The sequence below is a fragment of the Shewanella sp. 10N.286.52.E4 genome (assembly GCF_041468785.1).
Lineage (GTDB): Bacteria > Pseudomonadota > Gammaproteobacteria > Enterobacterales > Shewanellaceae > Shewanella > Shewanella electrodiphila.
Window position 1 is genome coordinate 1 of the sequence record NZ_JBFRJJ010000023.1, and the last position, 57671, is coordinate 57671.

Annotated in this window: 43 protein-coding genes and 1 tRNA gene (1 of these 44 running past the window's edge); 23 read left to right on the forward strand and 21 right to left on the reverse strand. The window is 39.9% G+C overall.

The window, feature by feature from the left end; all coding sequences use genetic code 11:
• Positions 1-292: 292 nt before the first annotated feature.
• From AB4153_RS13490 to punC, 3 genes are all read right to left on the reverse strand, one after another.
• The gene (locus tag AB4153_RS13490) at positions 293-1903 is read right to left on the reverse strand and encodes a BCCT family transporter (protein WP_371997791.1); all 1611 of its coding nucleotides are present in this window, start codon (positions 1901-1903) and stop codon (positions 293-295) included.
• Between the two features lie 658 nt (positions 1904-2561).
• A tRNA-Ser gene (locus tag AB4153_RS13495) sits at positions 2562-2652 on the reverse strand.
• An 81-nt stretch (positions 2653-2733) separates the two neighbouring features.
• Positions 2734-4011 (reverse strand): purine nucleoside transporter PunC, encoded by a 1278-nt coding sequence (gene punC, locus AB4153_RS13500; RefSeq protein WP_371997792.1) that lies wholly within the window; start codon positions 4009-4011, stop codon positions 2734-2736.
• Positions 4012-4137: 126 nt separating this feature from the next.
• On the opposite strand from punC, the gene punR reads away from it, so the two are divergent.
• From punR to AB4153_RS13530, 6 genes are all read left to right on the forward strand, one after another.
• Entirely contained in the window at positions 4138-5040 is a 903-nt protein-coding gene (punR, locus tag AB4153_RS13505; protein ID WP_102526182.1) for a DNA-binding transcriptional activator PunR, read from the forward strand.
• Between the two features lie 356 nt (positions 5041-5396).
• Positions 5397-6059: a Bax inhibitor-1 family protein gene (locus AB4153_RS13510; protein ID WP_102526183.1), complete on the forward strand. Its 663-nt coding sequence runs from the start codon at positions 5397-5399 to the stop codon at positions 6057-6059.
• Positions 6060-6156: 97 nt separating this feature from the next.
• Positions 6157-6546: a sulfurtransferase complex subunit TusD gene (gene tusD / locus AB4153_RS13515; RefSeq protein ID WP_102526184.1), complete on the forward strand. Its 390-nt coding sequence runs from the start codon at positions 6157-6159 to the stop codon at positions 6544-6546.
• 37 nt (positions 6547-6583) lie between these two features.
• Positions 6584-6940, forward strand: coding sequence for a sulfurtransferase complex subunit TusC (tusC, locus tag AB4153_RS13520; RefSeq protein ID WP_371997794.1), 357 nt, complete (start codon positions 6584-6586; stop codon positions 6938-6940).
• Between the two features lie 2 nt (positions 6941-6942).
• Complete coding sequence (gene tusB, locus AB4153_RS13525) at positions 6943-7233, forward strand: sulfurtransferase complex subunit TusB (protein ID WP_371997795.1); 291 nt, start codon at positions 6943-6945, stop codon at positions 7231-7233.
• Positions 7227-7565 (forward strand): TusE/DsrC/DsvC family sulfur relay protein, encoded by a 339-nt coding sequence (locus AB4153_RS13530; protein WP_102526187.1) that lies wholly within the window; start codon positions 7227-7229, stop codon positions 7563-7565. The genes tusB and AB4153_RS13530 overlap by 7 nt, the downstream gene beginning before the upstream one ends.
• A gap of 192 nt (positions 7566-7757) precedes the next feature.
• Here the strand turns inward: AB4153_RS13530 and AB4153_RS13535 are convergent, their stop codons facing one another.
• The 7 genes from AB4153_RS13535 to lrp form a co-directional block, all read right to left on the reverse strand.
• Entirely contained in the window at positions 7758-8444 is a 687-nt protein-coding gene (locus AB4153_RS13535) for a hypothetical protein (RefSeq protein ID WP_371997796.1), read from the reverse strand.
• Between the two features lie 141 nt (positions 8445-8585).
• Positions 8586-9872, reverse strand: a complete 1287-nt coding sequence (gene serS, locus AB4153_RS13540) for a serine--tRNA ligase (RefSeq protein WP_102526189.1) — start codon at positions 9870-9872, stop codon at positions 8586-8588.
• 18 nt (positions 9873-9890) lie between these two features.
• Positions 9891-10277: a fluoride efflux transporter CrcB gene (crcB, locus tag AB4153_RS13545; RefSeq protein ID WP_371997797.1), complete on the reverse strand. Its 387-nt coding sequence runs from the start codon at positions 10275-10277 to the stop codon at positions 9891-9893.
• Positions 10270-11601, reverse strand: a complete 1332-nt coding sequence (locus AB4153_RS13550; protein ID WP_371997798.1) for a replication-associated recombination protein A — start codon at positions 11599-11601, stop codon at positions 10270-10272. Before AB4153_RS13550 ends, crcB begins: the two co-directional genes overlap by 8 nt.
• Positions 11602-11609: 8 nt before the next feature.
• Positions 11610-12248 (reverse strand): outer membrane lipoprotein chaperone LolA, encoded by a 639-nt coding sequence (gene lolA / locus AB4153_RS13555; RefSeq protein WP_229369512.1) that lies wholly within the window; start codon positions 12246-12248, stop codon positions 11610-11612.
• A gap of 104 nt (positions 12249-12352) precedes the next feature.
• Positions 12353-15205 carry a DNA translocase FtsK 4TM domain-containing protein gene (locus AB4153_RS13560; protein WP_371997800.1) on the reverse strand — a complete coding sequence of 951 codons (2853 nt, stop codon included), beginning with the start codon at positions 15203-15205 and terminating at the stop codon, positions 12353-12355.
• Positions 15206-15458: 253 nt separating this feature from the next.
• Complete coding sequence (gene lrp / locus AB4153_RS13565; RefSeq protein WP_055026025.1) at positions 15459-15965, reverse strand: leucine-responsive transcriptional regulator Lrp; 507 nt, start codon at positions 15963-15965, stop codon at positions 15459-15461.
• A gap of 179 nt (positions 15966-16144) precedes the next feature.
• Here lrp and ald point away from each other — a divergent pair, with 179 nt between their 5' ends.
• Together ald and AB4153_RS13575 are read left to right on the forward strand one after the other, a co-directional pair.
• Positions 16145-17260: an alanine dehydrogenase gene (ald, locus tag AB4153_RS13570; protein WP_371997802.1), complete on the forward strand. Its 1116-nt coding sequence runs from the start codon at positions 16145-16147 to the stop codon at positions 17258-17260.
• 451 nt (positions 17261-17711) lie between these two features.
• The gene (locus AB4153_RS13575) at positions 17712-18131 is read left to right on the forward strand and encodes a secondary thiamine-phosphate synthase enzyme YjbQ (RefSeq protein WP_371997803.1); all 420 of its coding nucleotides are present in this window, start codon (positions 17712-17714) and stop codon (positions 18129-18131) included.
• An 8-nt stretch (positions 18132-18139) separates the two neighbouring features.
• Here the strand turns inward: AB4153_RS13575 and AB4153_RS13580 are convergent, their stop codons facing one another.
• From AB4153_RS13580 to AB4153_RS13595, 4 genes are all read right to left on the reverse strand, one after another.
• Entirely contained in the window at positions 18140-20392 is a 2253-nt protein-coding gene (locus AB4153_RS13580) for an EAL domain-containing protein (RefSeq protein WP_371997804.1), read from the reverse strand.
• A 348-nt stretch (positions 20393-20740) separates the two neighbouring features.
• Positions 20741-21958 (reverse strand): RsmB/NOP family class I SAM-dependent RNA methyltransferase, encoded by a 1218-nt coding sequence (locus AB4153_RS13585; protein WP_371997806.1) that lies wholly within the window; start codon positions 21956-21958, stop codon positions 20741-20743.
• Positions 21959-22141: 183 nt separating this feature from the next.
• Entirely contained in the window at positions 22142-23407 is a 1266-nt protein-coding gene (locus AB4153_RS13590) for a sugar MFS transporter (protein WP_371997807.1), read from the reverse strand.
• Positions 23408-23519: 112 nt separating this feature from the next.
• Positions 23520-25148: an alpha-glucosidase family protein gene (locus AB4153_RS13595; protein ID WP_371997809.1), complete on the reverse strand. Its 1629-nt coding sequence runs from the start codon at positions 25146-25148 to the stop codon at positions 23520-23522.
• 500 nt (positions 25149-25648) lie between these two features.
• Between AB4153_RS13595 and AB4153_RS13600 the strand changes: the two genes are divergently transcribed.
• The 4 genes from AB4153_RS13600 (at position 25649) to AB4153_RS13615 (ending at position 34076) form a co-directional block, all read left to right on the forward strand.
• A complete protein-coding gene (locus AB4153_RS13600) occupies positions 25649-28387 on the forward strand; it encodes a TonB-dependent receptor (RefSeq protein WP_303514431.1) in 2739 nt (912 codons plus the stop codon).
• A gap of 97 nt (positions 28388-28484) precedes the next feature.
• Positions 28485-29960: a tryptophan halogenase family protein gene (locus AB4153_RS13605; RefSeq protein WP_371997811.1), complete on the forward strand. Its 1476-nt coding sequence runs from the start codon at positions 28485-28487 to the stop codon at positions 29958-29960.
• 13 nt (positions 29961-29973) lie between these two features.
• Complete coding sequence (locus AB4153_RS13610; protein WP_371997813.1) at positions 29974-31926, forward strand: glycoside hydrolase family 13 protein; 1953 nt, start codon at positions 29974-29976, stop codon at positions 31924-31926.
• A gap of 62 nt (positions 31927-31988) precedes the next feature.
• The gene (locus AB4153_RS13615) at positions 31989-34076 is read left to right on the forward strand and encodes an alpha-amylase family protein (RefSeq protein ID WP_371997814.1); all 2088 of its coding nucleotides are present in this window, start codon (positions 31989-31991) and stop codon (positions 34074-34076) included.
• A 125-nt stretch (positions 34077-34201) separates the two neighbouring features.
• On the opposite strand, the gene AB4153_RS13620 is transcribed toward AB4153_RS13615, so the two are convergent.
• Entirely contained in the window at positions 34202-34882 is a 681-nt protein-coding gene (locus AB4153_RS13620; RefSeq protein ID WP_229369527.1) for a molecular chaperone, read from the reverse strand.
• A 182-nt stretch (positions 34883-35064) separates the two neighbouring features.
• On the opposite strand from AB4153_RS13620, the gene AB4153_RS13625 reads away from it, so the two are divergent.
• Positions 35065-35508 (forward strand): hypothetical protein, encoded by a 444-nt coding sequence (locus tag AB4153_RS13625; RefSeq protein ID WP_371997816.1) that lies wholly within the window; start codon positions 35065-35067, stop codon positions 35506-35508.
• A gap of 195 nt (positions 35509-35703) precedes the next feature.
• Here AB4153_RS13625 and AB4153_RS13630 read toward each other — a convergent pair whose 3' ends face one another.
• Together AB4153_RS13630 and AB4153_RS13635 are read right to left on the reverse strand one after the other, a co-directional pair.
• Positions 35704-36246: a 4Fe-4S dicluster domain-containing protein gene (locus AB4153_RS13630; RefSeq protein ID WP_371997818.1), complete on the reverse strand. Its 543-nt coding sequence runs from the start codon at positions 36244-36246 to the stop codon at positions 35704-35706.
• 24 nt (positions 36247-36270) lie between these two features.
• Positions 36271-38526 carry a molybdopterin-dependent oxidoreductase gene (locus tag AB4153_RS13635; RefSeq protein ID WP_229369534.1) on the reverse strand — a complete coding sequence of 752 codons (2256 nt, stop codon included), beginning with the start codon at positions 38524-38526 and terminating at the stop codon, positions 36271-36273.
• Between the two features lie 451 nt (positions 38527-38977).
• On the opposite strand from AB4153_RS13635, the gene AB4153_RS13640 reads away from it, so the two are divergent.
• The 5 genes from AB4153_RS13640 to AB4153_RS13660 all read left to right on the forward strand — a co-directional run bounded on the left by AB4153_RS13640 (position 38978) and on the right by AB4153_RS13660 (position 48561).
• Positions 38978-41071 (forward strand): glycoside hydrolase family 97 protein, encoded by a 2094-nt coding sequence (locus AB4153_RS13640; protein ID WP_371997820.1) that lies wholly within the window; start codon positions 38978-38980, stop codon positions 41069-41071.
• Positions 41072-41699: 628 nt separating this feature from the next.
• The gene (locus tag AB4153_RS13645) at positions 41700-43283 is read left to right on the forward strand and encodes an MFS transporter (protein WP_102526208.1); all 1584 of its coding nucleotides are present in this window, start codon (positions 41700-41702) and stop codon (positions 43281-43283) included.
• Positions 43284-43414: 131 nt separating this feature from the next.
• Positions 43415-45907, forward strand: a complete 2493-nt coding sequence (locus AB4153_RS13650; RefSeq protein ID WP_371997822.1) for a glucan 1,4-alpha-glucosidase — start codon at positions 43415-43417, stop codon at positions 45905-45907.
• Positions 45908-46141: 234 nt separating this feature from the next.
• Positions 46142-47233 carry an ABC transporter substrate-binding protein gene (locus tag AB4153_RS13655; RefSeq protein WP_371997823.1) on the forward strand — a complete coding sequence of 364 codons (1092 nt, stop codon included), beginning with the start codon at positions 46142-46144 and terminating at the stop codon, positions 47231-47233.
• Positions 47227-48561: a diguanylate cyclase domain-containing protein gene (locus AB4153_RS13660; protein WP_371997825.1), complete on the forward strand. Its 1335-nt coding sequence runs from the start codon at positions 47227-47229 to the stop codon at positions 48559-48561. The genes AB4153_RS13655 and AB4153_RS13660 overlap by 7 nt, the downstream gene beginning before the upstream one ends.
• A gap of 27 nt (positions 48562-48588) precedes the next feature.
• Here AB4153_RS13660 and AB4153_RS13665 read toward each other — a convergent pair whose 3' ends face one another.
• The 4 genes from AB4153_RS13665 to AB4153_RS13680 all read right to left on the reverse strand — a co-directional run bounded on the left by AB4153_RS13665 (position 48589) and on the right by AB4153_RS13680 (position 52567).
• Positions 48589-49521, reverse strand: a complete 933-nt coding sequence (locus AB4153_RS13665; RefSeq protein WP_371997826.1) for a DUF808 domain-containing protein — start codon at positions 49519-49521, stop codon at positions 48589-48591.
• A gap of 58 nt (positions 49522-49579) precedes the next feature.
• Positions 49580-50560, reverse strand: coding sequence for a transporter (locus AB4153_RS13670; RefSeq protein WP_371997827.1), 981 nt, complete (start codon positions 50558-50560; stop codon positions 49580-49582).
• A 189-nt stretch (positions 50561-50749) separates the two neighbouring features.
• Positions 50750-51790, reverse strand: coding sequence for a LacI family DNA-binding transcriptional regulator (locus AB4153_RS13675; protein WP_102526213.1), 1041 nt, complete (start codon positions 51788-51790; stop codon positions 50750-50752).
• Positions 51791-51874: 84 nt separating this feature from the next.
• Complete coding sequence (locus tag AB4153_RS13680; protein WP_102526214.1) at positions 51875-52567, reverse strand: DUF3334 family protein; 693 nt, start codon at positions 52565-52567, stop codon at positions 51875-51877.
• 293 nt (positions 52568-52860) lie between these two features.
• Between AB4153_RS13680 and AB4153_RS13685 the strand changes: the two genes are divergently transcribed.
• The 5 genes from AB4153_RS13685 to AB4153_RS13705 all read left to right on the forward strand — a co-directional run.
• Positions 52861-54498 (forward strand): methyl-accepting chemotaxis protein, encoded by a 1638-nt coding sequence (locus AB4153_RS13685; RefSeq protein ID WP_371997829.1) that lies wholly within the window; start codon positions 52861-52863, stop codon positions 54496-54498.
• A gap of 175 nt (positions 54499-54673) precedes the next feature.
• On the forward strand, positions 54674-54931 hold the full coding sequence (locus tag AB4153_RS13690) for an HPr family phosphocarrier protein (protein ID WP_102526216.1): 258 nt from the start codon (positions 54674-54676) through the stop codon (positions 54929-54931).
• 11 nt (positions 54932-54942) lie between these two features.
• Positions 54943-56637, forward strand: a complete 1695-nt coding sequence (ptsP, locus tag AB4153_RS13695) for a phosphoenolpyruvate--protein phosphotransferase (protein WP_229369563.1) — start codon at positions 54943-54945, stop codon at positions 56635-56637.
• A gap of 100 nt (positions 56638-56737) precedes the next feature.
• Entirely contained in the window at positions 56738-57247 is a 510-nt protein-coding gene (gene crr, locus AB4153_RS13700; protein ID WP_102526218.1) for a PTS glucose transporter subunit IIA, read from the forward strand.
• 196 nt (positions 57248-57443) lie between these two features.
• On the forward strand, positions 57444-57671 hold the 5' portion of the coding sequence (locus AB4153_RS13705) for an arsenate reductase (RefSeq protein ID WP_371997832.1). Its footprint extends 123 nt past the window's final position; 228 of the gene's 351 nt are visible here — the first part of the coding sequence; its start codon is at positions 57444-57446; its stop codon lies off the right edge, out of view.

Here is a 57671-nt window from a genome sequence, read left to right on the forward strand (position 1 = left end):
TCCGAACGCCGAGAATAATAATGTCCTCGGGGTTCACTGTAAAGTGATAAATTCAATTAAATGACTCGTTTGCTCAACATAACATCACCATGCTGTTTTTTTAACGGTTTACACCACATGGCGTACGTTAAAACCAGTAAATGTGTTTTATTAACACTAAGTCATTTAATTGGTTCTCATACTTAAACCTATCTACTCAAGTAAAAACAGCTCAAGCTAAATCTACTCAAACCCAATTGGCTTAAACCAAAAGGCTTAAACCAATAGACTTAAACCAAAAGGCTTGACAGTTTTAGACTGCTTCTTTGACATTATCGATCTGCTTGTTTCGATCAGTTTCAGTCAATAATCCTTTGATCAAACTGAAGCAAGCTAAAAGTAAGATAATAGTAAATGGCAACGCTGCAATAATTGTTATCGACTGTAGAGCTTGAATTGATTGAGTACCACCAATCCACAGCATTACCATAGCAATGGCACCAGAAATAAAGACCCAAACCACTTTCTGTCGATCAGGCACTTCTAACTTACCACCTGCAGTCATGCCATCAATCACAATTGAACCTGAATCTAATGTCGTCACAAAGAAAACAATAATTAGTGCGATTGCGATAAGCGATAATATATTTCCGAGTGGGTAAGCTTCTAACATGTAGAACAAACTCAAAGATACGTCAGCAATACCTTGATCTATACCTAACTGCCCCACTTTATCAATCACTTGTTGAATTGCGATACCGCCAAAAATAGACATCCACGCTGATGTCACCGCTGTTGGTATTATCAATACACATAAAAGGAACTGACGAATAGTGCGCCCCTTAGATATACGTGCCACGAACATACCAAAGAAAGGAGCATAAGCGACCCACCAGGCCCAGTAGAAAACGGTCCAACCATGTAACCATGTGGTATCTTCTCGACCAGAAGATTGACTCAAAGGAATGATATTTTTAACGTAACCTGTAAGTGCGGTAGCGACTGAATCTAGTACCGTTGTGAAATTCAGCACGACAATGAAGATAATAAAGACAAAGGCAATAACCATATTAAGGTTACTTAAAAATTTTATACCTCCATTCATCCCTCTAAGCACAGAGACTATGGCTAATCCCATGATCAACATAATAATGAATTGCTGAAGAAAGAGATTATTTTCAAGGCCAAACACATGGCTGATACCACTTGCAGCTTGAGTTCCGCCTAAACCGAGCGAAGTAGCTAAACCAAACAGAGTCACCAGCACAGTTAATACATCAATGACATCCCCTGTTTTGCCCCAAACCTTATCGCCTAGTAACGGATAGAACACCGAGCGCATCGATAAAGGCAGACCTTTGTTATAAACAAAATAAGCAAGACAAAGCGCAGTCATGCCATAAATGGCCCACGCATGAAAACCCCAGTGAAAAACAGTCGCCCCTAATGACACTTCACGTCCTTCAGGGGTAAATGGGTCAACATTTAACGGGGTGCCAAACCAGTTGGTATAAAATGCAGTTGGCTCAGCCACACCCCAAAAGATCAAGCCTATGCCCATACCAGCAGCAAATAACATGGCTATCCAGGATACCAAGGAATAATCAGCCTTGGCTTTATCACCACCTAAACGAATTTTCCCTAAAGGTGAAAACGCAATTGCGACTGCAAGCAGCAGCATTATGTTTGCGCCCCACATGAAAAGGAAATCGAAATTAGATAGTACTGCGCCTTTTACTGAATCGATGGCAGCTTTGGCATCCGCTGGGGAAAGTGCTAATAAGGTGATGATGAAGAGAAGAGAGAGCCCGACTGAAGCGGTAAAAACTGTGTTGTGAACATCCATGCCCAATTTAGTCACATTATCCTGTCCGATTTGATAATCTGTAGATTCAATGCTGTATTTGTTTGATTTAAAACTCATAAATTATGATGTTCGCATATCCGGTTTCACGAATACAAAAGACAACTCCATTTTGCTTAATAGTTGATTAGCTAACTGCACCAGTAAAACTCATGTGCTACCCACTATATAAGGTGAGTAAAGGCTATAAGCTGAATCCCAAGCTTGTGATACTAGCATAAAGGCCACACCTAAACGTTGATGTATGCCCACGAATGCCAAAGAACAGATAATTAGTCCAAATACAGAGAGTAAAAAGCACACTATAAATAGCGGGCTTTTCTTAAATATGGCGGAAATATATCGTATTTTTGAAAGAGGAACCCACGTTAATGCGCTACAAACCTTTTAATTCTCTTGCCGAACTCACTCAATTTCCACATAGCAAAAAGCCTGCTACTTTTAAGTAGCGGGCTTTTCTAAATATGGCGGAGATATAGCGTATTTTTGAAAGAGGAACCCTACGTTAGTGCGCTACAAACCTTTTCAGTGAAACTTAATATTCCACAAAGCAAAAATCCCGTTACTTTGCAGTAACGGGATTTTCTAAATTTGGCGGAGAGATAGCGTATTTTTGAAAGAGGAACCCTATATTGATGAACTACAAACCTATGTTGTTTTATATATTAAATTCTAGATCGCAAAAAGCCCGCTAAAAATTAGCGGGCTTTTCTAAATATGGCGGAGAGATAGGGATTTGAACCCTAGATGGGCTACAAACCCATGCCGGTTTTCAAGACCGGTGCATTCGACCACTCTGCCATCTCTCCGAACGTCGAAAATAATAATGTCCTCAACGTTTTCTGTAAAGCATAACTTTACATAAAACTTACCGTTTGCTTAAGATGGCATCACTCTGCTGAATTTTTATCAGCATAGGCGCTAATTCGAGCAGGATCTGGCTTTACAAAACATTGTTTAACTGAAGTCCAGTTATCATGCTTTGATAATAAGTAGCCCAAATACACGCCTACAGCACTTAATGTCACCCCTAAACCAATGGTCATTTCAGCATATTGGGCTAACAGAGCCACAATACTCGATGCACCAAATGCCATACCAATTTGAATAAAGTTCTGTAAACCAGCCGCCTTAGTCGCATTTTTACTGAATTGCTGCAGCGCATTGTTCACTACGATAGGATAAATTGCACCGTTACCAGCAGCTAAAATTGAAAAAGCGATCAGTAATGGGTAAATACTTTCAATTTTCATAACTAATGTCACGATAGCGATTGCAGCAACACACACAAAGAACAGCGCTAATACATACTTAAGTGCTGTCGGTGCGCCAAGCTTTTTCACCAACACCTTGCTCATGTAGCCACCTACAATGAACATAATGGTTTGAGGAATAAAGCTTAAGCCAATGGCCTGCGCTTCATAACCGTACTTGATCATTACACTTGGCCAAACCGTTAAATAACTGAAGAAAGCAGCGGAACAAGCGCCAAAAATGACCACATTACCTAGATAATGCGTATTTTTTAAAATCGACTTGTAGCTAATGCTCTCTTGTACTTCCGCTTGCTTGGTCTCAGCCGCGACTAACCACTTAGTTAATACAATTAATAACAATGCAATAATCACCAATGTGATAAAGACGGCACGCCAGCCAAAATTACTGACAATTGATGCACCTATCAGTGGTGCAACTGCTGGTGAAAGTGCAACAAGCGGCATAATGTTTGAAAATATTTTCTGTGCTTTTTCAGCATCATATTTTTCAACCACAATCGCTTGCCAAATCACGCCAGCACTACATGCACCCAACGCTTGAAAAAATCGCGCAATATTAAGCATCACAATTGATTCACTAGCAACGATCGCGCCGCTGGCCGCTGCAAACAATGCAAGACCGATGATTAATGCTTTTTGCTTACCTACTTTTTCAACTAGTGGACCATATAATAATTGTCCTAGCGCTAAGCCTGCCAAAAAGGTGGTTAATGAAAAGGCCACATTATTTAAGCTAGTAGAAAATGAATCTGCAATATTCTGAAATGCAGGCAAATACATATCTGTAGCAATAAAGCCCAGCATACTCAGTAAAGCGAGGTAACCTAACAAAATAAAGTACTGCAAATTTGCAGACTTTGAATTAGTGGTAATGGATGATGCATTGTTCATGTAAAAAGGTATTCCAAGTTGAGACTATTAAAAACTGCGTGCAGTCTAATGACTTGCAAAAACTTTGTGAAACGTTTACTTTTGATGACTGCATTCATAATTTTTCATAGCAAAGGATAGCCCTTCATGCTTTCAGAACAAGCATTGGAAATGATAGATATAGTCGCGCGTGTCGGTAGTTTCACCGCTGCGGCCAATCAATTACACAAAGTTCCATCAGCCGTCAGTTATGCCGTTAAACAAATAGAAGACGAACTTGGTGTCATTTTGTTTGAAAGGCATCATCGAAGTGTAAGCTTAACTGAACCGGGTAAACACTTCGTGCAACATGCAAGAGAACTACTAGCTGAAATGAACGACTTAAAGCGCAGTACTCAGCGTGTCGCAAATGGCTGGCAGCCTACTTTGTCCATTGCACTAGATAATATTGTCCGTGCAGATAGGATCAGCGTATTAATCGCCGACTTCTACCGCCACTTTAGCGATGTAGAACTTATCATCCGCATTGAAGTCTTCAATGGTGTTTGGGAAGCATTGGCAACTGGTCGAAGTGACATTGCCATTGGCGCAACTACCGCTATTCCTGTCGGTGGCGTTTTTCAATATAAAGACATGCGCGACATTGAATGGGCGTTCTTGGTCAGTAAAAATCATCCTCTGGCCGATATTGAAACACCGCTTTCAGATGATGAACTACGTCAGTACCCTTCTATTTGTCTTGAAGATACGTCGCGAGAAATCCCAAAACGCACGACATGGTTATTAGATAATCAGCGACGTTTGGTCGTGCCAGACTGGATCCGCGCAATTAACTGTTTCAGGGATGGTTCAGGTATTGGCTATATGCCGCTGAACCTTGCTAAACCGTTTATTCAATCAGGTTCGTTAATTTCTAAAACACTGGAGAACCCAAAGAATGCCAGCCCTTGCTGTTTAGCATGGAACCAAGAAAAGATGTCTCCGGCACTGGAATGGGTATTAGATTATCTAGGTGATACAGATAAACTGCATCGAGAGTGGTTAGCGTAAACGATGAAAATTGCTGATGTCTCATTTTTATCAATTAATTAAGCCAGTTATTCAATTGTAATGAGCTAAATGTCAGATTTAATGTTCAGTTAAGCTAATTTTTTAACAATGACATTATTATCATTGGATTTAGCGTGATCCAATTTGCCTTTTAATAAGCCTTTTTTAGGTAATCAGGTGAGTTAGCTCTCTGATTTACACAATATTTATTGTTCCTGATGCAATTCGTTTACGAAGATTACTTTAAGCTGTAGTAAAGCTCAGGTATCATCAACTTAAGTCATTAGTAATTTATCAGTATGTTCCAAAGCTTTCTTATATAGGAACATCATTTTTTTAACGTCTTGGAGACTGTTATGAATCAACAAACTTTGTCGGGCCAACAAGCTACGACGATGGAAACCAACAAACTCATTAAAAACACTTACATGTTATTGTCCATGACATTAGCATTCGCAGCTGTAATGGCTGGTGTTGCAATGGCGATGAACATCGGTCCTTTCATGTCTATCGGTCTATCACTAGGCAGTATCGTAGTCATGATGGTTACCTTGAAAAAAGCCGATAATGCTTCGGGTTTAGCTTGGGTTTTCGCATTTACAGGTATGCAAGGTGCATCACTAGGTTACATTCTTAACCATTATGTTGGTATGGCGAATGGCCCAGAGCTTATTATGCAAGCCTTTGGTTTAACCTCAGTCATCTTTATCTCATTATCAGCATACGCAATCACCACTAAGAAAGACTTTAACTTTATGGGTGGTTTCTTATTTGCTGGTTTACTTGTGGTTATTGGTCTTTCTTTAATCAACATGTTCTTTGTAAACAGCGGCGCGATGTTTATGGCACTGCAAGCAGCTGTAGCGATGATTATGGTTGGTTTAATCCTTTATGATACAAGCCGTATCGTAAATGGTGGCGAAACAAACTATATTCGCGCAACAATCTCATTATTCTTAAACTTCATTAACTTATTCATGGCCCTACTACACTTGTTAGGCATGGGTAACGATGATTAATCAGTGAGTATCGGTATTAATCACTTATTTATGACCTTGTGATTAATCAGCTAACTACGCTAAAATGGCTCCCTTACAGGAGCCATTTTTTATTGTTATGAATAAATTTATTATCCAAGTTAATGGCACAGTTTATGGCTCTACCGCCAGTTTCCGCGCCCTTCGTTTTACTGAAAGCGTTTTGTCTTTGGGTCATCAAGTCAGTCATGTTTTCTTTTATCAAGATGGTGTGATGAACAGTAGCGCTTTAATTTGTCCCGCCTCTGACGAGCATGATTTACATCGAGCTTGGACTAAACTCGCCACTGAACATAATCTACATCTTGTTAATTGTGTTTCTGCTGCCTTAAGGCGTGGGGTTTTGTCGGCACAGGATGCAAACGAAAACCGTAAAGATGCTTTCAACGCCAGTGACAAATTCACAATGGGCGGACTCGGTGAACTCGTTACCGGTATTGAACAATCAGATAGATTGATTTGTTTCTAATGATTAAATACAGCGGTAAGACAAAGGTACTCAGTTAATGAAAAAAGTATGTGTCATCTTTAGACATAGCCCAATAGGCAATACTTCTAGTCGCGAAGGACTCGATTTTTCCATGTTAAGTGCAAGCTTTGAGCAAGAAGTTAGTGTGGTATTTACTGATGAAGCGGTTTTACATTTATTGCCTGAACAGCAGCCTGAACTCGTCGGCAGTAAGGATTACTTAGCCACTTTTAAAGCGCTTAGTTTATATGATATTGACACTGTTTTGGTTTGCCAAGAATCAGCTAAACAATTTGGTTTAAAAGAAAGTGAATTTAATTTTGAAGCTGAAATGGCGAATGTTAAACAGATACAGCTATTAATTCAGCAGGCAAATGAAGTGGTGGTCTACTAACTATGATATTGCACCATATTCAAAGCTCAGCAACGGCTGATAACGCCCTTAACACTTGTTTACGTTACATTGATGCTCAAGACAGCATTTTACTCGCTGACGATGCGCTAAATTGTTTACTCAATACTCAATGGCAACAACGTTTAGCTGACTTCAAACTGTATGTGTTAATTGAAGACATTGAAGCCAGAGGCTTAAGCGAGCGTTTACCTCAATCAGCCAATATCTCAATCATTGATTATGACCAGTTTGTACTGGCTACATTGCAACACACTAAGGTGATCACTTGGTAGAATCATTTGAATTTAACGGTCAACACATTGAAGTTGACGCTAAAGGTTATTTAAAAAATTACACAGACTGGTCGCCAGAAATGGCGCCAACATTGGCAGCAACAGAAGAGATTGAACTCACCGAGCAACATTGGGAAGTGATTAATTTTGTTCGAAATTTTTACTTAGAGTTTAAAACCAGTCCTGCAATACGTGTATTGGTTAAGGCTATAGGTCAGTCATTAGGGGCTGATAAAGGTAACTCTAAATACTTGTATACCCTTTTTCCTGTCGGACCTGCTAAACAGGCAACTAAGATAGCTGGGTTACCAAAACCTGCTAAATGCATCTAATTTTACAGTAGAAAAGAAACACTGCTCTTATCTTACTTTACTCAATTTGGGTAACTTTAGTCACTTTACTCAATTAAGGTCACTTTAGTTGAATACGACCTAGAGACATTAGGTTTGAATAAATTGAGATAAGAGCAAGTTAAATTAATAACAATTAGCTTTAAAGTTAAACAATTACCTTTAAGTTATCTTTTACTCTGGCAGGTGATCTCGCCCAGGTTTAATTAAGTCACTTTCTCCCACCGTTTTATCATTTAAAGCCGATCCATAGTTTTCACGGCAATATGTACAAGGACTCATTTTATTGATTAACCGGCCTTTTTTAGTGTATTTACGAATATATGCATGGGATATGGTGACATTTTTACGGTTCAATAATGTATCGCCGCCAACTTTAGTCTTCAAATCATTGACCGCTGCATCTTCAGCACACATTACGTCATCAGCTCTGCCCCAACCAAAGATATGTTCACCCTTATTATTAATATGTCTCGCCGCTACCCATGGGCCACTATGGTGCCCTGTTGGTTCACCATTGGGGTGGTAAGAAGGTTTATTGGCTAACTCATAGGGGATTAATTCAAGGGGATCAGTTGGCGCTATTTCACAGTTTTTATCTAGTGCTGAACTTGGATTTTTGGTGACAAAGAAATGATGATTATGACTCAATTTAACATCACAATAATGGTACCTTGGGTCAATTTCAATCACTGTTACTATAGATGCAGCAGTGCCACTTCTAGCGATGATACTTGCACTAACCGCCAAGTCACCAGCTAAAACCCATTGGTTATCAGATAACTTAAAAAAATGCGTTTTGTCGACATACATCTTTGTCGACATCCCATCTATGACATATTCGATTTCTAACATCTTCATTTTTACTTTTTAAGTGGTGGACAACAGCAAATGATTTGTTGCCATAAAAAAACCAAACATGATGTTTGGTTTTTATTGTTTATCCCATTACCAAAGGGACTGTTAACCTTTGGCAATGTCGATGGCTATTAGCGTTATCTACTAAGCAATCTTTTCAAGTCCACGCATATACGGACGTAACGCTTCAGGAATAGTAATTGAGCCATCAGCATTTTGGTAGTTTTCAAGAATCGCTACCACTGTGCGCCCTACTGCCAAACCAGAACCATTCAGTGTATGTAAAAGCGTTGGCTTTTTATCATTAACACCGCGGTAGCGCGCTTGCATACGACGTGCTTGGAAATCTTTCATGTTTGAACAAGAAGAAATTTCACGGTAAGTGTTTTGCGCAGGTAACCATACTTCTAAATCATAAGTTTTGGCAGCGCCAAAGCCCATGTCGCCAGTACATAAGATCATGGTACGGTATGGAAGACCTAAACCTTGTAGTACTTTTTCAGCATGACCAGTTAATTCTTCAAGTGCTGCCATTGAATCTTCTGGCTTAACGATTTGAACAAGTTCTACTTTATCAAACTGATGTTGACGAATTAAACCACGAGTATCACGACCGTAAGAGCCAGCTTCACTTCGGAAACAAGATGTTAATGCTGTCATTTTAAGAGGCAAATTCGCTTCTTCAACAATCGTGTCACGAACCATATTGGTTAATGGCACTTCAGCAGTAGGGATAAGGCTTAAGCCTTGTCCTTCTTCAGTCGCTGGTTTGGTGTGGAATAAGTCTTCACCGAATTTTGGTAATTGACCCGTACCCAGTAAGCTTTCTTCGTTCACTAATAACGGCACATACATTTCTGTATAGCCGTGATTTTCAGTATGAAGATCTAACATATACTGACCAACTGCACGGGTTAAACGCGCAATTTGACCTTTCATTACGATAAAGCGTGAGCCGGTAATTTTAACTGCGCTTTTAAAATCTAAGCCATCTAAACCTTCACCAAGGTCTAAATGATCTTTGACTTCAAAATCAAATTTAGTTGGCTCGCCCCATGTGCGCACTTCAACATTGTCATTTTCATCAGCGCCAGCAGGTACTGCATCATCAGGCAAGTTAGGCATGCTCATCGCAATACCATTTAACTCAGCTAATAACTCAGCTAGTTCAGTTTTCTTCGCATCCAGTTGAGAACCTAAATCCCCTACTTTTGCCATGATTTCACTGACATCTTCGCCACGAGACTTAGCTTGACCGATGGATTTAGAGATTGCATTACGGGACGCTTGTAATTCTTCTGTTTCCACTTGTAGCGACTTACGTTTTTCTTCTAAGGCAGTAAGACGGCTAACATCAAGGATAAAGCCACGTTTAGCTAAAAGCTCAGCTGTGACTTCAAGTTCGTTACGCAAAAATTTTGGATCTAACATGTTTTATATTCTTAATAGTTAAATGCGAGAAATTACTAGCTGCTGGCCGACATATACCATGAAAATACATAGCGTGACATTCAACAACACGTTGAGAATTGCTTTTAAGAAGAGTCCTTCTTGCATAAGCAATAATGTTTCATTGGAAAACGTTGAAAAAGTCGTTAACGCGCCTAATAGCCCAACACCAACCATGGCTTTCATTTCTGGGCTTAGGTGACTTGTTTCAAGACCGATGGCATAAACGATGCCCATCAAGAATGATCCCAATATATTGACTAACAGTGTACCAAAAGGGAAACTGCTTCCAAATAGCTGAAGCATTAAAATTGAAATAACATAGCGAAAAACTGCACCAATTGAGCCGCCAAGTGCCACAAACATGATATTGGTCAAGCTAATCATAGCGTTTTACCTCACTTGTTCTGTCAAGTTCAGCTAAATGGGCCAACTTATCCTTAATTCTTTTTTCAAAACCACGTTCAGTTGGATAATAAAACTGGCTTTGCTGCAGTGACTCAGGAAAATAATTTTCACCGGGTGCAAATGCACCAGGTTCATCATGAGCATAGCGGTATTCCGCGCCAAGCCCCATGTTTTTCATCAGCTGAGTCGGTGCGTTTCGTAAATGATCTGGTACTGACTCATGGCCAGTTTCTCTAGCAAGTGTTCGAGCCGCTTTAAATGCGGTATAAACAGCATTACTTTTGGGCGCGCTGGCTAAATAAACAATCGCTTGCGCAATGGCTCGTTCACCTTCTGCAGGCCCCACTCGGTGGAAACAATCCCAAGCATTGAGGGCAATATTCATTGCAGTTGGATCGGCATTACCAATGTCTTCAGAAGCGATCGCAAGCAGTCGCCTTGCAACATACAAAGGATCGCCGCCGCCTTCTAAAATGCGGCAATACCAATACAGCGCAGCATCTGGCGATGAACCACGCACTGACTTGTGCACTGCTGAAATTAAATCGTAAAATTGATCGCCATTTTTATCGTACGCGGCCATCTGATGGCCAGCAACTTGAGTAAGCATCTCTTGGGTAAAGCTGCCATTGTCACTGACTAGGTCGCTCATTAACTCTAATAAGTTAAGTGCTTTGCGGGCATCTCCATCTGATGTGGCAGCTAATTGCTGCATAACATCATCTGGCATGCTGAAATGTCGCTTGCCAAAACCACGTTCAGTGTCAGTTAATGCTTGATTTATAATTTGAGCAATATCATCACCATCTAGGCGATTAATGAGATACACCCTTGCTCGTGACAATAATGCGTTATTGAGCTCAAACGATGGGTTTTCAGTCGTTGCACCAACAAAAATGACCGTGCCATCTTCAATAAACGGCAAAAATGCATCTTGTTGACTTTTGTTAAATCGATGTACTTCATCAACAAATAATAATGTACGTTGACCACGACTTTGCGCAACTGCTTTTGCTTGCTCAATCGCAGCGCGAATTTCTTTAACCCCTGAGGTCACCGCAGAAATCCGCTCAACGTGAGCATTGGCATAATGAGCAACGAGTTCTGCTAGAGTGGTTTTGCCTGTGCCAGGCGGCCCCCACAAGAGCATTGAATGAGCACGATTGGCTTCAAGGGCTTGTCTTAACGGTTGGCCTTCACCAAGCAAATGGCTTTGACCAACGTATTCACTGATTTCCCTCGGGCGCATTCTTGCAGCTAAAGGACGAAAGTCGGGGGAGAAATCAAAGCCTAAGTTAGACACGGTAAACCTTATTGCGCAGGGCTATTACGTTGATCGTCTATATCAACGTTTGCCGGTACGACAAATTCAAACAATGATTGCTCATCTTCTGTCACACTGGCTTGATTGGTTAACATGAACTGACTGTGATTACCTTGCTCATCCAATAGATTAAAGTCGGTTAGTTGAGTGTGATCAAAACAGACTTTTACCGTAACTACACTGCTTTCGAGTGATTTAGGTTTAATCATATAACAGGCTTTTCCTGACTCAGGCTCTACTTGACCAACATGGTATTGCGCCCAAGTTTCTTCATCTCGATGAACAAGTAAAGCAATCGGTGAAGCCTCGACAGCATCAGCAAAGTCCATCACGGTGACTTCTTCAGCAAATGGGTTAAATATCCATAAGTCTTGGCCATCAGCGACAATTAAAGATTCATCCGGCTGAGTTAAATGCCAGTAGAATTTATTTGGATAAGCAAGGGCAAAAACGCCCTGGCCTGACTGAATGACTTTATCATTAATGTCGGTAACGACTTGACTAAAGTCAGCTTTTAAAGATGCCAATGTTTTCAGTTTTTCACGTAGTTCTGCTGAATCATCAGCGTGAACCGGCGTAATAAACAGCGCCGTGATAATTGATAATAAACCAACACATTTTTTCATATTCTTTCCTACTACTTCTAAGAGCGTAATCGTTATTTCAATGTAGCATTTAGGCCTAACAAACTAAGATTAAACTTCGTTTAACGTTTGCTGGCATTGTCTGATTAACCACGTGGTGGTGGCGGTGCTAACACTTCACGGTTACCATTATGGCCTTGCGTGCTGACAATACCTTGTGTCTCCATCATTTCGATAATTCTGGCTGCGCGGTTGTAACCGATTTTGAATTTACGCTGCACACTGGAAATAGAGCCTCTGCGGGTTTCAGTAACAAAAGCGACAGCCTCATCATATAACTGATCAGTATCATCATCGGTTTCTGCGGTTTCACCAGGTAACAGCACTTGCTCACCATCACTAACGCCATTAAGAATTTCTTCGACATATTGCGGTTTACCACGGGCATGCCAATCGGCAACCACTTTATGTACTTCATGATCATCAATAAATGCACCATGCACACGAATAGGCACACTGGTACCTGGTGGCAAGTAAAGCATATCACCCATGCCTAGCAAGGTTTCAGCGCCTTGTTGATCTAAAATGGTACGTGAATCGATACGTGAAGAGACTTGGAATGCTATACGAGTAGGTACGTTCGCTTTAATCAAACCTGTAATCACATCGACCGAAGGACGCTGAGTCGCTAAGATTAAATGGATACCAGCTGCACGTGCTTTTTGGGCAATACGGGCAATCAATTCTTCTACTTTTTTGCCGACAATCATAATCATGTCAGCAAATTCATCGACCACTACAACTATCGAAGGTAATTTATCTAACTCAGGCGCTTGTTCATCCATGCTTTCAGATGATTTCCATAACGGGTCAACAATCGGTGTACCCGCTTCTTTTGCAAGTTTAATCTTGGTGTTGTAGCCCTTAAGATTACGCACACCTAATGCCGACATTAACTTATATCGGCGTTCCATCTCACCGACACACCAACGTAGTGCATTGGCCGCTTCTTTCATGTCGGTCACAACTTCACATAATAAATGCGGAATGCCTTCGTAAACTGATAGCTCAAGCATTTTCGGGTCAATCATGATGAAGCGTACGTCTTCTGGTCCAGACTTATACAAAATACTGGTGATCATCACATTCACACCAACTGACTTACCAGAGCCTGTCGTACCCGCAACCAGTAAATGCGGCATTTTGCCTAAATCAACGACCACTGGGTCGCCTGCAATATCTTCACCTAACACCATTGATAGATTTGACTGGCTTTCTTCAAAGGTTTTGCTGTCAAGTACATCGCGCATAAACACGGTTTCGCGGAACTTATTAGGTAACTCAAGACCCACATAAGCTTTACCTGGAATGACCTCTACGACACGGACACTTTCAGCCAGCAAAGAACGCGCTAAATCTTTAGACAAATTAGAAATTTTTGACGCTTTAACACCTGGAGCAAGCTCTAACTCAAACCGGGTAACAACAGGACCTGGGAATACGCCAACAACATTGGCTACGATGTTAAAGTCAGCTAACTTGGTTTCCACTAAGCGAGCAACAATATCTAACTCATCTTTTGTGATTGGGTTTTCTTTTCGATCAGGGACATCAAGTAAGGTAATACTCGGTAAAGGCGGCATGGCAACACGTGGCTGACTCATAACAACCTGTGGATCTTGTCCAGGTATTACAACGATACCTTCCGCTATATACGGTTTTTCTGAGGCTACTGCCGCTGTAGATTGCGCCGCATTTGTTTGCTGCTGCTCAGTTAATTGCTTTTCACTTTGTTGGTCATCACTTTGCTGATTTTTAACTGCCGCAGCCATCACGGTTGCACCAATAGATGTCGTGCGTTCAAACTCATCGCCAAACTCGATACTTTCGTCATTAGTTTGCTGCGGATCTAATTGATTAGTATTTGTTAAATCAACTGCTGGCGCATCACCTGATGCAACCCATGGTTGGCTTGATTCATCTGCGGTGTTGTTAATGCTAACCTGAGGCTCTACCCTAGTTTGAGTTTGAGTTTCACTATCAATTTCAGCATCTTGATCATCATCTTGTGATTCTTCACGGCGCGGAATGATTTTAGACTTCATTCGAGCGAAAACAGATTGTTTGGCTGGCTCTTCTTCGTACTCATCGTCTGCTATGTGATTGTCAGTGTTGTCAGACACAACATCAAACTGCGGTTCTAACTTACCGCCATAATGACGTTCCGGTGCTTTTTCATTATTTGAAGGCTGTTTAATTGAAGGCTGTTCATTTGAGGATTGCACTTCACCATCAATCACATCCTCTTCTTCACTATTTTTGTCACGGCCTTGCTTAAACTTATCAACCACAGACATAAAGCCACGCGTGTCTTCAGTTTCATTTGAACCATTGAAATAACTTGGAAGACTGATCAGTTTCTTCACGCACCATATGGTGCCATAGCCTGTCGCTTCAATCACAGTTAACCAACTGATCCCTGTGGTTAATGTAAAACCTGCACCAATAAAGCACAGTAACAGTAATGTGGTACCCAGGTTGTTAAAGTACGGCAACATGGCTTGGCCAATAACGTCACCAGCAACACCACCGGCAGAAAAAACGTACATATCATCGGCATTCATACTGGCAAGCGCTGCTAATGCCAACACCATCAACATAAAACCAATGATCCTTAATCCCACAGAAAAGTAATCTATTTCAAATAATTTGTGAGTGCGATTAAAAATAAACCAACCAGTGGCCGCAATGATGACCGGAATTAAATAGGCAATAAAACCAAAGAAATAAAACAGCACATCGGCAGTCCAAGCCCCTACTGCGCCTGTAAGATTATTGATTTCACCTTGGAAATGAGACTGACTCCAGCCAGGATCACTAGGATCAAAACTGCTGAGCGCAAGAAGAATGTAGGTTGCTGTCATGCAACATATAATCAATCCACCTTCGAGAAGGCGTTGAAGGCCACTAAGTGTTTGAAGACTTTTTCCCTGAGACAAACGAAAACACCCGAATAAGAATTTAAGAAGAATGATAACAATAACAGAATATCATTGATGTTGCAGTGATTATGCAATGGCAATAAGCCAAGCTCAACCTAATGTTTTCAGATAGATGGATGCTTAACCAAAATTTAATTATCCATGAATCATTTGGTTACTTTTACACCGATAAGTGACATTTTTTAAGTGTGAACAAATTTTGGACAAAAAAATAAAGGGCAATGCCCTTTATTTTTATTGGTCAGAAAGTTTAGTAGCTATCCGCTAATAAATTTAATGCGACTTTATTAGTTTGTTTGACTTCTTCCATGACCACATAAGTACGAGTATCAGAAACTGATGGCAACTTAAGTAGTGTCTCACCTAATAAACGACGATATGCTGACATATCAGATACTCGAGTCTTCAATAAATAATCAAAGTCTCCAGATACTAAATGACATTCTTGAATATCATCGAGTAATTGAACCGCTTTGTTGAAGCGTTCAAAAATATCAGGCGTATCGCGTGTTAACGTGATTTCCACAAATACAAGTAAAGATGCACCAAGATAATGTGGGTTAACTAATGCAGTGTAGCCATTAATGTAACCTTGTTTCTCAAGACGCTTAACTCGCTCTAAACAAGGAGTAGGACTAAGCCCTACTCGTTTCGATAACTCCACGTTTGATATGCGACCATCAACTTGAAGTTCATTGAGGATATTACGGTCAATCCGATCTAAATCTTTTACAGAATTTTTTTTATTATTTGCCATATTATTAACCTTGCTTTAGCACAAAAACAACATATTCATCTTTTAATGTGTAAAGTTTAGCAGCATAAACTGCGTCTTGGGCACTATACTAGACTTCCCTGAAATAAGCACGTTCAGGCGAACGATTATAATAACAATTGAACTGTCAACAACGACAACTGATTAAATAGAGGCACAAAATGATTATTGGTATCCCTACTGAAATCAAAAACCACGAATACCGCGTAGGTATGGTTCCTTCAAGCGTTAGAGAACTAACGATTAAAGGTCATGATGTATTCGTACAATCCGATGCTGGTATTGGCATTGGTTTTACCAATCAAGATTTTATTGACGCTGGTGCTTCTATTCTAGAAACTGCCGCAGAAGTGTTTGCTCAGTCAGACATGATTGTAAAAGTTAAAGAACCTCAAGCCATTGAGCGCGCTATGTTGCGTGAAGATCAGATCCTATTTACATACCTGCATTTAGCCCCTGATATGCCACAAACTGAAGACTTAATTAAAAGTAAATCAGTATGTATCGCTTATGAAACAGTGACTGATGATCGTGGTGGCTTACCACTACTTGCACCAATGTCAGAAGTGGCAGGTCGTATGTCAATTCAAGCTGGTGCTCGCGCCCTTGAAAAGTCACTAGGTGGTCGTGGTATGTTGCTTGGCGGTGTGCCAGGTGTTGAACCTGCCAAAGTGGTTATTATTGGCGGCGGCATGGTAGGTACAAATGCTGCACAAATGGCTGTGGGCATGGGCGCAGACGTAGTTGTACTTGACCGTAGCATTGATGCATTACGTCGTTTAAACGTTCAATTTGGCTCGTCAGTTAAAGCAATTTACTCAACTGCAGATGCGATTGAACGTCATGTCATTGATGCTGACTTAGTCATTGGCGGTGTATTAGTCCCTGGCGCAGCTGCGCCTAAATTGGTGACGCGTGACATGATTTCACGCATGAAACCTGGCAGTGCTATTGTTGATGTGGCTATCGACCAAGGTGGTTGTGTTGAAACATCTTACGCTACAACACACCAAGAGCCGACGTACATTGTTGATGATGTTGTTCACTATTGTGTGGCTAACATGCCGGGCGCTGTAGCCCGTACATCAACGTTTGCACTGAACAATGCAACCCTGCCATACATTCTTAAACTTGCTAATTTAGGCTATAAAAAAGCACTACTTGCTGACCAGCACTTACTGAATGGCCTTAACGTTATTCACGGTAAACTAGTCTGTAAAGAAGTGGCTGAAGCATTAGAGCTTAAGTTTACTGAACCAAAAATTATGCTTGGTTAATATTAAATAGGCCGTTAATTAACGTCGCTATTTTTAGTTTAAGAACCGCTCTTAGAGCGGTTTTTTTGTGCCTACCCTCTTTTCTTTTAAACTAAAGTTGAGATTAATCAACCACAAACAATTGCAACACTTTGTATCAATCGTTCGCTTTACACACAGCTTACACCTGTGTGCTGAGTTTTTTACTACAATCAGACAGTCAATTTGGACTTTTTTAATACCTCGAAAAAAATCATCGTAAAATGACACGAATTCCCCAACACCACTCACAACCCATATACAACAAGGCTTTCAGCTAATGCAAGTCAATAAAAGGGACTAAAAAATTGAATTTAACAGCCAATAGCGTTTTATCCTGCTGAAATTTTTTATAGCAGTGTTTTTGACTGTTGGCGTTTTCACCAAAAATCTCTACAATTTGAACCTAAATTAACGAAATAAAGAGAAGAAAATGTGGTTTCAAAAACAAATAACCTTAACGGCTAAACCACGTGGGTTTCATTTAGTGACTGATGAAATATTAAAGCAGATCCCTGAATTATCGAACTTTTCAATCGGGCTAATGCACGTGTTCTTACAACACACCTCTGCGTCTATCACAATTAATGAAAATGCCGATCCCAGTGTTAGGCAAGATTTTGAGTCTTACTTTAATAAAACTGCGTCTGAAAATGAGCCTTACTATGTGCACACCTATGAAGGTAGTGATGACATGCCTGCACATTTAAAATCGAGCCTATTAGGTTGTGAGCTGTCGATTCCAATTAGTGATGGTCAATTAGCGGTAGGAATGTGGCAAGGGATCTATCTTGGCGAGCATCGTAATCATGGCGGTCAGCGACATATGGTGATTACAATTCAAGGTGAGTAGTGCTTAAGTCATGAATTATTCTGGCTAATCAAGTCGAAGAATGCTCGCTGAGGCATAGGTTTGTAAAAAAAGTAACCTTGTATAGCATCAACTTTATTGTTTTTTACGAAATCCAATTGTACTTGGGTCTCTACCCCTTCCGCCGTTACCGCAAGTTCTAATGCATTACTCATGCTTGCAATCGCTTCAACAAGTGCCCTATGACGGGGTCCTTGTTCAATTTTCTGTATAAAAGCCTTATCAATCTTAATTTGATCCACAGGAAAATTGGCAAGGTAGGATAACGATGAGTAACCAGTACCAAAATCATCTACCGAAATTTTAATCCCGCAACTTCTTAGTTGATTCAATAGACTCTCAATATTCTGGTGCTGATCCATCATCAATGACTCGGTAATTTCAAGCGTCAGCAATGATAATGGGAAGTCAGATTCTGTTTGTTGGTCCATGAACTCTTCAAAACACCGGAGAAACTGTTTTTGCAAATCGTCAGTTAAAAATTCACAAGTAGAGACATTTACTGATAATGCAATCGGTTCACCCTGTCGCCAGCACTCTGCAATGATCTTTAATGCCTGCTGTCTTACCCATTTACCAATAGGAACAATCAGCCCTGACTGCTCTGCGATTGGGATAAACTCTTCAGGAGATATAAACTCACCATTTAATTGCCAGCGTAATAGAATTTCAGCCTTTTCTATTTTCGAGGTTTTGGCTGAAACAATAGGCTGAAAATACAGTTCAAATGCTTCTTCGTTTAACGCTTTATTGAGTTCCATTTGCAGGTAAGCGGTACGTTCAGCATTTTTTTGCATTTCTTTATTAAAGAATTGATAGCTGTTACGACCTTTCAATTTAACGTCATACATTGCTTGGCTAGCAAAATTAATCAGTGACTCAACAATGGTTGAGTCTTCAGGGTAACGCGCAATACCAATACTCATCGACGGATGTATTTGCTGCTGCTCAATAATCACAACTTCCGTAACTGATTGGTTAATCTGTTTCGCGAGTGCGATAAGTTCATTATCGGTGATTAGACCTGGGATAAATAAACCAAATTCATCACCGGCGATTCTTGCTAGCATACTATTGGATGGCGAAATTAAACTTAAACGGTCTGACACTTCTTTAAGCAAAAAGTCACCATTTTCATGACCTAAGCTGTCGTTAATTAACTTAAAGTTATCTATGTCCATTAGCAGCACACTACAAGCAATATTATTTTGTTTTGTGCGTTCATGCTGCCAAACATAATCATATATTTTATCTAAAAAACATCTTCGGTTAGCAAGGCTGGTTAATGCATCATTATTAGCTTGAAAGTGAATCAGTTTATTTGCACTTTTATGTTCGCTTATATCTGTTATTAACCAAGAGAAACAATTTTGCTCACCATGATAATCTCTGAACGTCGTCACCGTGACTTCAGCATCAAATGTTTGGCCATTTCTTTTATAACCAACCAACTCCCCTTGCCACGTGTTGCCTCTTGTTAAATTTTTAAGCATCGAGCTTAATGCTTTTTCATCAGATCTTTCAAAAAAGACTTCTGGCTCAAAAACAGATTTGTCCGCAGTAAAATCTCGAGTAATGGTTTTGAACATTGGATTTACAAGTAATAAGGAATGGGAATCTGTTGTGATCACTAAGCCCATAGGTAACTTACTAAATATTCGACTTGTTAGTTGTTGTAAGTGTAAAGCCTGGCTACGCTCTATTGATAAACTGGCTAACTTTGCCGCTTCTTGAATTAATTCGAGATCTAATGCTGAGGGAGATTTCTTAGTATCATAATACATGGCAAACGTTCCTAAAACGTCACCATTTGAATCAATAATAGGCTCTGACCAACAGGCCTTTAGTCCCGCTTTGAGGGGTAATTCTTTAAAGGCTGCCCAATTAGGAGAGGTTTCAATATCCTCAACAATAACCCGCTTACCTGTGGCAGCTGCTGCGCCACATGAACCAATCTCAGGGCCGATTTCAACTCCATGAATAGCTTGGTTGTACTCTTCTGGCAAACTAGGTGCTGCACCATTAAGTAAACGCTTTTTATCATTACTGATTAATAAAACCGAGGCTTTGGTACCTATTTTTTGTGCTTCAATGGATAAAACTAAAGAATGGAGTATTTCGCGAAGTGGTGAGCCTTCCAGTACCATAGATAAAATCGTGCTATAACGCTCAATGCTTGAAGAGCGATGTGTTAAAACATCGCTACTCACAAAATCATTCACTTTATACTGCGCGCTATCCATAGAGCTCCTACGATTTAAAAACCTAGTGCGAACTGTTTATGACAGTTTGACTGCATCATATATATTATGAAGATTATGCATATTTAAAGATAAAATCAACAAAAGCATTACAAGTGACCAACAAGTGTACTCTTTGTAAAAAGGGCAAACATTTGATTAATCTAGTTTGAATGAGAATTAGCTATTTTTATGCTCTAAAAATAAAAAAAGCAGTATTGTCTGCTGACAATACTGCTTTTAATGATGTGTTTATCGTTAGATTTTATTTGAAACAATTCTTTAGAATTTTACTGAGTACTTACTCCAAGATAACTGGAAATATTCAAACAACAACAACTAACTCAAAAGCTAGGCTTCGCTTACACGTTCCATACGGGCTAAATAAAAACCATCAAAACCATGTTCTGAAACCAAAATTTCTTCATCATCGATTAATTTAAAATGAGGATTTGCAGCTATAAATGCATCAACTTGGTTACGGTTTTCATCCGGCATAATCGAGCAAGTTGCGTACACAAGCATCCCACCGACTTTCACCATACGGCTGTAGCTTTGTAAAATATCTTTTTGTAGCTCAATTAATACCGGCAGGCGTTCTGGCGTGTCACGCCATTTTGAATCTGGATTACGTTTAAGCACTCCAAGACCAGAACAAGGCACATCAAGTAGCACTCGATCTGCGGTAAGTTTTAAGCGTTTAATGGTTTTACTGCTGGCAATAATACGTGTCTCAACATTATGCGCACCGGCTCTACGAGCACGAGTCTTTAAATTGTCGAGTTTCCACTGCTCAACATCCATCGCTAACAAACGGCCTTTACCTTTCATTTGCGCTGCAATATGTAATGTCTTACCACCTGCCCCTGCACATGCATCTACAACTCGCATACCCGGTTTTGCATCAACAGCGGCTGCGACAAGTTGTGAGCCAGCGTCTTGCTGCTCAAAGTAACCTTCTTTAAATGCTTTGGTTTTAAATAAAGCAGAATCAGAGCGAACTTCAAGGGCACTTTCTACCCCGTCAACTTCAGCTGTTGCGACTAATTCTTTGGTTAAACGTTGCTTTAATTCTTCTCTAGTCCCTTTTAAAGAATTAGCTCGGATATAACGTTTAGGTACTGCTGCTAACGCTGCTCTTTCTGCTGGCCATTTATCACCTAATTGCTCAGCACCTAGAGTATCTAACCACTCAGGACAACCGTCCCATAATGCTGGCTGCGTTTTAGCTTCTGCGATACGCGCGGCAAAATCGTCTGCATCAACTTGTAATGCATATTCCATCTTAGGTAATTCAAGTTTATGGAATAAATGCCATCCATTGAGTAACTTTGACCCCATTCTTTCGATATCATCTGCTTTCATATCAACTAAGTAGCAATATAAATTCAAACGACGAAGAATATCACCTGTTACTGTAGTGATACGGGCAAGTTCTGCAGGCGGAAATTGCATACCAGAAAAGTTGTGAGAGTATGCTCTGTCTAATGGTTTACCATCAGTTAACACCATGGTTAGCACATCAATTACCAGTTCAGATGAACTGCCAGAAAGTGGGAAAGTCAGCATTGGGGATCTCACAGAGTAAAGAAAAAGAAGTTAATACAGAAAAGCGATTGGATCATAGGAGCTAACGGACGCTAGCGCAAGTGTAGATTCTTATAAATCAGCGCTAAAATCCAATAAACTAAAAACAAAAAGCAGCCAACTGGCTGCTTTCGCATAAGTACAGATGATTATAGGGTCTAAAGATTAGATTCTTGAGCCTTTAGCACCATAAAATATAATGAATGCATAACAAACCACTGGCAAAATAAATGCAGGTTGTATTCCCATACTGTCGGCCATCACACCTTGCAATAAAGGAATGATTGCACCACCAACAATAGCAAGACAAAGCACACCGCTGCCCTGTGAAGTATGAGGCCCAAGATCTCTTAATGCTAAACTGAAAATCGTTGGGAACATAATCGAGTTAAATAAACCTACTGCCAAAATCGCATACATCGCTACTTGACCGCTGGTGTACATTGCAACTAACACTAATGCAGCCGCCATCAGGCCATTAAAAGCCAGCACCTTACCAGCAGAAATCTTTTGCATTACAGCGGAGCCAATAAAGCGTCCAATCATAGCTCCGCCCCAGTAATAAGTAATGTATTTAGCAGCATCAGCTTCTTTAAGTCCTACAATATGCTCTTCGCCTAAAAAGTTAACTAAAAAACTACCAATTGATACTTCTGCGCCAACATAAACAAAAATACCGATAGCTCCCAAGACTAAGTGAGTGCTTTGTAGTGCACTGCTTTTGCCTTTATAAGTCACTTCACCTGTTGAATCTGGTTCAACATGCGCTTCAATCACCGGCAGTTTAAGTTTCGCGAATATCACGGCTAACACAGCTAAAGTAGCAGCAAGAAACAAGTACGGCATTTTAACGACTTCAGCTTCTGCTTGTGCATGGCTTAATTCACCCACTGCGCCAGTGGCAACTGACAGAATTAAGATTGCGCCAAAGTATGGCGCAACTGTAGTACCTAAAGCATTAAAAGCCTGGGTTAAATTAAGGCGGCTTGATGCCGTTTCTTCACTACCCAGCGCATTAACGTATGGATTGGCAGCGACTTGTAAAATAGTAATACCCGACGCCAGCACAAATAGTGCCCCTAAAAACAATCCGTAAACAGCAAAATCAGCAGCAGGATAAAACAACGCGCAACCAAAACTAGCAATAACAAGCCCTGTGACAATCCCGCGCTGATAACCCAATTTTTTAACGAGTTTTCCAGCAGGGAGAGACACTAAAAAGTAAGCACCAAAGAAACAAAATTGAATCAACATTGCTTCGGTATAACTTAACGAAAATACTGCTTTTAAATGAGGAATAAGGATGTCATTTAAGCAAGTAATAAAACCCCACATAAAAAATAATGATGTGAGCGATACGAGTGCAAAACGATATTTCCCATCGCCTGAATGGCTGACGGTTGCGGTTCCGCTTGAAATTGTTGAGGCCATAATTTAGGTACTCTTGTTATTGTATTAAGAAACTTATACTGAGTTATCGGCTTGAATAATGAGTCAAGCTTATAAACTAAAACAGCAACCCGAAGGTTGCTGTAATATCAACTTAGTCGATGATGGCAAAAAAGCTATTAAACCCATCAAAATTTAGCACACTGTCATTAACGAGTTCAGCGCTTGCTAAGCCATGATTATCAATAACTTGTTTAATATTAAGGTTTGAAACATCAAACTGGTTAGTGGTATTTGCCAGGTTAAACACCACTAACAAAGTTTGAGTTTCAAAATGACGTGTAAAAGCTAAAACAGGCTCATCAGTATCGATAAATTTAATGTCGCCTGCCACTAATGCTGGGTATTGTTTGCGCCATGCCAAAAAGTGACGATAGGCATTCAATGTAGAATCAGTATCATTTTCCTGAGCATCAACCGATAAAGCTTTATGTTCGTCAGGTATCGGTAGCCAAGGTTTGTTAGCTTCGCTAAAGCCTGCTTGAAGATGATCTTTTACCCAAGGAATAGGCGTTCTACAGCCATCACGTCCTTTGAACATCGGCCAAAAGGCGATACCGAATGGATCTTGTAGTTGTTCAAACTCAATCGGGGCTTCTGTTAATCCCAGCTCTTCCCCTTGATAGCTGCAAACACTGCCACGTAATGAACACAGTAAGCCATTTAGCATCTTAACAAGATCTGAATTGGTTTCACCTTTGCCCCAACGAGTTGCAACCCGCTGTACATCGTGGTTCCCAATAGCCCAACATGGCCAGCCGTCGCCAATGCTGGCTTCTAGCTCTTCTACGGTTTGACGTATATAAGCAGCGCTAAAATCGTTAGTTAATAATTCAAAGCTATAAGCCATATGTAAGCGTTCGTCACCTTGAGTATATTCAGCCATCGTCGCCAAAGAATCTTCAGATGACACTTCACCTAACGTCACAGCACCAGGATATTTATTGATTAAGGCACGTAAATCTTCAATAAAACCGACGGTTTGTGGTCGAGTATTATTGAAATAGTGATATTGGTAAGCGTACGGATTATCTTCACTAAAACCACGACCTTGACGCTGATCTTTTGGTTTCGCTGGGTTATCACGTAACTGTTCGTCGTGGTAACAGAACGTAATCGCATCTAACCTAAAACCATCGACGCCCTTTTTCAGCCAGAACTCAACGTTATCTAATACCGCAGCCCTTACATCAGGATTGTGAAAATTTAAATCTGGTTGGCTTTTTAAGAAGTTGTGTAAATAGTATTGTTGACGACGTGGCTCCCACTCCCAAGCGCAGCCACCAAATATGGCTAACCAATTATTTGGTGCTGTACCATCTTCTTGTGGATCAGCCCATACATACCAATCTGCTTTATCGTTATCACGACTTAATTTGCTTTGCTTAAACCAAGCGTGCTCGTCAGAGGTATGGCTTAACACCTGATCGATGACAACTTTAATATTCAGCTTATGTGCTTTAGCAATAAGTTCATCAAAGTCTTTCATTGTGCCAAACATAGGATCAACGTCGAGGTAATCACTGATGTCATAGCCAAAGTCTTTCATTGGTGATTTAAAGAATGGCGAAATCCAAATAGCATCGACGTTCAAACTAGCAATGTAATCAAGTTTAGTAATGATCCCTTGTAGATCCCCTACTCCATCTCCATTGGAATCCATTAAGCTTCGTGGATATACCTGATATATCACTCCGCCACGCCACCATGATAACTGACTCATCGCACACCCTCTGTAATAAGCGAATTAACTACAAAACAACCTTGCTACAGTTAACTCTTTGTTGCGACCCAGTAACAGGCCGTCGTTATTATTTAATTGACTCGAGGATACGTGAATATGGAAATGAGGTTCAATAGAGCTGCATACGTATGCAAAGAATTAATACATTTTTCAAAAATACACACTAGAGGGTTTAGTGCTATAATTCAGTCACTTAAATAGTCGACAACATGACTTTCGAATGTTAATTAAAAGTAAAAAAAAGGTCTTTTTTTGCCTATCCAATCTTTGAATACGTATGCATAACGTTGTCGAGCAAAGAATGCTAGGAGTAGTATCTTCACTGTTCCGCAACAAAACGGAAATATACCTCAGCGCTTATGCAGTCAATTAAGCAAGCTGAAGAAAAATACTATAAAGACTGTAATTATAAATAATAGAAATCTAACAGCTCTACCTTACTTATAAGAGCTGTTGGCCATTCAGAAGGGGAAAGATGGATGTCGCTATTTAAACCAAGCTTACTGACGTTAGCAATGGTTGCTGCCAGTACAAGCATGTACGGCTACGCAGCTGAAGCAGAAGATACTGTTACTGCAGATGAATCAATTGAAGTACTAAAAGTCACCGGTATTCGCCGTAGCTTGCAAAAGTCACAATCACTAAAGATGTCTAATTCATCAATAGTTGAAGCAATATCTTCAGAAGACATCGGTAAACTTCCCGATGTTTCTATTGCAGAGTCATTAGCTCGCCTTCCTGGTATTGCAGCTCAACGCCTTGATGGTCGTGCCAATGTTGTTTCAATCCGTGGCTTAGGCCCTGATTTCACGATGGCTACATTAAATGGACGTGAACAAGCTTCTATTAATGATAACCGTGGTGTTGAGTTTGACCAATACCCTTCTGAATTACTCGATACAGTAGTTGTTTATAAAACGCCTGATGCTTCACTAATGTCACAAGCCATTGGCGGTACTGTAGATATGCAGACAATTAGCCCTCTTCGTCATGGTGAGCGAACAGTCGCTATGAACTTACGTGCAGAAAGCAATGATCTAGGAGCTTTGAATTCAGGTTCTGAAGATAAAGGTTACCGTGGCAGTATTTCATATATTGATCAGTTTGCTGATGACACCATTGGTATTGCATTAGGTTATTCTAGAATGCAGTCGCCTAACCAAGAAGAACGCTGGAACTCATGGGGTTATCCTGAAGACGCAAATGGAGACAAAGTTTTAGGTGGTGCAAAACCATACGTTCGCTCAAGTGAACTTGAACGTGATGGCGTCATGGCAGTTTTTGAATTTGTCCCGAATGATAATTTACGATCTGTTGTAGATGTTTTTTATACAAAATTCTACGATGAGCAAATCCTACGTGGTATTGAAATCCCTGGTGCTTGGGGTGGCGGATGGGCTAACTCAGGTACTGACTCAATTACGGCTGAAAATGGCCTTGTTACTGAAGGTGTTATCCGTGATGCTGGCGTTTTGATTCGTAACGATGCCAACACTCGTGATGCTGATTCATTATCAATCGGTTGGAATACAGAATACATCATCAATACTAACTGGACCGTAGAAGCTGACATTGCAATGTCAAAAGTTGAACGTACTGATATCGGTATCGAGACTTATGCAGGAACGGGGCGTGGTAATGGAAATGGTGCAACTGAAGATTTGGGCTTTAAATTTAATGGTGAAGGTGGCTACACATTTAATCCGGCATTAGATTATTCAGATCCAAACTTAGTTAGACTTGGTGGTGCATTCAGCTGGGGCCCTGGTAGTATAGATAGCAATATGCAAGATGGCTTTATCAACAAACCTGAAATTGAAGATGAGCTTAAATCACTCCGTTTAGGTTCTACTTATACTTTTGATGACGGTTTCATGCGAAGCATTGAATTTGGTGTCAATTTAACTCAACGTGAAAAGACAAAAGATGATCAAGGTTATTACCTAACTCTAAAAGGTTATGACAAAGATACTGCTCCTGATTATATGATGACAGTACCTGAAAAATACTTACTTGATCCAACATCATTAGCGTTTTTCGGTATGGGAGATGTGTTGTCTTACGATGCACTAGCATTTTATAACGATGGCAACTACAACGAGCTTGATGCTGCAACAGTACAAGTCGACCGTGCTGTAAATTCATGGCAGATAGAAGAGAAAGTCAATACATTCTATGTAAAAGCTGACTTTGAAACTGAAATAGGCGAACTCCCTTTAACAGGTAATTTTGGTGTTCAAGCCGTTGATAGTGAGCAAAGCTCTAATGGTACCGCAGCTTCAGTTCAGGATGATGACTCAATTACCTTAACTCCAAGTTATGGTGAAGACTCATACCTAGAATGGTTACCAAGCTTCAACCTCGCGCTTCAAGTTGCTGAAGATCAACGTTTGGTTTTTGCAGCAGCTCGTACATTAAGTCGTGCTCGTATGGATAAAATGAATGCGAATTTAAACTATTCTTACAATGAAAACCCGACTGATGGCGTATACTGGACTGGTTCTGCAGGTAACCCTCAGCTTCGTCCTTGGATGGCTCGTCAATACGATTTAAGCTATGAAAACTACTTCAGTGATCAAGGCTATTTTTCGGTAGCGGTGTATTACAAAGACTTAGAAAACTTCGTATATGATCAAGATGCATTTGTTGATTTCAGCGAAATTCTGCCTGGTGTAGAACCGGGTCAAGAAGCAGGTAAATTTACTACCCCTCAAAATGGTGAAGGTGGTTACGTTCAGGGTATTGAAGCATCAATATCTCTTGATTTTGGTATGTTCGCTGATGTTTTAGAAGGTTTCGGTACTATTCTAAATGGTTCTTACAATGAATCAGAAGTTAAAGAAACTGCAGATAGTGAACCAACGGCTTTACCAGGTCTTTCAGAAAAAACATTCAATGCAACTGTTTACTATGAAAACTCAGGCTTTGAAGCACGAGTGAGCTCTCGTTACCGTAGTGATTTCCTAGGTGAAGTTACTGCAATTAGCTTAAGTAGAGAAAACCAAAATGTTGCAGCTGAAACGGTTGTAGATGCGCAAATTGGTTATGACTTTGGTGAAGGTGGATTTACCACTCTTGAAGGTCTTTCTGTTCAATTTCAAGTTAATAACTTAACAAATGAACCATTCACAACCTACTTTGGTGATGATGCTCGAGAAATTCGTGATTACCAAAACTATGGTCGTAACTATATGTTAGGTGCGAACTACAAGTTCTAATGAAGTAGATAATAAAAAGCCTCTGTATTTACAGGGGCTTTTTTATAGCAATTTATAATACTAATTTAATATTACCAACAGTCTTTGAGGTTTGATAATGACGAGTAAAATTAACGAAATTGTTATTGTAGGTGGTGGTTCTTCTGGATGGATGACTGCAGCTTTGCTTTGCAAGATGTACAAACAAACAATAAAAATAACTCTGGTTGAATCGAGCACTATTGGCAGCATAGGTGTTGGTGAAGCAACAATCCCACCTTTAAAAATTTTCAATGATGTTTTAGGCATTAATGAGAAAGACTTCATTGAAAAGACTCAAGCAAGTATAAAGCTCGGTATTCAATTTGAAAACTGGGGAAAAGAAAATGACGCTTACATGCACGCGTTTGGAGATATAGGTAAAAATATTGGGTATACCGCTTTTCATCATTATTGGTTAGCTAGTAAGCCTAAACCTTCTTCGTTATGGGATTACTCTTTTAACTACCAAGCCGCAATAAACAACAAGTTTGCTGTTAAGCCTCGGATTCATAACGACCAATTATCTGGGTTAACTCATGCCTATCATTTTGATGCAGGTTTATATGCTCAGTTATTACAACAATACTGTCGCGAATCAGGCATCAACCACATAGTAGGTGATATAGAAAAAGTTGAACTCGCAGAAAATGGTTTTATCGCTAACTTAAGACTAAGTTCAGATAAAAAGATTAGTGGTGATTTATTTATAGATTGTTCTGGTTTTGCTGGCCTATTGATTGATAAAGCGCTCGGTGTGGGCTACGAAAGTTACCAACATTGGTTAAAATGCGATAGTGCTTGGGCTGTACCTAGCGAAAAATCCTCGCCAATTATTCCATTTACTCGTTCTATAGCACATGATTTTGGATGGCAATGGCGTATCCCACTGCAACATAGAACAGGTAATGGTATTGTCTTTTCTTCTAAGTTTATCGATGACGAAACAGCTAAAAAAACGTTATTAGATAATTTAGACACTCGCCCCCTCGCTGAACCCAAGCTCATTCATTTCACACCTGGTAGAAGAATTGAGCAATGGCATAAAAACTGTATTTCTATTGGTTTATCTTCAGGTTTTTTAGAACCTCTCGAATCTACAAGTTTACATTTAATTCAAACAGCAATAATTAGACTGACTAAGTTAATGCCAAACGGGCATATCTCCCCTACTTTGGTCAGTGAATATAATCGCCAATCAAAATTAGAGTTTGAGCAAATACGAGACTTTATCATTTTGCATTACAAGTTAAATCAACGTGAAAATGGCGATTTATGGAAAGTATCAAGTGCTATGGATATACCAGATACTTTAAAGGAGAAAATTGAGCTATTTGAAGAAACGGGTAATTTATTTCGTCGTGATAATGAGCTATTCACCGAAGAAGCTTGGCTTCAAGTCATGGTCGGTCAAGGTATTTTACCAAAAGATTATAACCCTCTCGCTGAACTTATAAATCAAGAAGACAGAAAGGACTTTTTAACAAACCTAAAAGCTGTTTATCAACACTATTTAGCCGATCTATCAACTCATGAACAATTCTTACAGAGATAATCAAGGAAGTAAGATGATTAAGCATAATAAACTAACTTTCCAGGCAAATAAGCATGATTTGCATTATTCAACAAAGGGTTTGTCACGGTTTAGCCGACTTATCTCACTATTATTTTTGTTAGTATTTATTCCACAAACACATGCAATAAATTTAAAGGTTGAACCAGAATCATGGTGGGCTGATATGGAAAATAGCTGCTTACAAATACTGGTTTATGGCGATAACATTAGTCAAATGCAGGTTAAGTTAGATCAATCTCAGGGTGTAAAACTAAAGCAAACTCATCAATCAACCAGCCCAAATCACCTTTTCATCGACCTTGATTTGAAAAATGCTCAACCTCAAACCTTGCAGTTCGGTCTTTATGATAACGACACATTTATTCAAAGCTTTGATTACTCAATACAACCTCGTGAAGTTGGCTCACGTGATAGACAAGGCTTTAGCAACAAAGATGTCATTTATCTCATCACCCCCGATCGTTTCGTTAATGGCAACCCCGATAACGATAACCACCCTAGCATGCTTGAAAGCGTCAATCGCAGCGATAAAGATGGTCGTCATGGCGGTGATATTATGGGAATACGTAAATCGCTACCTTATTTACAAGACTTAGGTGTCACCCAATTATGGATAAACCCGCTACTAGAAAATAACCAAGCTCAATATTCCTACCATGGTTATTCAACCACTGATTTTTACAACATAGATCCTCGCTTTGGCAGTAATGAAGAATACAAATCATTAGTGGAAGAAGCACAGCAGTTTGGTATTGGGATCATCAAGGATGTCATTGTAAACCATATGGGTTCAGGGCATCGGTGGATGGCTGACTTCCCAACGTCAACCTGGATTAATGGCCAAAAGCAATGGCAACAAAATCCACAAGACATCATCTACACCAGCCATCGCAGAACCACAGTTCAAGGCCCATACGCCATGGCCGATGATAGAGCTGAGTTTGAAAATGGCTGGTTCACTGACACTATGCCTGACATGAATCAAACTGATCCATTTATGGCAACTTACCTTATCCAGAACAGTATTTGGTGGGTGGAATATGCTGGCTTAAGTGGCATTCGCGAAGACACCTACTCATATGCAGACAAGGCATTTTTGACTCGTTGGTCCAAAGCTATCATGGATGAATACCCAAACTTCAATATTGTCGGTGAGGAATGGACTGATAACCCAATTACAGTCAGCTACTGGCAAGCAGGAAAACAAAATGCCGACGGCTATGTATCACACACACCTAGCATGATGGACTTTCCATTGTATGAAGTTCTTATTTCAAGCCTGACAGAAAATGAAGACTGGGGCAGCGGCTTTATAAACTTATATGAAATGCTCGCTAATGATGTGGTTTATGCAAAGCCAACCGACCTAGTGTTATTTGAAGGTAATCATGACACTAATCGCCTTTTCAGTTTAATGAATGATGATATTGCATTGTATAAAATGGCGATGACATATGTAATGACCAGCAACCGAATCCCGCAAATGTTTTATGGCTCTGAAGTATTGATGACCAGCCCGACAAAAGATCGTAATGACGGTCTCGTTCGTGGTGATTTCCCAGGCGGTTGGACAGATGATGAAGTGAATGTATTCACACAGCAAAACTTATCTGAACGCCAAGCAGATGCATTAGCATTTAATAAAACCTTACTTAATTTTCGAAAAAGTTCATTAGCGCTGCAGCAAGGCGCGTTATCTCACTACGTGCCTAAAGACGGGGTTTATATACAAGCAAGACGTTACAAAGCTGCTAATAGAGATGAAACCGTACTGATAATTTACAATAAAAACGACCAGCCACAGCAACTGGATCTATCTCGTTTTAAAGATGTTATTGGTGACAATAAAAACGGCGAAAATATCTTCTCACAACATTCGTATTCATTAGATAAGTCGCTCACATTAAAAGAGAAAGGTGTCATTATCTTAACGCTATCAAAATAATCTCTTTCCTTTGAGATAACGCAGAAACAACTAAAATTATAACGCTGTCATAAGAGATAACTATGTCGACTTTATTACCAAGCATAAGTTTATTACAAAACACGAATGCATTAGCAAACAAGAAATCTTCTATTATAAGATTAAGCATGTGCGCTGCCGCATTATTCATGGTCGGCTGCACTAAGCAGACTCCAGTAGAAAATTCATTAATGGAATCTTCATCGTCAGCTAAAACTGAAAAGGAATTGATGTCTGAGCCTTTGACAGGAAAACCCGTGGTGTACCAAGTCTTCACCCGTTTATACGGTAATACCAATACCACAAATAAGCCTTGGGGAACCATCGCAGAAAATGGTGTGGGTAAATTCAGCGACTTTACCGACATAGCCCTACAAGACATCAAATCATTAGGCACTACTCACCTTTGGTATACGGGTATTCCGCACCATGCATTAATCAATGACTACACTGAATTTGGTATTAGTAATGACGACCCTGATGTCGTAAAAGGTCGTGCGGGTTCACCTTATGCAGTAAAGGATTACTACAATGTTAATCCCGACTTAGCAGATAACCCACAGCAACGTTTAGCCGAATTTGAAGCATTAATCAAACGAACTCATGATAATGGCATGCAAGTTATTATTGATATTGTGCCGAATCATGTAGCAAGAGATTACCAATCATTAGACGCAATTGATCCGACTCAAGCAGCCCTGTTACCTAAAAATCGTCAATTTGGCCAAAATGATAATACTCAAGTTGAATACGACAAAAACAATAACTTCTATTATGTGGTTGATTCAGAGTTTGCCGTACCCGACGCCATTAATGGCTATCAGCCGCTAGGAGGTGAACAGCACCCTCTGGCCGATGGCATGTTTGAAGAAAAACCAGCTAAATGGACAGGTAACGGTTCCCGTTTGGCTAAACCTCATGCAAATGATTGGTATGAAACGGTTAAGGTAAACTACGGTGTTAAACCAGACGGCAGTTACGACTTCCCAGCTCTACCAGAACATTTTGCAGACAAAAGTGTTACTGAGCACTATGCATTTTGGCAATCACAACAACCAGAATCAATCCCAGACTCTTGGGTTAAATTTAAAGACATTACAGAGTACTGGCTAGCAAAAGGCGTTGATGGCTTTCGTTATGATATGGCTGAAATGGTGCCTGTTGAGTTTTGGAGTTACTTAAACAGTAATATTAAACATATCAATCCTAACGCATTTCTATTAGCTGAAGTGTATAACCCAAGTCTATATCGCGATTATATTCACTTAGGAAAAATGGATTATTTGTACGATAAAGTCGATTTATACGACACATTAAAAGACATTATTCATCGCAAAACATCAACCGCACAAATCACGGTTGATCAAGCAAAAGTGATGGATATTGAACAACATATGCTGCACTTTTTAGAAAACCATGACGAGCAACGTATTCATACTGATGACTTTGCTGGTACACCAGAGGCAGCGTTGCCAGCTATGGTTGTGTCTACAACCATAAGTCGCTCTCCAACCCTTATATATTTTGGTCAAGATGTTGGTGAACAAGGCGCTGAAAATGCAGGCTTTGGACAAGCTACAAGAACCAGTATTTTTGATTATGTGGGCGTGCCAGCACACCAGCGCTGGATGAACAATGGCGCCTTTGATGGCGGTCAATCGTCAGCAAGTGAAAAGTCACTTCGTCAGTATTACCAAACCCTATTAAACCTCAGCCATACCGCCCCTGCACTTACAGGCAAGTATTATGAGCTAGATAGTATAAACCGTTTGAGTGAACAAGCTGAAAATGAAGTTAATAGCTCATCTGATAGTCTTAGTCTCAATGCCAATATCAATGCCAATGCCAATAATCAATACAATGACAGCTCATTCGCATTTAGTCGTTATAACGATGAACAATTCATCATTGTGGTTACAAACTTTAGCTCTTCAGATGAGTCATCGTTTACTTTATCACTACCGACTGAATTAATCAGCGCTGCCAAATTAACTGCTGCTCAATATCAATTAGTCGATTTACTTGACGATAAAAAGCAATCACAACAACTTAGTATCAATCAAGCAGCGGCTGGCACAATCAGCATCAAACTTAATCCACTTGAATCGCAAGTTTTAGCTGTTGATTTATAAGCCTTAACCTCAAGCTTTTATAGTAGATGCTTGGTTTTAAATACAGGGTAAAAATTAAACTAAAAAGCCAGAACGTTATCCTAAATGACCTTCTGGCTTTTTCATCACACCATCAATAAACAAACTTATTTATATAGCTGAACAGGCTCTACGGTTATCTTGTAATCTTGTTTCAATTCGTCAAGTAAAAGCTGGCTCAAGGTTGCTGCTGCGCGATACAAGCCAGACGTACTGTGTTCATTAACTAACTCAAGAAAACGTCCACTCCAAGGTAATAAGTGCATTTTTAACAGTGTTGCCGTTCGATTAGCTTCTGGGTGCTCACATAACGACTCATTAAAGTCATTTAAGCTGGTATGTTCCTCAGCGTCATCAAGTTCCATACAATGGATCAAAGCCACCAGCATCAGACTAAAATGATCCACTGGTTCATTTTGTTCTAAAGTGAAATTCAACTGGTACTTCTTACAAAACTCCATAAATGCCAACGTCGTTAAGTCAAATAAACGATTTTGCTTATTGAGATACACAGAGCCCCACGGGTATGCAAACTTGCCTTTGGGTCGAATAAATAACCCATTAAAATCTTGTTTTAATTCTACTAAAGGCTGCTCAGTTGCCAGCCTTTTAATCTCATTCAATAAAATTAAAACCGGACCTTGCGAGTTAGTTCTATTTGTTATGAATAATGAGGTATCCAGTTCGGATATCGTTTCCTTTAAATCTTCATCAGGGTTTCTATAAAATATTTCAGCTAAAAGATTAAACATTAACGCCTTAGATTTAACGTTATCAGCATTAGTCATGTTATTTCCTTATTATTTACTTACCTTCATAGTATTTCAGGTTATTATTTATATCTGTGATACGTTCCAATTTATATAAAACAATTAGTACGATTTATTTAATACAGTGACTTAGATCATCATTCTATTTATCAATAACTCGTATGATTATATGATTGCTATTAAACATGTTAGGTAGATTTATGTTAGTGATGAGTTTTAAAGAAAGATGGCGCGCAGCAGAGTTAGCTAGCGCAATAGAAAAAAGCTTGATGAATGACCCTGTTTGGAAATCATCATCTAACCCAGCAAAGTCTATCGATGACATTAGCAGAAAACTAGCAAGCCTTGTTATCACTGACTTTAGACGAATCGACCCCTTACCTAAAACATTAAATGAAGCAGAGTTATTAGGCGCATTCTTTTCTGGTTTCAGTCTGCTAATCAATAATAGCGTTAACCAGCAAACCATGACCAAAATAGATTACTCTATCATTGCCTTAGCAAGGGGGTTTGCTTTAGATATTGATTTATCACATAACCAAGCGTTATTAGACCATGCAAGCTCTGTTATTCAAGTAGCTAATAACTGGGATAAACATATAAGAAATGTCAATCAACGTCGTAATACTCGCTTCACTGTATAGCATAATACTAATTAATGACTTGTTATAATGCATTAAATTTTATAAAAATATTAATCATATAACTACGACTTTATAACAGTTATCTTAATTACACTTACCTAAATTAAAAGCCAGCATCAGCTGGCTTTTAATTATCAACTTATTAAATAAAAGTCTTAAGCAATTATACTTTAGGCTTATATAAATTTGATGTTCTTATTCTCTTAATTTAATAAATACTGTAGTTGGCCCAGTCCCTAAGTCTGAATGTCCATCACCTGATAAACTTGCACCTGGTAACGCCATCGCCTCACTGAGATCCATAACATCGAGTACTTGTACTGGACAACCCGATACACAAAAAGGCTTTTCACCAGCATCAAGTTTGTCTTTACACATATCACACTTAGATAGAATCCCCCGCCCAGGGTCTACTTTAGGGGCATCATATGGACATGACATTTTACACATGCCACAACCAATACATGTTGCATCATCGATATAAACAATCCCATCATCACGTTTAAACATAGCGCCAGCAGGACATTTTGCGACACATACTGGGTCTTCGCAATGGTGACAAGATTGGCTTAAGAACACAGCGACATCTCGTCCTTGATTATTGGATTTCTCACCTTGGCTTACATCACGTAGCGTAATGAATTCATTCATATCTTTACCTGCTTGGCAGGCAACTGTACATGCGTCACAACCTACACAGTTTTCTTGACGAAATACAAAACATTTTTGTTCAGTCATTGATTTATTCCTTAATGAATTGGATTACGCTGGTGCAATATCAACACGAGTAGCATGGAAAGATGAACCATTATTCATGTCAGTTAACTCACTGTTTGTTAGTTGGTTAACTGCACTCCCGCTTCCATTCTCATTCAGTTTTTTCCAACTGTTTTTCCAAGCAAACACAGTACCCACTGCCGTCATTGGCTCTACTCTGGCTACAAACTGAATTGATGCTGTACGGTTTTCATAACGCGTTGCCGTCAATATGACTTGATCGCCATCATTAATGCCTTTTGCTGCTGCGTCACTCGGATTGATATACACAGTGTGCTGAGGGAATGTACCCGCAATGAATTTGATGTTAGCCCATTGAGAGTTACTCATTTTAGGGTGAGCTGGGGTTAATAAGCGGAATTCACGCGCTTTTTCTTCATCTGTCATCCCTTTTGTAGCAAAATCATTCGATTCAGGGGTGCCAGTATCAATGACAGGATTGAATTTTTCTGGGTCAAAATAAGTACCACTGGTATCTTTAAATTCAATTTTGCCACTTGGTGTTGGGAAGTCGTAATCTTTTCTGAATGGATATGGCACAATTGGGCTATCCCAATTTTGTTCGCATAGCTCATCGTAGCTAATATTGCCTTTCCAAGTCCCACGCATAATGTCATCCATGCTTTCACTAAACTCAGGGTCGCTGTAACCCATTGCCTTAGCAAGTTCTTGGAAAATGATGGTATCGGGTTTTGACTCATACAGAGGCATAATCGCTTTGGTACTGTGCTTAGCGTAGTAACATTGATAGCTATCGATCATGTTCACTTGCTCAATGTAGCTTGATGTTGGCAGAAGATAATCAACATAATCCATGGTGTCCGTTTGGAATAAATCGATACCAACTAAAAACAAGTCATCTCGCATTAAGCCAGTTTCAATTAAATCAACATCGGGCGCAATTGCCATTGGATTACTTGAATAAACAATCATGGCTTTAATTGGGTCACAAGGCTCATCAAAAGCTAATGGGCCATATTGTCCGTCTTCATGTTGATAATCTTCTGGTAATAATGATTTACCGATTTCATTGATACTGACCGTATCTCTTACTGCGCCTTCAGGTGTTAATGAACCGCCACCAGCATAGCCCCAATCATACATGCCACCAGCTTGGGTATTTAAGTAAACAACGCCCGCACCCACTTTACCAATATTACCGGTTAATGCTGCAATAGTAGGGATCGCTTTCACCATACGACCACCGTTTAAAGTACGCTGTAAGCCATAACCAATGCGGATCATCGCACATGATGCACCAGCATAAGCGCGTGCAAACTCTTGGTATTCAGCTTTACTTACACCGGTTTCTAACTCAATTTCTTCATGCGTAAACTCATCAAGACGAGCTAATAATGCTTCGTAATCTTGAGTGTAAGATTCGATAAAGCCAGTATCGTGCAGGCCTTCTTCAACCAATACTTTCGAAATGCCAATAACTAAGGTTGCATCAGTACCGGCGGTAGGTTGTAACCAAACATCTGCTTGAGATGCAAGAGGTGTTCTTGCAGGGTTAACCACTAAAATTTTAGCGCCATTATCACGCGCTTGGTTAATGAATTTAAGATGATGGATATTGGTTGCTTGCTCATTGGTACCCCAAGAGACAAAACACTTAGTGTTGACGTAATCTTCAGGGCTTGGACCAGAAAACTCACCTAAGATGGAACTCATGCCAGAATAACCGGCACTAGCACAAATGTTTCTTTCTAATTTTCGGCTAGCGATACGGTTAAAAAATCGGTTAGCACCTGATGTCGCGCCGATCCCGCTATATCCAGAATAGGTATAAGGTAGGATCGCATTACCAGTATGAGCTGCAATAATTTCATTTAACTTGGCGGCAATTTGCGTATTCGCTTCTTCCCAAGTAATCGGTTCAAATGTTGCACCTGGTCCTCTTGGACCTACTCGCTTCATTGGCTGTTGAATTCTATCAGGACTATAAATTGATTGCAGATAAGCATGGCCTTTAACGCAAGGAGTACCTGCTGTAACTGGGTGAGTTGGATCGCCATTTACTGCAACAGCAACGCCATCTTTTGTCGATATCATTAAGCTACATCTATCACCACAGTTTCGCGGGCAAGTTGTATGAAATACACCATCTGGTTCAGGTGTTGGAGGCTCAATTACTGGCGGTTCAGTCGTGTCATCATCACTACTAGAACACCCCATAATACTTGCGGAAAATGCAAATGCGCTACTGCCTTTTAAAAAGCTACGTCTGTTCATCACCATGGTATTTCCTTTTTTTTTATGTAAAGGAACAATACCAAATCATACTTTCAGCAAATAGAAGTTTAAATTATAAAACATAGGTAAGTCATAGATTTAGCTGCACTTTTAACACTATCACAATTGCTATTACTGCAAGGCGCACTTGCAAAATCTAAATTTAACAGCCACTTTTTGAAACAATTACAGCGAGCGCAATCAAACACATTAACACCTGTATCTAAGAGGCGTTTTCAGTACCAAATAAACAACGATACAACTAGTAATTTATTTCTCAATTTTCAATTAAACACCTAATTACAAATACTTCTCATTTCAAATATATTTTATAAACGAAAAATAAATTCAACCAATTTATGACAATTGAATTGAATACGTATGTAACAAATTGCAGCTGAATAATTAACAGCTCTACTATGGGTTAAGGAAATACAAATAATAAAATGGAGTCACAATGTTATTCGCTTCAAATAACAAGCAGCATTCAATTACATCAAACATCAACTGTAAGCGAGCTCTACTAACGACATTGAGCGCCCTAACACTCTTTGCAACCCATACTCATGTACATGCCCAAACTGTAACCGTCAGCTCCCCTGATAAAAAAATTCTTGTCAGCCTTACTGATGATGGTGATAGACCAGAGTATAAAGTCAGCTTTAATGGCCAAGATGCAGTATTAAATTCACGTTTAGGTTTGGTATTTCAGTCTTTGGGGGAATTCGGCAGCGGTTTTGAAATTAAGTCATCTGATATTGAGTCATCCTCTACCCGTTGGCAGCAGCCCTGGGGCGAACGAGAATGGGTACTTGATCAGCACAATAAACTCACCACAACATTTTCAAATGGCACCTATGAGTTTACGCTTGAATTTAAAACCTTTGATGACGGTATTGGCTTTAGATATACCGTCCCTAAACAAGCCTCTCTCGCCGATGTTACATCGCTTAATATAATTAACGAGCTCACTGAATTTTCAGTACCTGATGCCCATAATGCAACAGCTTGGTGGATCCCTGGGCGTGGTTGGAACCGTTACGAATATTTATATAACACCACAAGTGTTAATAAGGTCGACCGCGCACATACACCATTCACATACAAATTAAACAGTGGCACCCATTTAAGTATTCATGAAGCCGCCTTAACCGATTACGCAGCTATGGTGCTAGATCAACGCAGAGACGGCACATTAAAAGCTGATTTAACCCCATGGTCTGACGGTATATTAGTTAAAACAGCACCCGGATTTACCACCCCATGGCGTACGATTCAAATAGCCGATAAAGCGACAGGCTTGCTCAATTCAGATTTAATCCTCAACCTTAACGAGCCCAATAAACTCGGTGATGTCTCTTGGGTACAACCAGGAAAATATGTTGGTATTTGGTGGGGCATGCATTTAAATGAGAACACTTGGGGATCGGGTGAAAAACATGGCGCTACCACCAGCGAGACTAAACGCTATATGGACTTTGCCGCCAAATATGGCTTTGATGGCGTGTTGGTCGAGGGCTGGAATATCGGTTGGGATGGTAGCTGGTTTCATAATGGCGATGTTTTCAGCTTTACTAAGCCCTATGATGATTTTGATATCGACGCAGTAAGTGAATATGGTGCGAGCAAAAATGTGCGATTAATTGGTCACCATGAAACCTCTGGTTCAGTTACCAACTACCGTAACCAGATGAGCGACGCTTACGACCTGTATAAAAAGCACGATGTGACTCAAATTAAAACAGGTTACGTTGCTGATGGCGGCGATATTAAGCGTATCGACGAAAATGGTATAACTCGCCACGAATGGCACGATGGTCAGTTTATGGTGAACGAATACCTCCATAGCGTCACTGAGGCCGCTAAACGCGGGATCAGTATCAATACTCATGAACCAGTAAAAGATACTGGTCTTCGTCGTACTTATCCAAACTGGATTGCCAGAGAAGGTGCCCGTGGACAAGAGTTTAATGCTTGGGGCACACCGCCTAACAATCCAGAACATACCGCTATTTTGCCATATACCCGTATGTTGTCAGGCCCAATGGATTTCACTCCTGGTATTTTCGACTTAGCTCCTAAAGGCTTAGATGCAGTGAACCGCGTACAAACCACCCTTACAAAACAATTAGCCTTGTATGTGGTGTTATACAGCCCGATTCAAATGGCCGCTGATTTACCAAGAAATTATGTAGAAAGATTAGATGCATTTCAGTTTATTCAGGATGTACCCACGGATTGGAGTGAGAGTATCGCTGTAGCGGGTGAAATCGGTGATTATGTCGCCTTTGCCCGCAAAGACCGTGCATCAGAAGATTGGTATCTCGGTGCACTGACAGACGAAAGTCCACGTAAAGTCGTCATTAAACTCGATTTCTTAGGAGCAGATAAACAATATCAAGCGCAAATTTATCGTGATGGTGATAAAGCGAATTGGGAAACCAATCCCTATGATTATGTGATTGAAACCAAGACTGTCACCGCAAAAGGTGAATTGAGCTTATCACTTGCTAGCAGTGGCGGCACTGCGATTCGCTTCAAAGCTTTGTGATTTGGATTAGGCTCATGACTTACGTTTACATCGCTGGCTAGTTTGCATCGCTGGCTAGGTTACACCGTTAGTTAAACCCGTTATCAATGCTTTACTCGTTATATTGTTTAACGAGCCAATTAATTTAACAATCTCCCCCAAAAGCCTGTTGTGCAATGTCTTCGTTGCCTTCAGGTTTTTCTTCATTTACAGTGCCTTATATTTCATTCTTAAATACAATGCTAGCACCAATACTGCTGCCTACCTGTTACAAGTATGATCACTTTTCGTTGTGCATAAATGATGAATACGTATGTAATGAGTTGTGCCAAATTCCGCCTCAAGGCTAATATAAAACCTGCTAAATTTCTTCCTCTGCTTGTGGGGATGGATTGGGCTAGGTCGTTACTGACACATCACCTTCATCGGATTGTGTCAGGTTTTGAGTACCTTTGATAACTTCATTATCAACCGAAGATATCAATACGAGGTCTTTGGCGAATACCCGTCTAAGGGAGATGAGTATTCGCCATTTTTTTAACTATCGTTTTATCAGACGTATTAAGCACCTAGCGATAGCCACTAGTAAAATAAGAATTCAGCCTTGATGCTGAACGAGCCATTTAAAATGGAAGATAAAGGAATAATCATGTCTGTCGATAATAATAACCAGCCTCAGGCTTCTACACAGATCCAGCGTCGTCAACAACCGGAATTAAGCTTCTGGCAAATTTTTAACATGTGCTTCGGATTTTTGGGGATCCAATTTGGTTTTGCGTTACAAAACGCCAACGTCAGTCGCATATTTCAAACCTTAGGCGCAGAAATAGACGAAATACCAATTCTATGGATTGCAGCTCCCCTTACGGGCCTTATTGTACAACCTATTATTGGGTACTTAAGTGATAATACATGGAATGGTCTTGGGCGACGTCGTCCTTACTTTCTCATCGGTGCAATCTGTACCACACTAGCCTTATTCATCATGCCGCACTCACCCGTACTTTGGGTTGCTGCTGGCATGCTATGGATTATGGATGCATCAATTAATATTGCTATGGAGCCCTTTCGAGCATTTGTAGGCGATAACCTGCCAAAAAGCCAACGCACACAAGGCTATGCAATGCAGAGTTTCTTTATCGGTATTGGTGCCGTTGTTGCTTCTGCCCTTCCTTATATTTTAACCAATTTTTTTGACGTCGCGAATACTGCACCTGAAGGACAAATAGCCGACTCAGTTCGCTATGCATTTTACTTTGGTGGCGCGGTGCTATTTCTTGCTGTTGGCTGGACTGTAATCTCTTCAAAAGAATACTCACCAGAAGAAATCAGTGCTTTTCAAGCTCAAGATGAAGCCCAAAGCGGAAAAGAAACCTCAGACGAACAACGCTCGCGCACTGCTGGCCAGTATCAATTTGCGGCGCTTTTATGGATGGCTGTTGGCGCTATCGCAACCGGCCTGGTCATGGGTTTTGACTTGGACAAACAACTGTATATTCTCACCATAGGTATTTTCACTTTTGGTCCACTTCAGCTTTACTGCTCAATGGCACTCAAAAAAGTGACGAGCACCAACATTGCAGAACGAGAGTCACTCGGAATGGTTTTTAATGTGGTAGATGATTTATTTCATATGCCCAAAGCCATGCATCAACTGGCGATTGTGCAATTTTTCTCTTGGTTTGCCCTATTTGCAATGTGGATTTATACCACCTCAGCCGTGACCTCATATCATTACGGCACATCAGATGTATTAACCAAAGCATACAATGATGGTGCTGATTGGGTTGGGATGTTATTTGCCTCTTATAATGGCTTTGCTGCATTAGCCGCGATTGCCATTCCCTTCTTAGCTAAAGCCGTCGGTATTCGTTTTGCTCACACCATTAACCTTACCTTAGGTGGGCTTGGTTTAATCAGCTTCTTCTTTATTACAGATCCGGCTTTGTTATGGATCCCAATGATTGGGGTTGGTATCGCGTGGGCATCCATTCTTTCAGTTCCTTATGCAATGTTATCGGGGATTTTACCACCGAAAAAAATGGGCGTATTCATGGGGATTTTTAACTTCTTTATCGTTATTCCCCAGCTACTTGCTGCCAGTGTATTAGGCGTGATTTTAAAAACCTTGTTTGACGGTCAGCCAATTTTCGCATTAATAACGGGTGGTGTATTTATGATTATTGCCGGTGTTGCAGTGCTATTTGTTGACCAACCTAGCAGCGATGTTTAATAAAACTAACGATACAAATTCAAAAAATCAGAAGTTAAATAGCTGAACTTGCTAGTAATAACGTTCGCTAATTACAAATAAGTTAATAACAGTTTGATAAAAATAAAAATTTAATTTGGGGATAGTCATAAATGAAAACCGTATTACACAAGACTACACATAAAAAGTCAGTCATCGCTCATGCAGTCAATGCTGCGGTCATAGGTGCTTCAATCTTTGCGTTAACCGCATGCTCTGATACCAGTACTACCGACACAGGTACTAGCAAGGCTAAAGAAATAACAACGACAACAAACAGCATTGCACCTGGTGCACCTGGTATCGATCCTACTTGGGCATTCTCAGGTAAGACGGGTATTGGTACTTCTTATGAACCTTATGTCGATGGCCAATATCAAAGCAGTGCAGAAAACCCTGTCAGTAAAGTATGGTTCTCGTTAGCACAAGGTATTTTAACTGAAACCATGTATGGCATGATCCATAATGCGCAGCTTAAAGAAATGCAATTCATCGTAACGGGTGAAGGTTTTGTTGATACAGAAAAAGAAGACACAATCAGTACCATTGAATATCTTCATCAAGATGAGCAAGGACGTCCACTTTCGTTAGCTTACAAAGTGACTAACAAAGCTAAAAATGGCCAATATCAAATAGAAAAGCACTTTTTTACTGATCCAAACCGCGACAGTATGATGATGAAAGTTATTTTTACTGCCTATGCAGATGGCATTACCCCCCACCTTTACGCTAACCCTCATATTGATAACAGCGGCGCAAATGACATTGCAGTCATTGAAGAACAAGCATTAGTTGCATTCACCGATAAGGCTGAATCATCAGTGATGACGATTAAATCTGATGTTGCTTTCACCCAAGCGAGTGCTGGTTTTGTCGGCACATCTGATGGTTTAAGTGATTTAAAAGACAATGGAAAGTTAGATAGTCTGTATAGCAGTACTAGCGCCGATAAAGCTTCAGCGGGTAACGTTGCCCTTACAGCGCAATATCCAACCCTCAATAAAGCTCAAGGCAGTAATACCCTTGAGATGAATGTAGCCATCGGTTTTGGCGCTGATAAGCAAAGCAGTTTAGCCAATACAGATGCAACATTAGCGACGGGTTATGACAAAGTCTTAAGCGCCTATTTGGGCGACGACAAACACACAGGTTGGAAAGATTATTTAGCCTCACTACCTGCAATTAATGCAATGAGCGCAAACACAACAGATGATGGACAACTTCTCTATACCAGCGCACTTGTACTAAAAGCCCAGGAAGATAAAACCCATGCAGGAGCTTTAATCGCTTCGCTATCAACCCCTTGGGGCGACTCAGTTTCGGCAAAAGTTGGTAGTACTGGTTATAAAGCTGTATGGCCGCGTGATTTCTATCAATGCGCAATGGCATTTCTTGCGATGGGCGATACTGAAACACCAAAAGTAGCCTTTGAATACTTGAAAAAGGTTCAGGTCAGTCAACAAACACCTGAATACGTCGGTACCCCTGGTTGGTTCTTACAAAAAACCCATGTGGATGGCGAGATTGAATGGGTCGGAGTACAACTAGACCAAACCGCCATGCCAATCATGTTGGGTTGGAAATTATGGCAAGCTGGCGTGTTAACCGATACCGAAATTACTCAGTGGTATCAAGAAATGTTAAAACCTGCGGCAGAGTTTTTAGTCACAGGCGGCAAAGTGAAACTCGACTGGAATAACACCGAAATTATCCCGCCAAGTACTCAACAAGAACGCTGGGAAGAACAAGCTGGATTCTCACCTTCAACCACAGCGGCAGTCATTGCCGGGCTCGTTGCTGCGAGTGATTTAGGCAAACTTGCTAAAGATGGCGAAGCCGAAGAATACTTAGCTATTGCTAAGAAACTTGAAGCCAGTCTTGAAAGCACCATGGTCACTAATAACGGTGAATTAACGAAAGACAATAAGCCTTATTATGTGCGTATTAGTCCAAATGGTAATCCGAATAATGATGACAAGCTACTGGATAACAATGGTAAGCCAGGGTTAGATCAGCGTACTATTTTGGATGGTGGTTTCTTAGAGTTAGTCCGATATGGCGTTAAGAATGCTAACGACAGCGTCATTCAAAATAGTGTGATGCTAATTGATGACACTGAACTTGAGCATAACTTGCGAGTTAAGTATGAGTTTACCGCTAAAGATGGCAGCAAAATACCTGGTTATAGACGCTATGGTAATGATGGTTACGGTGAAGATATCACCACGGGTCTGAGTTATGCAGAGAAAGGCAATACCGAAGATCAACGTGGTCGTGTATGGCCTTTCTTTACTGGTGAACGCGGACATTATGAACTCGCATTAGCAAAATCTACCGACACCTTGACACCTGAAGTGCATCAGCAGTTGATCAATACATACGTTCAAGGTATGGAAACCTTTGCTAATGAAGGATTAATGCTACCAGAACAAGCTTGGGATGGTGTGGGTAACTCAACACGATACAACTATGAAATGGGCCAAGGCACTAACTCGGCGACACCACTTGCTTGGACGCATGCTGAGTACGTTAAACTCGTACGTTCTATGACTGATAAAGCAGTTTGGGACTTCTACCCTGTAGTTGCAGAAAAACTAAACCAGTAATCTTGAGTATTACTCTTGCTGTAATACGGTGTAACTAGTCTTGTTAAGACGTCAGTAAAGGCCACTTTAAGTGGCCTTTTTTATGCTTTTCAAATGACATTGTATTAAGCACTTACACAGTTGTTTTTAACGCTATTGATATCAATACTAAAAATATTAACTAAATAACCCTACAAAAATTAATACTTAATCTAGAATTAACCTTAAGTGAATAATTTGTCTAAGGATCGGACTTTGAACAGCCTGCTCAATAACGTTAGAAAAAATAAAGGTTCTATCAAGTTGGCCATCCTTTTCATTAGCTGTGTCACCCTTTCACTAATACTCCTGCTATCACCCACAAAAGTGGCAACTCAAACTGAAGAAAACCCCTTCAAAATTGGCGTTTCACAAACCCCACTCAGTGCGCCATTTATTATTGCTGAACACTTATCATTATTCGAAAAAGCAAACCTTGATGTTGAACTTATAGCGTGTTTTGGCGGCGTTGAGTGCAGTGAAGCGTTAATTAACGATCAGGTTGATTTTGCAACGGCTTCAGAATCTGTAGTGATGTTTAAAAGCTATCAAACCCATGACATCGCCTTACTAACCAGTTTTGTGCAGTCTTCAAACGATTTAAAGTTATTAACTCTTAATGAAAATTTAACGATTAAAGAAAGCTCATCAATCAGTGCAGAGAGCAATAGCAATAGCAATAGCAATAGCAATAGCAACAATAACCTTAGAAAAGTCGGCATCGTCAAAGGCAGTGCCAGTGAATATTATTTCGATACTTTATTGGTTGCTCAAGGAGGTAATAAGCGCGATATCGAAAAAGTCTACCTTTCACCAAAAGCGTTGGTCGATGCTTTAATCACCCGTCAAGTCGATGCTATTTCAATATGGGAGCCATACGGATATCAAGTAAAAATGCTGACCAATAATACGATAACCAATCTAGGCATTCAGGGGATTTATCAGCTCAGTTTTAACCTAATATCCAAAAAATCGTATTTTAGCCCATCGTCATCAACGAAAACAGCTCAAACTGCTGTCATCATTGATGTACTGGAACAAGCAATTCAATGGATTAATCAACACCCTGAGACTGCTATGGTGATAGTGGCCAAACACTTAGATGTTCCGCTAAATCAGATAAAATGGTCATGGAATGATTATATTTTTAGGTTGTCTATTGGCAACTCACTTTTGTCGAGTTTACAAACCCAATCCCACTGGGCTAAGCAACAGGGCTTAGTCAAAGGTAAAGAGCCAGAATTTCGTGATGTCATTTACAAACAGTCATTTGAACAAGCAAAAAGTTCCAAGGAAGTATCATGGTAAAGTCCATTAATGGAAAACTGATTATTCTGCTCTGCATTAGTTTTATTTTTACCTTGTTGCTCAGTTTTTCATTTTTAAAAATCCACTCAGCTCAACATAAAACCACTGAGACGCTGCGTTATTTTTCAGATTTACAGGAGAATATAGATGCCTTACGTAGCCAGTTGTGGTTGTTTTCGCAACGGCAAGATCAAGCCAGTTTACAACAAGTCGTTTTATCTCATGAATCTTTATCTCAGTTGTTAATAACACAAAACATCTACACACAGAGTGTGTTTAACCTTCAAAAGTTAACTGACGATATGGGATCTTTACTAACACAAGAGCAAGCCCTTTCATCACAATCTAGCACGTCAGAAAATAGCCATGTCACTCAAGCTCAGCAATTATTACGCTACCGATATAATATATTGATTGAGAACATGTCAGAAGAAGTCGCTTATTTAAATCAAACAACTTTAGACAGTAATCAAATCGCAATTACATCTGTCATGTTGTACTCCTCCCTTGGGTTGATCTTAGCTGCAATTATAGTGTTGGCGATGAACTTCTCGATATACCAACGCTTTAAAATTGGTTTCAATAGAATGAAATTAGGGATTCATGCACTCTCAAAAGGAGAAATAAATCATAAAATAGATGCTAAAAACTTAGATGAAGAGTTTCGCTTGCTCGCTTCATTTTTTAATCAGATGACCAAAAAGCTTGAAACCACTATGGTTTCAAAACAAGAATTAGAACAAGAAGTGAACAGACAAACCAGTGAACTGGAAAAGCAAAAACAACAACTGTTAGTGTTATCTGAAAAAGATCATTTAACGGGCTTAATGAATCGCAGAGCACTAGAAAGAGCCTTAGATAACGTGATTAATGATGCCCATATATCAGGTAGTAAAGTGGCTTTATTTTTTCTCGATATCGATAACTTTAAAATTATTAACGATTCAATAGGTCACGATGCGGGTGATACGGTATTACAGCAAGTGGCTCAGCGTTTACAAGAATGTACCCGTAAAGCTGATATTGTTGGCCGCCTTGGCGGCGATGAGTTTTTAGTCTGTTTAGGGACTATTGAAGATTTTGACCAAATCGGTCACAAAGCGCAATCAATTCTTGACTCAGTAAGCCAACCGATTGAGTTTAAAGGTAATAAATTGTCAATTACGACAAGTATGGGAGTCAGTTATTTTCCTTTTCAAGCCAGATCAAGAGACAGTTTAATTAAGCGAGCAGACCAATACATGTACAAAGCAAAGCAGTTCAAAGGAAGCTGTTGTTATGACGGCCAAGAAGTTCTTGCTCAATCCAATATAAAGGCTCACGGCTGAGCCTGTAAACTCAAGCCAAGCTTTTTATTAACTTCTGAGTTTTGTTATTACAGTCATCGTCATGACTGCAATTGCCCCTGCTATTACGCCAAATATCGCATTTAACAGACTCGGCGTGAGCGCTGCTAGTAATCCACCTAAATAAGCTATGTCACTCACCATGAGGGCAATATTGGTAATCTGAGCACTTATGGCATGAATGCCATGAGTGAGAATACCGCCCCCCACCATAAACATGGCAATCGTGCCCACAATCGTTAACCCTTTCATTAAATAAGGCGCTGAAGTTAGCAAACCAAAACCTATTTTATGCCAAACGGCAACCAGCGGCCCTTCACCTTTTTGTTGAGTTAGATAAAGTCCCAAGTCATCAATTTTGACGATACCCGCCACCAAACCATATACCCCAACAGTCATAATGATCGCAATCACGCTTAAGGTAAGAAACTGGCTTAACAAACTGCTTTGTGCGACTACACCTAAACTAATCGCAATAATCTCAGCAGATAAAACAAAATCCGTTCTGATTGCGCCTTTGACCTTTTTCTTCTCAAACGCCTTAATGTCTTGCTCAGACTTCTGGATAATTTCTTTTTCTGATATTTCGGACTTTTTATCTTTTCGGTGAATATAGGAGTGATGAATTTTCTCGAATCCTTCAAAACATAAAAAAAGCCCGCCAAACATCAACAAAGGCGTAATCGCCCACGGCATAAATGCACTAATTAATAAGGCTGCAGGTACAAGGATTAACTTATTCATGAATGAGCCTTTCGCTACAGCCCAAACAACCGGTAATTCACGTTCTGATGCAACACCTGATACTTGCTGAGCATTGAGGGCTAAATCATCACCTAACACCCCTGCAGTCTTTCTTGCAGCAATTTTACTCATAGCAGCAACATCATCTAATATTGCAGCGATATCATCCAACAACATTAGTAAACTTGCACCAGCCATATGCTTTCCTTGTTAACGGTTAATTATTATCATTTTGCTTCATTGCTTTGTACGCGTGTTAAAAGGCGTACTGCCATACTAAGCCTAAGGTATCAAAATCATTGCCGATGCGGGTTATTACACCTGTGCTCGCATACAATTTCATACTGTGATGACGATTAAATGCTAATGAATATGTTAATCCAAATCGTGAATTTTTTTGGTCATCATCAGCATCAATACCATTTTTACTGGTTTCACCACCGATGAAGTAATTGCCACTTAACGACAGCCATTGTCCACGTGCAATACTGTAAATAATATGCCCCTGAAAAGTATATTGGGCTTGCTTGCTTAGCTGCACTTGATTATAAAATTCATCATTATCACTGTATAAACGAATCGATGTCATTGCACTGTAATACCAATCACCAATGCGATAGGACATTCCTATGCCTGGTCTAAAGACCCATTGGTTGGCTCCAGCATTGATTAACTTAGTTTCGTCATAAGTACCAATGGGAAGGTTAACCTGTAAACTGCTACCGATGACTAAGCCTTGCTGATACTTTGCAAAATCTTTTGCTTCAACCGCTGGAGCACCGTAAAAGTTCCATGTTAACCTCACTTTAGGATCGCCATAGCCACAACGATCAGCTGTCACAATTTCATTTTGATAATCAGCAGACCCTTTCATGCAGATACGCGATAATGACATATCAAATTTTGAAGAATTGCCTGCTAAGCCAAATGAATGGGCATAACCTAACACTGCTGCATCCAATGTTAGATGAGCATCTTTTAAAGGAACAGATGGAGATGGAGACAATGCGCCTTCAGAGTGCAGATAGCCTGCTGCCATAAAATGCATGTCGATCGGGATATTGGTATAACTGCGAGGCTCTAAATCTTGCGATTTAACTTGAAAGGCAATGAGGCTTAATAGGATAAACGCTATCAATAATTTAGTTTTGTATACGAGACGGTTTAAACCAAGATATATCGATAAATGAAGGTGTAAAGTGTTAACTCTATTTGGGCGTATAGTATCTTGATTCAAAGCATTATCCATAATGACTAAGGTTAACTCTCATTACAAAGTAGTCATGAAGTTAAGGTTATTTAACTGGATAAACCATCACTTCATATCGATGCAAACAAAGCCGTCACTTTTAAAGGTAATCGGCTTTATATATTGGCATGACCATGTAAATCCAATTAATAGATATCAATTTATTACAACAAAAATCTAATTGTCTGCCTCTGGGTTACTGCCGCAAGAATGTCTTACAACCATATTGGTAGGTATCAGCTGTGGCCCCACTTCTTTTCCGCGTATGAGCTTTAATAAACTTTCAACTAAAATTTCACCAGCAAGTTTAGTATTTTGCTTAACCGTGGTGAGAGATGGATTAGCAAAGCTTGCGACTGGGATGTCATCATAACCTACGACAGCAATATCTTCTGGCACTCTAACACCGCGTTTTTTAAGTGCACGAATTGCTCCAATAGCAATCAAGTCACTGGCAGCGAAGATAGAGTCAAACTCATGGCCACTATCCAATAATTTCATTGCAGCATCAAAGCCTGAACTTTCGGTACTGATAGCATCAAACTGACATTTTTTATTCAGTTTAATACCCACTTTTTTCAACACCTCTGCATGACCTAAATAGCGGTCTCGAAATTCAGGGCTGTGTTCAGATGCATCGCCTAAAAAAGCAATTTTATTCAATCCAAGCGATATAATATGTTCAGTGGCTATCACGCCGCCTTGATGGTTGTCACAACCAATGGAGAGCACTTCTTTATTGTTATGCTCAGCGCCCCAAATGATGAAATGGGTATTTTGCTCTAATAATTTTTGTAACTTATGTTCATAATCTACATAGTCACCGTAGCCCAGTAATATGATGCCATCGGCCTTATTACTATCCTCATAGTCAGCATGCCAATCACTGGATAGTTGCTGAAAAGAAACCAATAAGTCATAACCCTGCTGAGCGGTTGCTCTGGTTATCGAGCCAAGCATAGACAGGAAAAATGGGTTAATTAATGATTCATCATTAGTGGGGTCTTCACAGATCAACAACGCCAAAGTGTGGCTATTTTGAGTCCGTAAATTACTGGCGTTTTTATCGACTTTATAATTGAGTTCTTTGGCAATGGCTTGAATTCGTTGCCTGGTTTCGAGGTTAACTAAGGGACTATTTCTCAATGCGCGAGAAACCGTCGATTGCGAAACACCGGCTCGGTAAGCGATGTCGATGGAAGTAGCTTTAGATGTCATATTAGCATCAGGCCTTTTTATAGTTATTTTAGGTACTCACACCTTGTTTATACCTAAAATAACGACAGTTTTCACCGTTTTAATTTATAAACCTAACTCATTCAATAAATCATCAGCATCGTCTGCCACTATGACTGGCGCATCTTTTTTAGTCGCCGTTTTAGATTGATTGTTACTGCCATGTGCTTCAATCAATGAATCAGGATCAAATTCTTCATCTAATTCAAACTCTTTCAGCATAATGAACTCTGTTTTATCCATGGCAAACTCTAGATAAAATATATGATTATCAGCTGTTTTAAATGACACTCTTCTTGATACTGCTTCATCTAAATTAGTATCAATCGATATCGTTAACTCTTTATTGATAGTTAACATTTTTGGCTGACTTTGGCTGATTGATGTTTGTAATTCTTTTGAAATTGTTTTGATGAAATCACCCAGTATTTGATTCATCAACTCACCCATCACGTTTCCAACATCATCAGATGTGTGTGAAAAAGCGAGCTCAGATTCAGGCATTCCCATGTTAATCATGTATCTGCGATAAATCTCTATGGCGGCTTCTTTTGAAAAATTGATAACCACTAAGCCAGAAAAACCACCGTCAAATATCGAAAAGCAACCTAAGTCCGGCTTTAAACAAGTACGAGTAATATTCTGCACCATACCAGCATGGGTCACTTGGCTGTCACTGGTGCTTGAAAGAACGTGGGAAACGGAATGACATAACTTGAGTAGGATGTCATCTGTTGTAACAATTTGGACTGAATTCATAACAATATATTACCTAGTTTTACTTTTCCTTCATTCTGAGGCTTATCGAATAATAAATCAAAGCCAAAACAACTCATTAGCAAAAATAAAAAACACACATAACATACCCCGCATTAACAGTTTGATAGTTAAGCTTTTCTAAAGTTGGTCATAGTGCTTGAAAACACTCACTATATGTATAATTTTGTAAATTTATATCAGCTGATCACACTTCTACTAATAAGATGTTCTTTCTAGAACTAAAACTGTCTATATTTGCAAAATACATTGCTGAAAAATTTTAAAGAGTACCTATGATCGCCTTCCTCAGACAATTAACTATCTTGAAACGTCTCATCATAATGTTAGCTCTCGCGGCAATAGGAACCGTATGTTTTGCCAGTTTTTCTATTAATGAACAGTACAACAACCTCATCAATCAAAAGAAGGTTCAAATTGAAGCGCAAGTGTCCACCGCGACTTCCCTTCTCAATGCATTAACCCGCCAAAGTAATCAACAAACTGATGCAGAAGAAATAAAACAACAAGCCTTATCAGTAATAGCAGATTTACGTTATGGCACGAATGAATCTTACATTGTTGTTGACCAAAATAACGTCATTATCAGTTTCCCTGAAAATACCATGTTAGAAGGACGTTCATCTGACAGTTATATTGCTGCTGACGGAACGAAGCCTTTGATAGAGCTTGTCAGTAATGCTAGAAGAATGACCAAAGGCCAATCTGAATACCAAGGCAATTTATCATCAACGAATAGTGTAGAAACGATTTTAGCGGGTTCGGAATACTACCCTGAATGGGGTTGGACTATTATTGCGCATGGCAGTTCCAGTGATGTCATAGACAGCATGGGCAGTGTAGTGATTAATTATCTGATCATCATGATGCTGATTTCTATTCCTATCTTTGGCTTTTTTGTACTACTGAATATTTCTATCACATCGCCGATTAACGCTGCTATTGCAGCAATGGAAGACATCGCAAAAGGCGAAGGCGATTTGTCAAAGCGTTTAGATAATAGCGGTAAAGATGAAGTAGCTAAAATGGCTGATGCATTCAATGATTTCGTCATAAAAATTGCGTCTGTAGTCTCAGAATTAAAACCACTGGGAAAAGAACTTGATACCGATGCGCAGCAGCTTTTAGTCGCCGTTGAAGAGTCAAATCAAAGCGCAGAATTAATCCACAGTGAAACCCAAAGTGTTGCCACAGCAGTAAACCAAATGCTTGCAACAACCCATGATATGGCGCAAAACACTTATCAAGCAGCTGATGGCGCCAACAATGTGAAACAGCAAGCTCAGCAGTCACATGCCTTTATGCAAGAAACCGTACACGAAACGGATTTATTAGTCACTGAGCTAAAAAATGCAGAAAATGTCACCCATGACTTAGGCAAATCATCAGTTGAAATCAGTTCAATCTTAGACACCATTGGCGGAATTGCTGATCAAACCAACTTACTGGCGTTGAACGCAGCAATTGAAGCGGCACGTGCTGGAGAATATGGCCGCGGGTTCGCAGTTGTTGCTGATGAAGTTAGGGCCCTTGCCACTCGCACACAGGCTTCAACCAATGAGATCAATAAAATCATTACTAATATTCACGATGGCGTCGAACTCGTGATTAAGAGCAACACTGAAACCCAAGAACAATCCATTCAGTTACAAACTAAAGCGATTCGGTCACAAGAAGCGATGACTGAAATTTTAGCCGTCATTGCTAATATCAGTGACATGAATACCCAACTGGCAAGTGCAACAGAAGAACAGTCTCAAGTTACCGAAGAAATAAACCGCAATATCAACACTATTTCTGAATTAACTGAAATTGCAGTCAGAACTAACGAAACGAACTCTGAAGCAGCGCAATCACTACAAACCATTAGCCAGAGCGTTACTGAAAATTTAAGCCAATTCAAAACTAACTAATCTTACCTCTCTAATTTTGTTCAGCTTTTATGCGTGAGTGATTTTGCTCACGCATACTTCTTCGCTAGATGAATCATATTTAACTTCCAAAGCTCAGTAATAACATAAACTCACTGTTAGCAATCCATGGTTTACGGTATTATTCTGACTATTATTTATGAACGAGTTAGCTTAGATGTACGAAAAAACCGTTACCATTATTGCACCCCACGGAATCCACACCCGCCCAGCAGCTTTATTAGTCAAAGCCGCAAAAAACTTTGACTGCGACGTCATTGTCGAATGTAATGGTAAACAAGCAAGTGCCAAAAGTTTGTTTAAATTACAAACATTAGGGTTATATCAAGGTCAATCTGTTAAGGTATTTGCTGACGGAGAACAGGCTGAAAAAGCAGTAGAAACTGTCTCTGAATTACTTATCACACTTAGCTAACAGGAAGGCTTATGGCAGTAACAGGTATTGTTGTTTCCCCCGGAATTGCATTCGGTCAAGCAGTTCATATTAACCTGCATAACCAAACGGTAGATTACCGTTTACTTCCTGTTGCCGACATTGCTAAAGAGTGTGAAAAAGCCACGAAAGCCATTCGCTTTCTAACCAGTCATTTGAGCCATTGCCAAACACAGATAGAACCCGATAGTGAGCATTTTCATTTAATTGATGCTGATATCATGCTGCTCGAAGATGATGATTTAGCTGAGCAGCTCAAAAATTATATTACCCGTTTTAGATTTTCTGCGGTCGTTTCAGTTGAACGAATTTTTGCACAGCATGCAGAAGAGTTAGCCCAACTCGACGATCCTTACATGGCTAATCGAAGCAATGACGTGCTTTGTTTAGGCAAGCGACTAATGTCAGCCGTTAACGGCACCTTGCAATGGGATGTATCAAAGCTTACCGACAACAGTATTTTACTGGCTGAAGACATTACACCTGCTGAATTTGCTACCATTCCGTTAAATAAAATTAAAGGTATCGTGCTTCAAACGGGTGGATTAACCAGTCACACTGCCATTTTAGCCAAAGCGGCAGGCATACCTGCTTTACTCAGTTGCCAGTTCAATACTCATGATATTCTAGATGGTAGCCCGTTAATTCTCGATGCGATTAGTGGTGAGCTGCATATCAATCCAGCGCCTGATACTCAGCAGCTTCTACAGCAGAAATCAGAGCAGGAATCAAAACGACGTGACGCATTATTGCAATACGTCGATAAACCCAGTGTTACCCGTGATGGACACCCTGTTTGTTTACTTGCCAATGTCAGTAGCATGAATGACATTACCCAAATTGAGCACAGCGGCGCTGCGGGTATTGGACTGTTCAGAACTGAGTTTCTATTGATGCAAGTTGATTCTGTTCCCAATGAAAAACAACAATATCAACAATATTGTGATGCATTACATAGCCTCAATGGAAAAGTCCTCACTATTCGTACGTTTGATATCGGCGCAGATAAAGAAATTCCTTGCTTGAGTCAGCAATATGAAGATAACCCAGCATTGGGCGTTCGTGGGATCCGCTACAGCCTTCAACATCAAACGTTATTTACCACACAAATTAAAGCTGTACTGCGCGCCGCAAACCATGGTCGAATCCGTTTATTATTTCCAATGGTGAACCAAATAGAAGAGCTAGAACAAGCTTTTGAACTCATTGATTGGTGTAAGCAACAACTTGTAGAAGAAGAAAAAGGCTTTGGAGAGCTCAATGTTGGTATCATGGTTGAAACACCAGCAGCGGTACTTAACTTACCTCACCTTTTACCTAAGTTAGACTTTATTAGTATTGGTAGTAATGACTTAACTCAATATACCTTAGCCGCTGACAGGGGAAATCCTGAACTTGTAAAAGATTACCCTCCTGTCTCTCCTGCAATGATCCGCTTGATAAAGATGGCCGTTGATACCTGTAAAATTCATCAAATCAAAGTGTGTTTGTGTGGGGAATTAGCCAGTGATACGAAACTAATTAGCTTATTGGTCGGTCTAGGAATTGATGAGCTAAGTGTTAACACCGCAAGCTTGTTAGACGTTAAGGCCACTATCTGTAATGGCCAATATCAGCAATTTTACCGACAAGCACAGCAAGCTTTAGGCTTTAGCCACATAGAACAATTAAACCAGTTATTCAGTTAATTTGACTTTATTTAGTATTTTTCAATATTTATTGTTTATAAAAAAATCAGACAACACTAGAATAAAACCATAAAAACATTATAAAAAGAGGCTATATCTCATGGGATTTTTAAGCCGTATACGCCGACTTATTTCAGGACAACCCGCTTTAACTGGCGGTATCGAAATTTATGCTCCTGTTTCTGGCGACCTAGTAGAAATTGAACAAGTCCCCGACGTTGTTTTCGCAGAAAAGATTGTCGGTGATGGATTAGCTATCAACCCAACAGGCAAGCTGATTTTAGCGCCAATTGATGGCACCATAGGAAAAATATTTGAAACCAATCATGCATTCAGTATTGAGTCTCATCAAGGGCTAGAGCTGTTTGTTCATTTTGGTGTGGGTACGGTTGAACTTCGTGGTAACGGTTTTAAACGTTTGGCCGAAGAAGGACAGCAAGTCAAAGTGGGCGATCCAATTTTGCAATTTGACTTAGACTACTTAACCGATCAAGTTGAGAGTTTGTTGACCCCTGTAGTACTGGCCAATATGGAAGATGTGCAATACCTAGTAAAAGCACAAGGACAAGTCACTGCAGGTAAAGATGTCATCTTTACTGTAGAGCTTTAACTAACAAAGAGTTAAGTAACCAATATAAGTTATTAATATAAGTAACCAATATAAGTAAAAAGCTTTATAAAATAAGCGTAAAAAATTTAGCAAAACCTTACAATTTTCAATGGGATTTAAGTCAACTGTAAACAAGTAATGATTAAAACAGAGTTGGTTAAATCACAATAACAAGATCCAAGGAAATAAGACCACAATGAGTAATAGCGTTATTTATGGTATTAAAAACTGCGATACCGTTCGAAAAGCACGTAAATGGTTAGAAGCTGATAAGCAAGCTTTCACATTTCATGATTTTCGTGAACAAGGGATCAACGCTGACATCATTAATCAATGGTTTGAACTTGCAGACTGGGAATTGCTATTTAACAAACGCAGCACCAGTTTTAGAAATTTAACCGATGATCAAAAAGCTGATATTACC

Excerpts from the sequence above, each read along its gene's own strand:
- AB4153_RS13490 (WP_371997791.1), bottom strand. The coding sequence starts at position 1,903 with ATGAGTTTTAAATCAAACAAATACAGCATTGAATCTACAGATTATCAA.
- punC (WP_371997792.1), bottom strand. The coding sequence starts at position 4,011 with ATGAACAATGCATCATCCATTACCACTAATTCAAAGTCTGCAAATTTG.
- punR (WP_102526182.1), top strand. The coding sequence starts at position 4,138 with ATGCTTTCAGAACAAGCATTGGAAATGATAGATATAGTCGCGCGTGTC.
- AB4153_RS13510 (WP_102526183.1), top strand. The coding sequence starts at position 5,397 with ATGAATCAACAAACTTTGTCGGGCCAACAAGCTACGACGATGGAAACC.
- tusD (WP_102526184.1), top strand. The coding sequence starts at position 6,157 with ATGAATAAATTTATTATCCAAGTTAATGGCACAGTTTATGGCTCTACC.
- tusC (WP_371997794.1), top strand. The coding sequence starts at position 6,584 with ATGAAAAAAGTATGTGTCATCTTTAGACATAGCCCAATAGGCAATACT.
- tusB (WP_371997795.1), top strand. The coding sequence starts at position 6,943 with ATGATATTGCACCATATTCAAAGCTCAGCAACGGCTGATAACGCCCTT.
- AB4153_RS13535 (WP_371997796.1), bottom strand. The coding sequence starts at position 8,444 with ATGAAGATGTTAGAAATCGAATATGTCATAGATGGGATGTCGACAAAG.
- serS (WP_102526189.1), bottom strand. The coding sequence starts at position 9,872 with ATGTTAGATCCAAAATTTTTGCGTAACGAACTTGAAGTCACAGCTGAG.
- crcB (WP_371997797.1), bottom strand. The coding sequence starts at position 10,277 with ATGATTAGCTTGACCAATATCATGTTTGTGGCACTTGGCGGCTCAATT.
- lolA (WP_229369512.1), bottom strand. The coding sequence starts at position 12,248 with ATGAAAAAATGTGTTGGTTTATTATCAATTATCACGGCGCTGTTTATT.
- lrp (WP_055026025.1), bottom strand. The coding sequence starts at position 15,965 with ATGGCAAATAATAAAAAAAATTCTGTAAAAGATTTAGATCGGATTGAC.
- ald (WP_371997802.1), top strand. The coding sequence starts at position 16,145 with ATGATTATTGGTATCCCTACTGAAATCAAAAACCACGAATACCGCGTA.
- AB4153_RS13575 (WP_371997803.1), top strand. The coding sequence starts at position 17,712 with ATGTGGTTTCAAAAACAAATAACCTTAACGGCTAAACCACGTGGGTTT.
- AB4153_RS13580 (WP_371997804.1), bottom strand. The coding sequence starts at position 20,392 with ATGGATAGCGCGCAGTATAAAGTGAATGATTTTGTGAGTAGCGATGTT.
- AB4153_RS13585 (WP_371997806.1), bottom strand. The coding sequence starts at position 21,958 with ATGCTGACTTTCCCACTTTCTGGCAGTTCATCTGAACTGGTAATTGAT.
- AB4153_RS13590 (WP_371997807.1), bottom strand. The coding sequence starts at position 23,407 with ATGGCCTCAACAATTTCAAGCGGAACCGCAACCGTCAGCCATTCAGGC.
- AB4153_RS13595 (WP_371997809.1), bottom strand. The coding sequence starts at position 25,148 with ATGAGTCAGTTATCATGGTGGCGTGGCGGAGTGATATATCAGGTATAT.
- AB4153_RS13600 (WP_303514431.1), top strand. The coding sequence starts at position 25,649 with ATGTCGCTATTTAAACCAAGCTTACTGACGTTAGCAATGGTTGCTGCC.
- AB4153_RS13605 (WP_371997811.1), top strand. The coding sequence starts at position 28,485 with ATGACGAGTAAAATTAACGAAATTGTTATTGTAGGTGGTGGTTCTTCT.
- AB4153_RS13610 (WP_371997813.1), top strand. The coding sequence starts at position 29,974 with ATGATTAAGCATAATAAACTAACTTTCCAGGCAAATAAGCATGATTTG.
- AB4153_RS13615 (WP_371997814.1), top strand. The coding sequence starts at position 31,989 with ATGTCGACTTTATTACCAAGCATAAGTTTATTACAAAACACGAATGCA.
- AB4153_RS13620 (WP_229369527.1), bottom strand. The coding sequence starts at position 34,882 with ATGACTAATGCTGATAACGTTAAATCTAAGGCGTTAATGTTTAATCTT.
- AB4153_RS13625 (WP_371997816.1), top strand. The coding sequence starts at position 35,065 with ATGTTAGTGATGAGTTTTAAAGAAAGATGGCGCGCAGCAGAGTTAGCT.
- AB4153_RS13630 (WP_371997818.1), bottom strand. The coding sequence starts at position 36,246 with ATGACTGAACAAAAATGTTTTGTATTTCGTCAAGAAAACTGTGTAGGT.
- AB4153_RS13635 (WP_229369534.1), bottom strand. The coding sequence starts at position 38,526 with ATGGTGATGAACAGACGTAGCTTTTTAAAAGGCAGTAGCGCATTTGCA.
- AB4153_RS13640 (WP_371997820.1), top strand. The coding sequence starts at position 38,978 with ATGTTATTCGCTTCAAATAACAAGCAGCATTCAATTACATCAAACATC.
- AB4153_RS13645 (WP_102526208.1), top strand. The coding sequence starts at position 41,700 with ATGTCTGTCGATAATAATAACCAGCCTCAGGCTTCTACACAGATCCAG.
- AB4153_RS13650 (WP_371997822.1), top strand. The coding sequence starts at position 43,415 with ATGAAAACCGTATTACACAAGACTACACATAAAAAGTCAGTCATCGCT.
- AB4153_RS13660 (WP_371997825.1), top strand. The coding sequence starts at position 47,227 with ATGGTAAAGTCCATTAATGGAAAACTGATTATTCTGCTCTGCATTAGT.
- AB4153_RS13665 (WP_371997826.1), bottom strand. The coding sequence starts at position 49,521 with ATGGCTGGTGCAAGTTTACTAATGTTGTTGGATGATATCGCTGCAATA.
- AB4153_RS13675 (WP_102526213.1), bottom strand. The coding sequence starts at position 51,790 with ATGACATCTAAAGCTACTTCCATCGACATCGCTTACCGAGCCGGTGTT.
- AB4153_RS13680 (WP_102526214.1), bottom strand. The coding sequence starts at position 52,567 with ATGAATTCAGTCCAAATTGTTACAACAGATGACATCCTACTCAAGTTA.
- AB4153_RS13685 (WP_371997829.1), top strand. The coding sequence starts at position 52,861 with ATGATCGCCTTCCTCAGACAATTAACTATCTTGAAACGTCTCATCATA.
- AB4153_RS13690 (WP_102526216.1), top strand. The coding sequence starts at position 54,674 with ATGTACGAAAAAACCGTTACCATTATTGCACCCCACGGAATCCACACC.
- ptsP (WP_229369563.1), top strand. The coding sequence starts at position 54,943 with ATGGCAGTAACAGGTATTGTTGTTTCCCCCGGAATTGCATTCGGTCAA.
- crr (WP_102526218.1), top strand. The coding sequence starts at position 56,738 with ATGGGATTTTTAAGCCGTATACGCCGACTTATTTCAGGACAACCCGCT.